The organism is Vibrio sp. MM46, from assembly GCF_027587135.1.
In the GTDB taxonomy this organism is placed as follows: domain Bacteria; phylum Pseudomonadota; class Gammaproteobacteria; order Enterobacterales; family Vibrionaceae; genus Vibrio; species Vibrio harveyi.
Genome location: NZ_JAPPTO010000004.1, coordinates 230,179 through 287,849 on the forward strand (window position 1 = coordinate 230,179; position 57,671 = coordinate 287,849).

Genomic DNA, 57,671 nt, shown 5'->3' on the forward strand with positions numbered 1-57,671 from the left:
AGTATGCAATGGCAATTATAAAAGCTAACAGAGCCGGGAAGGCTAATGCGTACAGCTCATAAACGTTAAATAAACCTGCACCAGCTGTACCGCCTAATAAGAAGCCAAGGAAGATAAAGATAAACAGCTTGGCTTTACGTCGGTCAAACTGACGTCCTCGCAAGCTCTCTCCAATCATAATACCGAGGTCAGTAATAATACCGGTCATGTGAGTGGTTCGGACGACAGCTCCGCTGAATGTTGTGATCATCGCATTTTGTAAGCCACAAGCGGCAGAGGCAAGGTATTGACCATAAACATTACCTTGTACCAGAAAGCCCAAGCTGAGCAACAGCAGGCTACCCTCTATGCAAAGAGCTACACCATAGCGACGACCAAGCTTGAGCGCGCTGCTTTCGATAAAGAATCCACTAAATGCAGAGCCAATCAAAAAGCTAAATACAATAAGGAGCAGGTGAATGGTTGTATCCACACCTGTTAGCAAGCTGTTCCCTAGCTGAGTTACGGTTCCGGAAAGATGCGTTATCGCTTGATGTTGAAAGCCGAGAAGACCCACGGCATTGACGCAGCCTGCGAGAAGAGCAAGCAGAAAAGCGCCATATTCCACCCAACGAGGAAGTCTGGAAATCACAATAAAGCCTCACCAAATGTTAGGAGCAGATTATAGCGCTCGTGGCGCGGAACGAAAGTACTTACGCGATTACTTGGTTGATCATTCTCAATAAAGTCTCAACTATTGTTGAGCAAACTCAAATGTTGAGAGAGTTCAAATTCTACATAACAAATATTTATCTAACGTGTTCCATGGTGCAATCAAAGCTGACCCATCCCTGTTTTCTTTGCTCATAAATGGAAATAGTGGGTTGTGGAAACTCTTTATTGTTAAACAATCCCATTGGGATCACCACGTAGTCTGGGACGTCTGAAAGCAGTAAGCGCATTGTTGTACCGCATGCCGGGCAAAATTCGTAATGCACTTGATTTCCTGAATCGGCGATACGAGTATAACTGGTGGTATCGCCATCTAATATTACTTGGTCTTTGTGAAACCGAGCTTGAACACCAAACACACTCCCCGTGCGCTTTTGACATTCGAAACAGTGGCAAATAGAAGTGCGAATGGGCTCCGCCGTGCAACGCAGTTGGACTAAGCCACAGGCACACTCGCATGTGTGGGTGATTTTTGTCATCGTTATTACCTATTGGTTGCCCACCAAACAGTTTAGTTTAATTTTGAAACACTTGAGTCAAAATGAACGGATAGGCAGAGCGGTCTTCGCTCTATAAATGGTATATACTCCGAACATAATTCAGAGAACAAGAACACAAGGAAGTCTTCATGACTCGTAAGAGAATCCTACCTATTCCCCTCATTCTCCTGATCCCAATCGTACTGTTAGCTGTGGTTATTATTGCGGGCATTTACCGGTTTAGCCTTTCTGATGATGAGATCATGGCAAAGTTTCCTCAAGCGCAGGCACAATCTAATTCAATCGTAGCGGAAGTACTGGGTATTCAGTCACGAAATCCGTGGACTGTTCAAGTTCCAGAGCAGGGTGCGGTGACTTTTCTTGATGAGTGGGATAAAGAGCATGGCTTTTTAAAAGGTCAGTATGATGCTGGTGCAACAAAAGGCGAGGTGCTGGTACCTACCGAGTTTATTGCGCAGCGTAACGTAAGTGAGACCCCTTGGATTGTGGCTCCTGTGATCGTGACAACACAAGGTTCTGGGGCGTTTTACTACATCGGTTTATTTAAGTTTGATGCTGTACCAAGCCGTGTTGTATTGCTTAACAGCGTTTTCATTGGTGATCGAATCAAGATGTCTTCATTGAAATGGAACAGCGATACACAAATTTCGCTTTCATATCTTCAACATGGAGAAGATCAAGCGATGGCAGAACAACCAAATCAATTGATTACAACCACTCTTAAACGTGTAGGTAATAACTTACATATGCAACAGTAATGAATTTTTTTGTCTTCTGTAAAAAATAAGTGTTTTCTGCGCTAGATCTCGTAATTTCATAGTGATTTCTTATGCGGGAATGCATAAGCTATGAGCCTTGTTATAAAGGAGATAGTAATTCCCGTGTCTACAAATGAAATTACAACAAGACGGTTGCCGAATCTGACAAGTCGTAAAGCGCTACTGTTGTACTCCTTGCCAGTATTAGTTGCGATTGGTGTTTCCAACTCTCTCAAAGAGTCTTCCCTTACTAAAACCATCGCCCTTAACTTGCCTGAATCGCGAGTTGTAGAAAATATTCTTGAGGCGACAACAGCAGAAGTTGTCTCTCCCCCAAATTTTGAATACCAAATCCAAGCAGGTGACAACCTGAGCTCCATTTTTAGCCAACTGGGCTTCGGCTACAGTTCGTTGATGAAAGTGATGGAGACGGATTTGAACTTCCTTGCTCTTGATACTTTAAAACCCGGCAACACATTGCGTTTTTGGCGTGATGAGTCGACGGGTGAGTTGGAAAAGATGGAGCTTCAATTTTCTATCGCCGACAAAGTCGTTTATCGTCGTAATGCTGATGGCAGCTACGATTTCTCGGACATCTCAATCCCAGGTGTTTGGCATCAAGAACCTTTAGTTGGCGTGATTCATGGTAGTTTCTCGTCATCAGCAAATCGTTTGGGCTTGAGCTCAGCGGAAATCAGCCAAGTGGTGAACCTACTAAAAGAGCAGGTTAACTTCGGTAAAGACTTACGCGCAGGTGACCGATTCGAAGTGGTTCGTCGTTCTCAAAGTATTGATGGCGTACCGACTGGCAAGAACGAAATCGAAGCAATTAAGATCTACAACCGTGGTCGTGAAGTGACTGCTTATCTTCATACCGACGGTCAATTCTATAATGCGAAAGGTGAGAGCCTACAGCGTGCCTTCCAACGTTACCCTGTTAGTCGAGGCTGGCGTATCAGCTCAGGCTTTAACCCGAAACGTCTTCATCCTGTAACGGGTCGAGTTGCACCTCATAACGGTACTGACTGGGCTGTGCCTATCGGTACACCAGTAGAAGCAACGGGGGATGGCACGGTTATCATGACACGTAAACACCCATATGCGGGTAACTACGTAGTGATTGAGCACGGCAGTAAGTACAAGACGCGCTATCTGCACCTAAGTAAGATCCTAGTGAAGAAAGGTCAGAAAGTTTCTCGTGGTCAACGTATTGGCTTATCGGGTAAAACGGGACGTGTAACAGGTCCGCACCTTCACTACGAATTGATCGAATACGGTCGTCCTGTTAATGCAATGCGAGCGAAGATCCCGATGGCAAGCTCTGTGCCTAAAAAGGAAATGGCGAGCTTTATTGCTACTCGAGACGAGATGGACAAACTGCTTAAAGACAAAGAACAAGCCGTTTTATAAATCACAAAAAAGACCAAACATTGTTTGGTCTTTTTTTAAGCGCTTTTCATCTGCTTTTCGTTGATGATGCCAATTAGCTCGTCAACATTGTGTGGTCTCGAATAAAAATAACCTTGAATATGGTGGCAACCCATTTCAATGAGCTTTTGCAAGGCTCTGTCATCCTCAACCCCCTCAGCAATAAGATCAACCTCAAGCAACTGAGCCAGTTGAGCGATCAACAAAACGACTTGTTCTGACGTCGTATTTGAGAGCATGTTGCGTACAAATGTCGCGTCGATTTTGATGCTATCGATAGGGTAGTTGTGAATGTAGTTTAAGCTTGAGTAGCCTGTGCCGAAATCATCTAATGCGACCTTAAAGCCTAGATAGCGTAACGAATTCAATACCATCTGTTCTCGACCACTTTGTGACAGCAAGACTGTCTCTGTAAGCTCGATAACAAAGTCTGTAGCTTGGTGATGGTATTTTTCTAGAATCCGAGTAAGGAAGTTCATGTAGCGATTAGAATCAATAAGTTCATGAGCTGAACAGTTAATTGAAAGCTTGACGGTGTAACCCAGTTGTCGTTCTAAGTTTTGTTTTGCGCGGCAGGCGAGTTCCACGATGCGCTCGCCTAGCTCAATGATTAACCCTGATTGTTCGGCGGCTTCAATAAATTCCACTGGCGAGACGTTGCCATAAACGCTGCTGTTCCAACGCGCGAGGATTTCAAAGTAGTCCCAACGGTCACTGGTGATGTCAACAATTGGCTGGACTACGACATAAAGCTCTTCATTTTCATCAATGCTTAAACGAAGCTGCTCACGCAGTGCTTCAATCAGTTGTGTCTGGCGATGGTAAAGTGCACTTAAGTGGGTGTCGTAATGTTGAATACGGGTATCTCGGCGTTTTTTACAGTCTTTTAGCGCAAGGCTCGCATTCAGTATTAAGTCATCACTATTCAGCATATGCACAGGCGCTCTCGCGATCCCGATACTGACAGTGAAAGAAATACGATTGGATTTGTCTGAATAGCCTGCTTCGATTTTATCGAGGATTTCTTGGCAGACGCTAACAGGATCTTCGTCATAGGTAATAAAAGCAAACTCGTCACCTGCGACTCGAAACGCATTGTTGGGCGAGGTTAAGCTTTGTTGAATCGCATTTGCAGTGAACTTAATGATTTGGTCACCGATGTAGTTACCGTTGATGTCATTGATGGATTTAAAGTTGTCGATATCTAGATACGCAAGACTAAAAGGGCGAGTTGCCTGCTGAGTTAAGGTCTCCAACGTATCAGCTAAACAACTGCGATTGAGCAGCCCTGTTAGATTGTCATGAGAGACTTCGTAACTGAGTTGGTTGAGAAGTTTGTCTGAGCGTTCACTGATCCACTTTTCTCGCAAACTATGGATGATGATGTTTGCATAAAAACGGTGATGGAAGATGATTTCTTCGGCTTCAGCTTCACTGATGGAGTGAGTAAATGTTGACACTAAGATGCCTAACACTTCACCTGTATGTGTTTTTAAAGGAAGTCCGATATACGCTTGAATGCCAGCGTCCTGAAACATTTGGTCTTCAGGAAATAGCTTGTAAACTTCATCTTGATAGAAGATGAGTTCGCCAATGTCTTGTGCGACTTGCTCACAAGGAGTGCCTTCTAATCCGTAACACATGCTGTCTGCGATGGTTCCGCCACTAGAGTTGGAAAGTGTCACCGCACAATGTTGTAGGTGTGCTATCTCAACTACGCAAGTACAGTAGCTTTGAAATTGCTGATGGAGCTCAAGCGTTACTCTGTCGAGTAGTGCGCTACCATTGAGCTTTAGAATTTCATCAAGTAACTGGATACTTTTTTGTTCATGATCCATTGAACATTTCACCCGACGTTGTGTTTACCCATATCGTGTTTGTGTTGGCTTTATTACACGATCTTTTCTCATTTAATCGATATGCATCACGTTAACTATTGTTTACTTCAGGTGATTTTTCAAACTCAAGATACGTTTTATTGGTGATTTTCAACCATAGGGTGAGGTGCTAGGGGAGCTAACTCTCATCAAAGTGGTAGTCGCTTTGGAGAAGGCTAGTTACTCTCTAGTACTTGAAGCACCAGAGAGTCAAAAGTTTAGGCACGTTTCTCTTCTTCTAAGCGCGTTTTTAGATAGTCGAGAAACAGTTGAGTTCGGGTGTGTTGATAGTCCAGCTTTGGGTAGTAGGCATATACAGTCGCTTCATCAGCGGTCACTTCCGGAAGAATGGGTACTAAAGCGCCGGATTTTAGGTCTTCTTTGATCATCACGTTATTAGACAGCAAGATTCCCATGCCTCGTTTAGCACCATGGAAGAGGGCTTCTGGGTTCGTCGTGGCGAAATTTCCCGATAGGCTGACACGTTTTCCACGATTGGTCTTGATTTCTCGTACTGGTTTCTCACCCCAGATTAAAACGTTATGCTGCGACAATTCTTCGATTGTTTTTGGTGTACCGTGTTTCTCTAGATAACTTGGCGCAGCATAAAACTGAGCTTTGTGCTCGAACAATGGGCTGGCTTTAAAGCTGAGGGAATTGAGTTGCTCCAACTCACGGCTGATAAACAAATCTAGGCTAAGTTCTGGTATCTGACCTGGTAGCGTGGTGATCAACTGAAGTTTAATATCAGGGTATTTTTCAAGAAAATCATCAAGATAATGTACTAAAAATTTAGAGCCTACCGCCAAAGTCGCACCAATTTTAAGTAGTCCTGCTGGTGATTGGTTAACAGAGCGGGTTTCATCTAAAACGGATTGCCAAGAGTCGAGTTGGACTTTGGCTCGTTCATAAAACAAAGCGCCTGCTTCAGTTTGGCTGATCGAGCGAGTGGTTCGCTTTAATAATTGAACACCAATCTTGTCCTCTAACCATTGGATACGTTTACTGATGGCGGAGCTGGTGGTGTTGAGTTTTCTCGCTGCTGCGTTAAAGCTACCTTCCTCGACTACGCGAATATAGCTATTAACGCTCTGAATCCAATCCATCTTATTCCATCCTCAGGGGAAATAATCCCTTTCCATTTTGGTTTATTATCATCTTTGAGTATCAAATATACACTGTCTGTCGTGAAACTGTCATGATGTAAGGAGGGTATATTGCGTAAAACACCATTATTGTTGGCGATGATGATCATCGCGACTGGTCAAGTAGGCGTCAGTATCTATCTTCCCTCTTTGCCTTTGATTGGTCACGATTTGAATCTTCCTCAGCATACGATTCAAAACTTGGTTACGCTGTTTCTTGTCGGATTTGGTGTCTCACAGCTAATTTATGGCCCTTTATCCGACGCAATTGGTCGCCGTCCTGTATTTATCTTGGGACAAAGTGTGTATCTCGCCGGAACCATCATCTGTATTGCCTTTGCGGACCACATTTTTGCACTTGAGACCGGACGTCTACTGCAAGGTCTTGGGGCTGGGAGTGCCTCTGTTCTTGGGCGCTCTGTGTTGCGAGATAGCTATGATGGAGTGCAGCTCACCAAGGCGTTGTCATACATCTCGGTGACTGCTTCTGTGATGCCGATTGTTGCGCCTTTGTTTGGTGGATGGATTGCTTATCACATTAGTTGGCATGCGGTTTTTGTCTTCGTTCTTATTTATCTTACGGCGATCTTTACCCTTGGCTTTATTGTGCTGCATGAAACGTTGCCTTACCCCAAACGCCGCTTTGAGCCAAAACGTGTGATGCGCAATTACTTTGAGTTGTTGACCAACAAACAAGTAATAGGCAGCGCAAGCTACAACTGGTTGAGTTACTTATCAGCTTTGGTGACACTGTCTCTCTATCCGTTCTTAATGCAACAAGAGCTTGGTCTCACTGCTGCCGATTACGGTACCTTAATGATTGTGCCTTCGGCAGGTTTATTGATGGGGAGTTTAGTTCTCAACATCATCAATGCTCGATACAAAGAGCAACAGATCCTTTTGATGAGTTTTGTCATTGTTGCCTTTTCGGGAGTGATGCTTCTTATATTGCCGTTTACAGCAACATCTTTGCTCATTGCCTTTACGTGTTTGAGCTTCGCGCAAGGCATGTCTTTCCCTGTTTCGATCAGTTTACTGCTATCGCCTCATAAACAACAGGCAGGTGCGGTATCTGCATTGTCGGGTTCTATTCAGATGTGTTTAGCAGGGCTATTTGGCGGCTATTTGGTAGAAACTTGGGTAACAACTCAACATCAACTCGGCGTCTTTTATATTTCGATTGCAGTGATTTCTTGTTTGGTGCTGGTGGTTGGACAGTTCCGTACCCCTTCTGGTGGTTTAGTCCAACCAGAGCGTTCTTAGTTGAATGTGGTTGCAAGGGCATGTTGTCCTCTCTAAAATGCGCAACCAATTATTGTGTCGTTATCTACACTTGGTTAATAGTGGCATATCGACAACACCCGTTCATTGTTAGGTGAAATCATGCAACAAAACGAATTTGAAGCTCTACTGAAAGAAATCGGTCAACAAGAAAACCTACCTCAAGCGCTAGAGCTGTTAAAAGCATCTGAGGAAGAAGAAGTCGCTCAGGCTGCTGAATCGCTAACAGGTCAATTCGGTCTTGCTGAAGTAGAAGGTGAAAAACGCATTTACCACATTACGGTTCAAGCAGATGAGTCTGGTGAAGAGAAAGAGTTCGTTGAGCATGTAATGAATGAAGGTGACCACCTGATCAAGTTTGCGGCTTGGTTCTTCGAGACTTTCTTTGAAATTAAACCGAAAGACACCTACAAAGCAGCAGGTAAAACATACCAGCAACCTAAACGTTAATTACGTTTCTTATTCGCTAGGATAAAAATCTTTGTAATTAAATTACAAAATAAATGTGACCTATGTCTTGTTTTGTGGTTTATGTGGTGTAAAATTACAACATAAACCAGTTAATTGCTTCTTAGGAGAAGGTCATGGGTTACGAACTTGGTGGTGTTTACTTTGGTCAAATGATGGCTAAAGACGCGATGCACAAAGCGCTTTACGGTAAAGCGAAGAAGAAAAAGCCTTCTATGTTTGCTCGCGTAATGAAAAAACTAGCGAATTAATAAGAAAAGCCCCGATGTCATATCGGGGCTTTTTACATTCTGGCTCTGGGTATCTCAATCGATATATTTAGGCAGTTTGACTTGGGATCTCGACAACGTTATCTGGCACGCTATCTAATCCTTTCTCAGCCAACCACTTTTCCAGATTATCCGCGCCTCCAATGTACTTACCGTCTAACCATATTTGTGGCACGGTCACTGGTGTTTTTTCACCAATGATGGCTTTCACTTCAGGGATCATACGATATAGGGCTGCGCTGTCTTTCACTACATCGTGATATTTGTAGTCAACGCCAGCTTCATCAAGCAACTTTTTCGCTTTAACACAGTAAGGGCATGTCGCCTTACCATAAACGATGTTGCCTTTAAGCTGATCTCGCTTGGTCCATTCAGCAATGACAGATTGAACAAGCACGCCTCGGTTTAGCGCTTCCCCTTGGCTGACGACTTTGCCTTCAACGACTAGGATAGGGGCATGCCATGCTCCAAGTTTTAATGGCTCCCACCAATGAGACAACCAATCTTTCACTTCTAGCTCGACTGGCACATCTGCTAATTCATTTTCAAATGTGTCAGCAAGAATATCTTTGGTTAATGTACATTCCCCGCATGGGATATTGACTTTGAATGGTCCCCAACTGCCGGCCCAACGATACAATGTAATTTTGATTGGCTGTGTCATAAGATGCTCCTCATTTCCTTTCCTGAAAATATAGAACTCAAAACCGAGAAATTTCTTTCAAATTACTTTCTTTTTTTCGCTTCCCAATGAGTAATGAAAGCAATGGAGCCGATAATGATTGCAGCACCAAGCCATAGTCGACCTGGTGGCACCCAGTTGAATACTAGCCAGCCTGCAAAGACATTTAAGGGCAGTTTCGCGTGGTCGAATGGTTGTACAAACGATGCATCAGCGACAGCGTAAGCTTTGACTACTGCCCACTGGGCTAGTGCCGTAAGTATGCCTGCGGCGATTAAGATTCCCCAAATGTTCCAGCCTTCAGGCATTGCAAATTTAGGTGCCGCCAGCAAAATATTAAAAGGCGTGATTAAGAGCAGTAAGTAAACCACCATGGTTGATGGTGGATCGTTCACCGACAGCTTTTTCACCATTAAAGAATAAGATGCCCAGAAAAAAGCCGCGCCGACAGGCAGTAACGTTGCCCAGGTAAAAGAGTCTGACCAAGGCTCAAGAATGATCATTGCGCCAATAAAGCCAGTAAGCGTCGCGATCCAACGAGCAACACCTACTTTTTCCTTCAGAATTAAACCTGAACCTACCGTTGCAAACAACGGTGAAGTCATAAGCAAAGCGATGCCTTGCCAGATAGGAACCGGATAAGCGAGAGCCCATAACCAAAGCTGGATACCGATAACCGCCAAGAAGATGCGCAATGCATGCCACCCAAAGTGGTTAGTACGTAGAGACTGACGAATTCCTAATGTTCGCAGATACGGCAAGATAGCGAAAAAGGCGATAGCGTATTGGAAGAGTGCAAATGTCGTGGATGACACACCAAAGTGAATACTTGCGATTTGAGCAAAGCTATTAACGATGGCAAAAGCCAAGCCTGCGGTAAGCATCCAAGATGCTCCTTGGACAGGATGATGATTCAATTGGATATTTCCGGTTTTAAACAATAGATAGGATCATACGTTCTAATGTTGGGGTAGCCAATAAAAAAATGCCTCCCAGAGGGAGGCGACATTACCAATTCAAAGGACGTGCCTACCGAAGTAGGTACAAAGAACGAGAAGCACAAACGCTGCCATGCATTTGCTCGTTTTTAATATTGCAGCTAGTGTGCCAACTTTTAACGTGTTGATTTTTAAAGGGTGAGAAGGGCGTGTCTAACGGCTACTAGAGGAATTGCACTAACTTCGGGAGTAAATGCATTAAAAGAGGGCAGTTAGGTTTAAGTAGAAAAGCTGTCGGTCTTATCTCAATAAATAGAAAATGACCGACACGAAGTGCCGGTCAAAAACTTGCTGCGATGCTGGCTTGGGCAGAAGCCGCAATTAGAAGTCGTAGCGTACGCCAAGACGAAGTGTATCTTCGCCTTCGGTTACTTTACCTTCCGCGTCTTTCGCTTCATCAAGTTGGTTCATGTAGTAAGAAAGGTAAGTGCGGAAGTTGCTATTCAGTTTGTAGTATCCCACAAGCTCAAAACCTTCAACTGCATCGTACTTTACAGCGCCATTTGGATCGTTTTCTTGGAAAGTGTAAAGACCAGCGACGGTAAACTTACTTGCGATCTTGTAGCTTGCAACTAGCTCATAAGCGGTAAAGTCTTCAGAATCTGTCAGTGCACCTTGTGAGTACGTACCTGCAAGGTAGAGGTTATCCAGTGAGTAAGCGATACCACCAAGGATTTGGTCTTCTGAATTGTCTTTGTCTACATCACCGCCTGAGTATGCAAGACCTAGGTCAAGACCGATTGGTAGAGAGTAAAGACCAGAAATGCCGTATTTATCTTGGCTATCCTCGGAGTTAGCTTGGTAAGTGGCTTGAACTTGTAGAGCATCGAATTCACCACGGTAAGCGAAAACGCTATCTTGCTTATCCGAAGATGAGTCAATGACTTGCTGAACGCCAGAAAACTCGGTGATATCCGTCATGTCTGAGATGATAACGGCAGCCATGTCTTGACGACCTACAGAGAAACTACCTGCATCTGCACTTACTCCTGCGTACATGTAGCGGTTTTTAAATTCGCTCTTACCGGTTTTTTGTTCCGCTTCGTAAACACCAAATGCAGACAGACCGTTACCGATGTCAGCCTTACCTTTGAGGTTTAGACGCGCACGTGACTTATCTTCCATAGAACCGTCTACTTCAGCACCGCCTGAACCAATAAAGTCACCACGAAACTCGACGCGACCGCCAACCTTCAATTCAGTGCCGCCATCTTTGTACACTGTCGCCGCAAAAGATGGTGCTGATACCAATGCTGTTAACACTGCAGTAGTTAGTGCTGCCTTTTTCATTTTCTTATTACCCTAGTTGTAATCGATGAGCTTTCTTGCTCGATGTATTGATGACGCTAAGGTAAACCGAGAAAATTAAAGATAGATTTCTATTAAGTTATGATTTGTTTGCATATTTATTTCAAATGTATGAATACCTTCTTATTTATGAAAATAAGAGAAAAAGGGGGTTTTATGTTTTTTTATGTTTTTCTAATGACTACCGAACGACATGTTTTTAAAAAAGATCCTAATCATTTTTTTCTTCTCGAATTGTAATTCAAGATTTCATGTTTAAATTTTCATTGTTTGTTTTAACAATGATTTAGCTGGATTTTTTGTTGTTACATGTAAGCATTTGTTTCCAATTTGGGTGTATTTTTCAGAATTTGTATAAAGAAAAAAGGTAAACGTTTGCGATTTTTCTTTTTTATTACATCTTTTCACTCTGCTCTGGGGAACTTCTGAAATACATTGATTGGCAGTTGTTAATCAAAAGTGACGCACATTGGTGGAGAAGATGCCCCAATCTACTTTTGTATAAAACTGACTTATAAACTAATGAATAAATACATGGATTTTATAATGAACAAAAAATTCCTAGCAGCAGCGATCGCAGCAGCAACATTCGGTACACAAGCAGTAGCAGTGGAGCTTTACAACAACGATGGCACAACGTTCTCTGTTGGCGGTCACGTATCTATTAACGTGAACGGTTCAGAGCAAGGTGACACTGATGTAGGTACTAACTCTCCACGTATCAACTTCACAGCAACTCAGGATCTAGGCAACGGCTTTACTGCTGACGCTCGCGGTGAATGGGCTCTTAACTACCTAGATGGTGGTGACGAAACATTTACTACTCGTCTTGGTTACCTAGGTCTAACTCACGATGTTTACGGTCGTGCAGTTGGTGGTACTCAGTGGGCACCTTACTACGATGTAGCTGGCGTTGCTGATATGCCTATCGCGTTTGCGAACGACTTTATCTACGACGATCACGGTAACCTAGGTACAGGTCGTGCGGACAAGATGCTTTCTTACCGTAACGCGATTGAGCTGGGCGAAGCTGGTGCAATCAACTTCGGTCTAGGTTGGCAAGGTTCTCAAACAGACGCTGATACCTCTCTAAACTACGATGACCGTGTTCAAGCAGCTCTTTCTTACGAAATCATGGGTGCTAAGATCGGTTACACATACACTGGAGGCGACATTAAAGATGGCGTGAGCAAAGAATCTGCTGAATCTCACCTAGTATCTGCAGCGTACGGCTCATACGGTCAAGGTCTATACATTGCAGCAGTTTACGGCTCAAACGAGAACATGAACTTCAGCACTACTGGTGATCGCTTAGTTGATAGCGATGCGTACGAAGCGCTACTAGCTTACGCACTACCAAGCAGCCTTAACCTAAGCATTAACTACGAAATGGTTGAAGGTAAAACATTTAAGAACTCTAAAACTGAAACTGCTCGTGAAGAGATGGCTGTACAGGCTGAATACAACTTCACTCCTAAGTTTGTTGGTTACGCTGGCTACCAGTTCGACCTAAACGATGCAAACGATCGTAAAACAGATGACAAATGGGCACTTGGTGCTCGTTACTACCTATAATAGTAACCTGTCCTAGTTACTATGGAAGCCAGCTTCGTGCTGGCTTTTTTTTGTCTGTGGTTCTTACCTTATCGAAGCTCAATTTAGTGATGATTCACTCAAAACGGGCTGAATGTCTTGTTTTTAACACCTCGAAACGAGAACTAGTGTCAACAACGTAACGTGTTGGATTATTATGCGTTTTTTGTTTTGCAGGGAAGAGCAATGAGCGTCGTTCAGGTTGAAGAGAAGAAAATCAAAGTCGGCAAAGTTCTGTGCGTCGGGCGTAATTACGTTGAGCATATTCAAGAGCTAGATAATGCCGTACCAGAGCAAATGGTAGTGTTCAATAAACCGGCGACTTCCGTTTCAACCAAACTCACCTCATTCCATCAAGAGCCTTTGCATTACGAAGCCGAAATCTGCTTTGTGATCAAAAACGGTCAATACTGCGCGGTTGGGCTCGGCTTAGATCTGACCAAACGCGGTTTACAATCTAACCTCAAAGAAAAAGGATTACCTTGGGAACGTGCCAAAGCGTTTGATGGCTCAGCGGTATTCAGCCGTTTCCGTTCTCTTCAAGGTGTCGATATTGACGATCTCAACTTAGAGCTTTTGATTAACTGTGTTCATGTTCAAAAAGGGCATGTTAAGCAAATGCTTTACCCACCGATGAACATTCTCGATGAGTTGAAGAGCTACACAACGCTAGAAGATGGCGATGTCGTGATGACAGGGACACCAAAGGGCGTGGGTGAAGTGCATCAAGGCGATGTCTTCCTTGGACGTTTGAAGTGTGGAGACATCACCTTATTAGAGATTGAATGGTTGGCTGTTTAGTCGCGAGCTTATAGCCAAATTCGAAGCAGTAAAAACGCGACCATACTTACGATGGTGGTGAGCAATACATTCTTTGTGAGGTATGCAATCGCAGCAGCTAATAGGGCAGCCAATAGAAATGGGTTTTGCCATGTGACGCTCAGTTCACCTTCTGGCATAAACACGATAGGAGCCCAGATCGCGGTGAGCACTGCAGGGCTTGCGTAGCTTAATATCTTTTGAGTTCTTACCCCCAATTTAAGCGGCAATTTTGGTTCGAGAAATAGATAACGGCTAGTGAATACCAAGGCTGTCATGGCTAAGATAGACAAAAAGATCATTGGCGTTCCTCCGGTGTATTCTCAATGTTTGGGGCTTTCGTCGTAAACTGTTCAACCAAATAGCCCGTCAACATGGCGAGAATACTCGCGAACATCAAGCTTCCTTCCACTTGGTAATAATTCAGCGTCACTGAGCTAACTAATGCTACCAATACACTGCATAGCACGGGAATGCTTTTTATCGTTGGCACCACAATCGCGATAAAGGTGGCAGCAACGGCAAATTCTAAGCCGAGCTCATTTAATTCAGGTATCAAACTGCCAGCGACAATGCCAGCAAGTGTTGCGAAGTTCCAAAATAAGTAGAAGCTTAATCCAGCGCCAAGGGCGTACCATCGATCAAATTGCTTATCGGATTGGTGCCCGACGATGGCAAATAGCTCATCAGTGAGTAAGAAGCCAAGTGAAAGACGCCACTTTAAGGGCAATGGCGAAATTTTACTGCGCATCGAAACACTATAAAGAAAATGGCGAGAGGTAATGAAAAAGGTCGTCAGCAACATGGTGGTTAAGCCTGCACCAGCTTTAATCATGCCCATGGCAACAAGTTGTGCGGAGCCAGCAAACAGAATGGCGGAAAGCGCCTGACCTTCTAGCGGGTGTAAGCCAGTATCGATGGCAAATGAGCCCGCAAGTAATCCCCAAGGCAGTACGGCGATGCTTAATGGCATCATTGCGATGGTACCTTGTAAAAAGAGTGAGAATTTTGAGTCTTGATGAGTTGGCAAAGTAGTATCCATAACTTCAACTTGAATAGAAAAACATGCTGTTAAGGTAGGCTGACCTAAGCATGCTGCCTTGTACAAAATTGCTAACAGTGCTTGATGTACTGCCCAGGCGTTACCCCCATGGCTTTTTTAAAATGACGATGCAAGTGGCTTTGGTCGTGAAAACCACATTCTTGAGCAACATCGGAAATCTTTTGTCCTAGCTTGAGCAGCTTTTTCGCCATTCGTAGTCTCTGTTGAATCTGAAATGCGTGCGGCGGAAAGCCAAACTGCTTTTGAAATTCACGCAACAGGTGGAAGGGGCTCAACCCTGCTAACTTCGCCAGTTCTTCTAAAGAGACATCGGCTTGAGGAAAGTCTTCAAGAAACTCTTTGACCAGATGTACTTGCTTTTGCGCTTTTGTCGTATCTTTAAGGGGAGCTCGATGTGTACTGTGCTTGCTGGCAAGTTTGATCAGTGTGCCGTAGACAAGTGTCTCTCTTAGCAAGCGATTATCGGATTTCTCTAGAGTATCGAACACTAATCGCAGTTGGTTTGCGAGCTCTGGATCGTAAACGACGGGCTGCGGGAAGTAGGGCTGCGCGACATTGGGCGCGCCAAGTTCTTTCCCAAGCGTTTGAAACTGCTCAGGTACGGGATACATGGCTTTGTATTCCCAGCCACCTTCTGACGCTGAGTGACCATTATGCACCTCATCAGCGTTTACAAGAATGATACTGTCTTGCGGTGCAATGTGGTTGCCACCGGTACGAAAGAATTGCTGTGCGCCTTTTTCAATCACACCAATGGTGTAGCCTTCATGGCTATGGCGAGAGAAGTTTTGTTTTTCGTATTTTGCATCGAGCAGCTCTAACCCGCCCAATTCTTGAGCAATCTTGAAAGTCGCGATTTCCTTATTCTTTTCTTTCATCTCGGTCCAAATAGCTCAAGCGTAAACAGTAGCACCACATCATTTGGAGTCTACCGGATCCATCCTGCTTATTTTTGTACATAATTGCTATTGGTATTAAAAATAAACATCAAAAAGGTTAATTGTTTTTAAATTGAGCATTAAACCTTTTGTATTTTCTGAATATTGCTTCGTAGAAAGATATTTGGTCTGGTTGTTATCTATTCATTGGTATAAGATCCGCCGCCTGTTTTAGAAAGCCAGTTCCACCATGATCGATTTATCTGTACTCCCTGTTTATCTCACCGCTGTTATTGCACTTCTTTTGTTGCCTGGACCTGACATGTTGTTGATTGCCAGCTCTAGCATGAGTTATGGCAAAAAAGTTGGTCTGTTTGCAAGCTTAGGCAACGCGACATCCGGCGTGATCTTAACGTTATTGGCAGCTATGGGTGTGTCGACCTTGATTGCCATGAGCCCAATCGCATTAAAAGTGCTTCATCTACTGGGGGGCGCGTACTTGCTCAAAATGGGGTGGGACTGTTTACGAGCGGACGTTTCTGCTGCACCAGAGCTTGACCAGAAAAACAAGATGGCATCGACTTACTATCAACGCGCTTTGATGAGTAACCTGCTGAACCCGAAAGCCTTGGTGTTTTTCGTGATGTTTTTGCCTCAGTTTGTCTCTAGCAACATTACCGCATCGTCGGGTGAGCAAATGCTCGCGCTTGGTTTGCTGCTAAACGTATTAGGCTTGCTATTCAATATTTTGTTAGTTGCATTGGCGGGGACATTAGGCAAAGGGTTGCTGGAAAACGATAAATTCCGCATGTACCAAGGTAAGCTAATGGGCTTGGTGTTCGTTATCCTTGCGGTGTGGATGCTCAGTAGCTTCGCGATGTAATGTGTAGGAACAATCAGATTTTTGAACAAAAGCCAGCACTCGCTGGCTTTTTGTTTTAGTATCACACTGATTTTCCAAGGAGTGGCAGTATGAAACTTGAATTTAAACTCAATCCAGAACAAAACGATCTCGATTTTATCCGTGATGGCATCCGAGCTTATAACAACATGCATCTACCGGATGGGGACGTAGACGCCATTGGCTGTTTTGCTCGTAATGACGAGGGTAAGGTTGTTGGCGGACTCACGGGAGAAATGTTTAATAACACCGTGTTTGTTGAATACCTATGGGTTGATGCAGAGGCACGCACTTCGGGATTAGGAAGCAAGCTGATCGCTCTACTGGAAGAGCAAGTGAAACCGCGTGGAGTCACGCATTTGTATCTCGATACCTATAGCTTTCAAGCGCTCGATTTTTACTTGAAATTGGGTTTTGAAAAAGTCGGGCAATATTCAGGCTACCCAGCAGCAGGCATTGATAAACATTTTCTGCAAAAACAGATTGCTTGATTTGGTTTGAATTAAACAAAAAAAAGAGGCGCTCGATGCGCCTCTTTTGCTATTTGTGGCTGTCACAGAATCGATGTTTCAAACTCGAATTACAAGCTTTGTTGATGCGCTTCGATAAGTGCGTTCATTTTCGCTTCCGCTGCTTGGTTAGCTTGCGCGTAATCCATCTCTGCCGGGAACTCGCTGATTACCTCGTAGTAACACTTCAACTTAGGCTCAGTACCAGAAGGGCGAACAATCACACGTGATTTGTCTTCTAAGTGGTAAACCAGTACGTCACTTGCTGGCAAGTTAATCGCTTCTGTTGGACCATCGGTCACAAAGCGAAGTGATGACTTCAGATCTTCAATCACTTCGATACGTTTACCCGCAATCTCTTTCGGTGGGTTTGCGCGAAGTTTGTCACCGATTGGTGGTGATTTAGGGTCAAGTGCAATGCTGCGCTGCGCGTTGAAGTAGAAACCGTGCTGGCGGTATAATTCTTCTAACTTATCCCACAGCGTTTTGCCTTGTGCTTTCAATTTACCTGTCAATTGAGAGAAAGCGACCAGTGCTGACAAACCATCTTTATCCCATACCTTATTACCTACTGTGTAGCCTAGTGCTTCTTCGTAAGCGAATAGGAATGGGTTCGCTTCAGTTTCTTGTGTCATTGCTACGTTAGTTAGCCATTTAAAGCCAGTTAACGTTTGGTAGTATTCTGCGCCGTGTGCTTTCGCAATACTGCTCAATAGACGAGAAGACACAATGGTATTCCCAACAAGCGCATTTGGTTGACCTTGTAGTAAGTAGTCACCAAACAATGAACCCACTTGGTCACCTGTTAGCATCTGATATTCGCCATCTGGGCGTTTTACAGCCACAGCAAAACGGTCTGCATCAGGATCGTTCGCGCAAGCAATGTCCGCATCGACAGATTTACCCAGTGCCATCACCATGTTCATTGCGCCTGCTTCTTCAGGATTCGGGAAGTTTACGGTAGGGAACGTACCGTCCGGTTCACGCTGTTCTGGAACGCTTGCGACTTTTTTAAAGCCAGCGTCTGCGAGCAACGTTTCTGCCATGTCCGCACCGACACCGTGCATTGCCGTGTAAACAATCGAGATATCTGTGTTGCTGTCCGGTGTTAGCAGGGCATTGTCGTTCATTGTTTTGCGATAAGTTTGGTAGTACTCGTCTTCAAGCCAAACTAACAAACCTTTTTGTTTTGCATCGTCCAGTGACATCAGAGGAAGCGGTTTTGTTGTTGCTTCATCGATTTTCGCAGCAATACCAGAATCGTGCGGTGGAATAATCTGTGCGCCATTTTCCCAGTACACTTTAAAGCCATTGTATTCTGGTGGGTTGTGGCTTGCGGTAACAACGACAGCCGCAGCTGCATTTAATTCACGAACACCAAAAGCAACAATTGGTGTTGCCGCTACTTTATAGGTTAGGTAAACCTTGATGCCCAAAGCAGTAAGTACAGAAGCTGTATCGTGTGCGAACTGTTTAGAATCTGGGCGACCATCGTAGCCAATAACAACACCGCGAGACGATGCGTCTTTCACTTGTTCAATCAGATAGTGACCGAGACCTGTTGCTGTCTCTTGAATCACTAAACGGTTCATGCGATTTGGACCCGCACCGACTTTACCGCGCAGACCTGCGGTACCAAATGCTAAGCGTGAACCAAATCGATCTGTCAGTTCTTGTTCGTTATTTGTATCGACTAGGTGTTGAAGCTCTTCACGAGTTTTTGGATCTGGGTCTCGTGCTAGCCATTGAGTAATTTGTGCTGTCATATTCGTCTTTCCTTAGTAGGGGGAGCCTACTTGTTTAGACACTTCTTTGCTTAAAAGCGTCCCAATGTTTTCTTTTAATTAATGTAAATGGTTCTCAATTACATTTCAAAGAGGGCAATCGATAAACCGAATTTATTTTTCAGTCTGTACGGAATTTATTCACAGTTAATTTCTTGAAGAACTATTGAACTATAACTAGCCTTTTAACATAAATATAACAAAGAGTGCTGAAATCGTAGTTTTTGTGATTTTTCGTAAATTTGTTCGATATTTGCATCGGGAAGCAAGGAAGCTCGCGCAAGCGCAGCGGCTGAGCAGAGGAGAGATCTTTTGAAAAGATTAGCAACTACTCTAGCCTTATTAACGAATGTGATTTTTATCACGTTTTCTTCGTCCAGTTGGTCAGAGCAGAGTGATTACAACATGACGCGAGGTGTTACGGGGATCAGTGAGCAAGTGTATGAATTACATATGCTGATCTTCTACATTTGTTGCGCTATCGCTTTTGTTGTATTCGGTGTGATGTTCTATTCCATCTTCAAACATCGCAAGTCAAAAGGGGCAGTTGCCGCTAATTTCCACGAAAGCACTAAAGTGGAGATCATCTGGACCGTTATTCCGGTCATTATTCTTATCGCTATGGCGATTCCTGCGACCAAAACGCTGGTGGCGATGGAAGACACCAGCCAATCTGACCTTACTGTGAAGATCACCGGCTCTCAATGGAAGTGGCACTACAGTTATTTCGGCGAGGATGTCGAATTTTTCAGCCTACTTGCTACCAGCCAGAAAGAAATCGATGGCATCGAAGCGAAAGGGGCGCACTACTTGCTCGAAGTGGATAACCCGCTGGTTTTGCCTATCAACCGTAAAGTTCGCTTCTTAATGACTTCTGATGACGTAATTCACTCTTGGTGGGTACCTGATTTCGCTGTTAAGAAAGATACGATCCCTGGTTTCATTAATGAGGCTTGGACCAAGATTGATGAACCGGGCGTATATCGTGGTCAGTGCGCGGAGCTTTGTGGTCGAGCGCATGGTTTCATGCCAGTTGTTGTTCATGCGATGGCGGAAGATGATTTCGACCAGTGGATGGCAGACAAGAAACAAGAAATTGCCTTACAAAAGGCGGCTGCCCAAGAAGCATTGACGCAAGACCTTTCAATGGAAGATTTGATGGGACAAGGCGAGTCGGTTTACACCGCGCGCTGTGCTGTGTGTCATCAAACGAACGGCGAAGGCATTCCGGGCGCGTTCCCGGCAATCAAAGGCAGCGAGATAGCCAAAGGTCCGGTTGTTGCTCACATCGATGTATTGGTGAACGGTCGAGCTGGCACCGCCATGCAAGCTTTTGCTAACCAACTAAGCGATCAAGAAATTGCCGCTGTAATTACCTATCAACGTAATGCTTGGGGAAATGATACTGGCGATACCGTTCAAGCATCCGATGTTAACGCCTTTAAGGCACAAGACAGTGCCAAGGAGGAAATATGAGTAAGCCAATTGAAAAAGCGGTGAAGTCTGCTCCTGCTGAAGCGCAAACTACTGCAAACACGACCATTGCGATTGAAGACGACCACGATCATCATCACGCACCAAAAGGGCTAGCGCGTTGGCTTTATTCCACCAGTCATAAAGACATCGGTACGCTTTATTTATGGTTTAGCTTTGCTATGTTCCTCACTGGAGGCGCGATGGCGATGATCATCCGTGCGGAGCTATTCCAACCAGGTCTGCAATTGGTTGACCCTCAGTTCTTTAACCAAATGACGACCGTACATGGACTAGTGATGGTGTTTGGTGCCGTCATGCCAGCGTTTACTGGTTTAGCCAACTGGATGATTCCAATGATGATTGGCGCTCCAGATATGGCTTTACCACGGATGAACAACTTGAGTTTTTGGATCTTACCTTTTGCGTTCCTCATTTTGATCGGCTCTTTGTTCTTACCGGGTGGTGGTCCTGATTTCGGTTGGACTTTCTATGCGCCGCTTTCCACAACTTATGGTCCTGATAGTACGGCGTTGTTTGTTTTCTCAGTCCATATCATGGGTATCAGTTCCATTATGGGTGCCATCAACGTTATCGTGACTATCGTAAACATGCGTGCACCAGGCATGACTTGGTTCAAGCTACCAATGTTTGTTTGGACTTGGTTAATCACTGCATTCTTGTTGATCGCGGTTATGCCCGTATTAGCCGGTGCGGTCACCATGGTTCTGACCGACAAATACTTTGGTACAAGTTTCTTTGATGCCGCTGGTGGCGGTGACCCTGTGATGTTCCAACACATCTTCTGGTTCTTTGGTCACCCTGAGGTATACATCATGATCCTGCCTTCGTTCGGGATTATCTCGGCAATCATTCCGGCTTTCAGTGGCAAGAAACTGTTCGGCTATCATTCGATGGTTTACGCAACCTGCAGTATTGCATTGCTGTCATTCCTAGTGTGGGCACACCATATGTTTACGACGGGGATGCCAGTATTCGCCGAACTCTTCTTTATGTACTGCACCATGTTGATTGCAGTGCCAACTGGCGTGAAAGTGTTTAACTGGGTGGCGACTATGTGGCGGGGCGCAATGACGTTTGAGACGCCGATGTTGTTTGCCATTGCTTTTATTGTCTTATTTACAATAGGTGGCTTCTCAGGCTTGATGTTGGCGATTGTACCTGCGGATTTCCAATACCATGACACTTACTTTGTTGTTGCGCATTTCCATTATGTCTTGGTATCCGGTGCGGTGTTCTCGATTATGGCCGCGGCGTATTACTGGCTACCGAAGTGGACAGGCAATATGTATGACCACAAGCTGAGTCTATGGCACTTCTGGTGTTCAATCATTTCGGTCAATGTGTTGTTCTTCCCAATGCATTTCTTGGGCTTAGCAGGGATGCCAAGACGCATTCCTGATTACGCTATCCAGTTTGCCGACGTTAACCAAATCGTATCGATAGGTGGCTTTGCCTTCGGTCTGTCTCAATTGATCTTTCTGTGGCTAGTCATCAAATGTATTCGTGGTGGTGAAAAAGCAACGGCAAAACCTTGGGAACGTGCAGAGGGTTTAGAGTGGACGGTACCTAGCCCAGCCCCACATCATACATTCACAACTCCGCCAAAAGTCGATTAACCGAAGAGTGAGGTGAGTGAGATGCCAAGTAATTCATCCAATAAGAGACTCACTATCAAGTTGCTGCTAGCGACAGCGCTGATGTTCGGCTTCGGTTTTGCTCTTGTGCCACTCTACGACATCATGTGCGATGCATTGGGCATTAATGGTAAAACCAGTGATGTGGCCGCAATTCAACCGACGGGTATGCAGGCGGATATTACCAGAACGATTCGTGTGGAATTTATGGCGCACGTTAGCCCGGACATGCCTTGGGAGTTCAAACCAAAAGTCGTTTTTATGGATGTTCACCCTGGTGAAGTGATTCAAACCGAATATCTTGCTTTTAATCAGAGCGGTGAAGATTTGGTAGGGCAAGCTGTGCCATCCGTATCGCCGGGTACTGGTGCAGCTTACTTCAATAAAATCGAGTGTTTTTGCTTTAATCAACAGCCATTGGAAGGTAAGCAGCAAGCGAGTATGCCTTTGATTTTCTACATTGAGCCGGACGTGCCGGATTCAATTCATACGTTGACCTTGTCTTACACACTCTACAAATTTCCTCCTCAATCGGGCGAGTCTTCAACAGCTAGCCTCTCAGGGAGTGAGAAACAGGCCTTGACGCCGCAAACCAAGGCGCGTCTGTAAGGAGAGAACTTATGAGTAACAAGCCTGAGACCTATTATGTTCCCGCACAAAGCAGTTGGCCAATTGTAGGAGCTTTTGCGCTGTTCCTCGTTGCTGTCGGTGCCGGAATGACCGTTCAAGGTACTCAAAGTGATGGCGCGGTTGGTACGTTAGGCGGCATCATTCTCGCCATTGGTATGTTGTTTTTGCTCTATATGCTGGCAGGGTGGTTCAGCAACGTCATCACAGAATCTCTTACCGGAAAGTACAGTGCGCAAATCACGCGTTCATTTCGACAAGGGATGAGCTGGTTCATCTTTTCGGAAGTGATGTTCTTTGGTGCTTTTTTTGGTGCTCTTTTCTACGCAAGAATGATTTCCGTGCCTTGGTTAGGTGGTGCAGATAATAACTTAATGACACATGAGGTATTGTGGCCGAGTTTCGAAGCAATCTGGCCACTCACCACCACGCCGGGTGGTGATACGACCCAAGCAATGCCTTGGCAGGGTATCCCATTAACCAACACCATCTTGCTGCTATTGTCATCGATTACGTTACATATGGCACACATCAGTTTAGAGCAAGATAAACGAACTGCACTGATTGTCTGGTTGGAAATCACCATCGTCTTGGCGGGCTTCTTCCTCTATTACCAAGCCGTCGAATATGCACACGCTTATCAAGATATTGGGCTGACGTTGCAGTCCGGTATTTACGGTAATACCTTCTTTATGCTCACGGGCTTTCACGGTTTGCACGTTTGTCTCGGTACCATTTTCCTCATTGTGCTGTTATTCCGCATCGCCAAGGACCACTTTTCTCCGAAAGACCATTTCGCATTCCAAGCTGGCAGTTGGTATTGGCACTTCGTTGACGTGGTTTGGCTATGCTTATTTGTTTTCGTTTATGTGCTGTAAAGCTAGTAAGGACGAGGATTTGGGGCTATCCATCCTGCCCCTAACGCTACGAGAAGGAGAATCACGACTAACGCAGAAAACATGACACGACGACCGAGATAGTGGCTCATTGGTTTGCCTTTCTTCGATGAATCCTCTGGGTCTTCGCGAACCATTTCGATAAGCGCTTTTGCGAGGTTAAAGATGATGAAAAGCAGCAAAAGGACAAGCGTTAACTTAAACAGAAATACGGTGGACATGGCACCTCCGGTTTCGTCGTCGATATTATCGAAATGGGTTTGGGTTGCTGTATTTTTAACTGTGGCTGTGTTTTCTCTATTGGTCAAACTGGGCTTTTGGCAATTGGAACGTGGTAATGAAAAGCAGCTTTTGGAACAAGCGATTTTAGCAAGGGAAAATACCTCTTATCAGGACATATCTGAAGTACTGGAAAAGAACGATTGGCGAGAAGAAAGTGTTATAGGGATTAAAGTAAAAGCAAATGTGACGCCTGAATCACTCCCAATTATTTTATTAGATAACCAGACCTATCAGGGTGAAGTGGGTTACCTAGCGTTTCAAATCGTATCGATGTCTCATGATCCGGCGACTCTGACGCTGCTTGAACTTGGATTTGTGAAGGGGAAAAGATCCAGAGCCGTACTTCCGAAGGTTGAATATCTGACAACGCCATATGACATCACAGGGCGTTTGTATCGTAAATCTACTAATCCACTAAGTTCAGACCTAATGGCTGAAATGGGCGATACGATAAGAGTGCAAAACCTCAACATTAATCAACTTAGCCAACTGCTTAATATTGAGTTAATGCCTACGGTCATTCAACCTGACAATCTAACGCAATGGTCGTACCCATTTCCTTGGAATCCCTTACCGTTAGCCAGTGCAAAGCACTTTGGTTATTCTTTTCAATGGTTTGCTATGTCTGGCGTATTTTTGTTTATCACAATCCTGATTTTTATTCGTTGGATTCGACAACCACGCTCACAAGGAGGTGAGAAATGACAAATGCAGTCACGAAAGGACGAATTGTATTGGTGTCTCTGATTTGTCTATTTGCGCTCCCCGCGATTATTGCCAAGGTTGTATTGAGTCAAGGTTGGTACGAAACGGGGGTAACCAATCGAGGTGAATTGGTTGAGCCATATATCACGCTCGAACAATTAGGTCAGCCATCACCATTAGACGAAAAAGGTTGGCAATTAGCGTATGTGTTGCCTCCGGAGTGTAAAGAACAGTGCCAACAACAAATACATTTGATGCAACAAAGCCACATTGCATTAGGTAAATATCAGGAGCGTGTGGTGCCAGTTATCTGGACTTCGGAAGAGACCAATAATGTTGCCCAGAGCAAGAGCATTGTGGTGATGCAAATGAATGATTCGTTGTCATCGAGAGTGAAAGCAGGGCAGATGTTGATCGTCGACCCTCTCGGGCAGCTAGTTATGTCCTATACGCCAGAAGCCAACGAGGATTTGGTGCGGTTAAGTAAAGATGTATTGGCGGACTTACGAAAGCTATTGAAGTTATCACGCGTAGGCTAGGGAGAGTGCAATATGACGTTAAGTCGTTTGGTTAAGTTCAGCCTGTGTCTTACTCTTGTAGTCATTATGTTGGGAGCATATACACGCTTGGCTGATGCGGGGTTGGGATGTCCAGATTGGCCTGGTTGCTATGGTCAGTTATTTGTACCCCAAACTGAAGCTGAAGTTACTAAGGCAAATGCTCTGTTTCCGGAGCGAGCAGTGGAGCAAGGAAAAGCGTGGTTAGAGATGATTCATCGTTACTTCGCTGGAACTTTAGGCTTAGTCATTCTGATGATGGCAATCATGGCGGTGAGAGCAGAGCGAGTTGATCCGACAATTCCGGTTTTGCTTTGCGTTCTTGTTTTGGGCCAAGCGGCATTAGGAATGTGGACGGTAACGTTAAAGCTGATGCCAGTGATAGTTATGCTTCATCTACTTGGCGGCTTTACGCTGCTTGCACTTCAAGCGCTGTTCTACTGCCAATTACAATCTAAAAACAGCCTCTACTTTTCTCCTTCTTCCAAGAGCGTGAGAACGTTCTCTTTGATGGCTTTTGGTGTGGTGTTGTTGCAGGTGTTGCTTGGCGGATGGACATCATCAAATTATGCCGCATTAATGTGTACCACTTTGCCAATATGTGAAGGTAGCTGGACAAGCTATTTGTCTTGGAAAGAGGCATTTTCGTTTTGGCAGACAGGTTTTGATAACTATGAGTTCGGTGTCCTAGATTACCCTGCCAGAATGACTATTCATGTTAGCCACCGTATTGGTGCCATTATTACCGCATGCGTGGTGTTGATTTACTGCATCTTACTATTAAAACAAGATTCACATCATTCCCAACGCCTCGGTATCTGGATTGGATTCACCTTGGTGTGTCAGATCTTATTGGGCGTGAGTAACGTTGTGTTCCAGCTCCCTATTTATGTTGCGGTGGCACACAACCTCGGTGCTGCCATTATGCTTACACTTATTTGCGTTAGTCAGTTCTACCTATGGCAGGGTAAAGCTTGTTGGGGTCATCAAGCGAAAGGAGTTCGCTATGAGTAAAGAGATCGCGCTACCTCTAGAAAGTGGTAAGAGAAAGATTGGGTCAACCTATTTAAAACTAACAAAGCCAAAAGTCGTCGCTCTTATGTTGATTACGGCTATTGTTGGGATGAGCTTAGCTCCGGTTGCTGACTTTCCTTGGTTACAAGCTGCTATTGGTCTTACTGGTATCGGCCTAATGGCAGGCTCTGCTGCAGCGTTTAATCACCTGATTGATCGCCGTATTGATGCGCGAATGGCTCGCACGCACAAGCGACCTTTGCCTTCCGGTGATACTAACCCTTTGTCTGTTGCGATTTTTTCTACTGCTCTGGGGGGAATTGGGTTTGTGTTGCTTCATGCATTGGTCAACCCACTGACGGCATGGATGACCTTCTTAAGCTTGTTAGGTTATGCGGTGGTTTATACCATGTATCTTAAGCGAGCAACCCCGCAGAATATTGTGATTGCAGGGATTGCAGGCGCAATGCCGCCACTACTCGGTTGGACGGCGGTAACTGGAGAGTTACACGCGCATGCTTGGCTATTGGTAATGATTATTTTTATTTGGACGCCGCCACATTTCTGGGCGCTCGCAATTCACCGTGTCGAAGACTATCGCAAAGTGGATATCCCAATGCTTCCAGTCACTCATGGCATTGAGTACACCAAGACATCAATTCTTTTGTATACGATTCTACTCACGCTTGTCTGTATTTTGCCTGTGCTGGTGGGGATGGTCGGTTCTGTATATTTATTCTCTTCATTGCTCCTCAATGCTGGCTTTATGTATCACGCGTGGAAGTTAAAGTTTTCACCGGAATTAAATAGCGCAATGGAAACGTTTAAATTCTCCATCTATCACTTATTGGCGCTGTTTGTTGCGTTATTGGTGGATCACTATATTGGTGTGTTTTTATGATCTAGAGCCACACAAGGGCAAGCTCACAACTGCACCGAACTCCGGTGCAGTTTTTGTTTGTACGGCGCAATACTAGGGTCTGCTGCCGTAGTTCCCAATAATGTTTATACCCCAGTCAACTCGTCCTTCGGGAGCGTTTGATTGACCCGATTACTGTGTCAAACAACATGGAAATAACTGGCTATGACACGACCTTGTTTTCCTTACTTACTTTCGGTAATCAAGGGAGCGATGACAATGCTCTGAATTCGGCGTCGTGGAATCACTTGGGTATATTGGTTTTGGAACCAAGAGCGATGAACTATGAGTCTTTGAGAAAACTGCTACTTTTCACCAAACTTGAAATCAAATATTTAATCGAGCGTACCGTCAGGTCGCCTTTAGTATAAGAGTCGGAACCAGATAGGATGGAGAAGGGCGAACAGAGAAACTGAATGAGTTTGATAAAGAGTGAAGGGTAAAGCTGAAGCAAACAAAAAGGGATGCCGAAGCACCCCTTAGACTAGATTAGAGCGGGAACTCTTATTCTGGTTGTACCAATTCTTCGTATTGGAACTCAGGTACGACAACTTCAACACGACGGTTCTTCTCGCGACCTTCGTGAGTGCTGTTGTCTGCAACTGGGTTTTCTTCACCCATACCAGTAACTGTGAAGCGGTCTGCATCGATGCCTGCTGCGATTAGGTAATCCGCAACAGATTGAGCACGACGCTCAGACAGTTTTTGGTTGTAAGCTGCTGGACCAGAGCTATCTGTGTAACCAGTGATTTCAACTTGAGCTTGTGGGTACTCGTTCAAGAAGTTTACGAAGTTGTCTAGACGCTCAGATACTGAATCAGTTAGCTTCGCACTGTCGAATTCAAACGTACCTGTACCGTACTCTTCTTTGTGCGTCTTCGTCATCATTACTGGTTCTGGCTCTGCAACCACTTCTTCTGTTACTACTGCTGCAACAACAGGTGCTGCTGCGAACTTGTAGTTAACACCGATACCAAAGAAGTTTGCATCCATATCATCTAGGACATCATCAGAGATATCTTGGTAACGTTGGTATTCAGCACGAACACTCCAGTTTCTATCGATAGTGTATTCAGCACCAAGCGAGCCTGTAGGAACGAAATCTTTTTCGTCACCCGAAATCATGTAAGCACCACCGATTTTCGCGAATAGATTCCACGTATCGTTTAGATGCCAGTTGAATTTAGGCGCAAGCGTTAATGCCCAAAGATCACCGTCGATCGTATTTACTGTATTAGCCCCTGACTTGAAATTAGCTTCGTAGTCACCTAAGTAATCAACACCGTACTCAAGGCCAATGATATCGGTAAAGTCGTAACCGATGTGCATTCCGGCACCGAAAGCATCATCATCACAAGGGCTGTTTAAATAGCAAGCATCATCTAGCGTAGTCATGCCCACTTTGCCCCCGATATACATTTCAGCTTGAGCAGAGTTAATTAAACCACCAGCTACCACTGCTGCTACTGCAATTGCTACTTTGTTCATAATGTTTCCTTGTATTGATTGCATATTAGTTTCTACTTTGTTTTTACAACTTGAGTAAAACTAGGTAGTTATAAGAAATTAGTTTAATAAGAAATAAGTTTAATATTCATTTAAATTAACATCAAGCAACAATATCTTAGATCTTGCTACACTTTTCGTCGCCAAATACCTCACAAACTTCTGATATTTCTTACATTGTAGACAAGATTTTCAAAGTTACAGGAAAATATATGATAATTTTGAACTTTCCGTGTACATAAAAATTTACGCTGTGTTTTGTTTTGAACATTAGTAGTTAATTTGCATTTTTTTAAAAAAAGTGATTGCAAGCGGTCGGCGAAGTCGATAAGTTACTTGCATTGACACGATTAAATGAGCCCACAGCCCTTACTATTGCTTGCTTTGTGAATAATGTTGCAGTGAGTAAAGTTTGAGCAAAATAGCGGGACTTGGATAGTAATTAGGAAGTAGAAGTAATGTTTCAAACTGATGATGTAAGAATTAATAAAGTAAAAGAGCTATTGCCACCTGTTGCAGTGCTTGAAAAATTTCCGGCGACCGAAACTGCTTCCACAACTACTTTTGAATGTCGTAACGCCATCCACAATATTCTTGAAGGTAAAGACGATCGCCTACTAGTGATTGTTGGTCCATGTTCTATTCATGACCCAGAGGCGGCGGTAGAGTACGGTAAAAAACTGAAAGTACTTCGTGATGAACTCGGTGAGCAACTAGAAGTTGTGATGCGCGTTTACTTTGAAAAACCACGTACTACGGTAGGTTGGAAAGGTCTGATTAATGACCCATACCTAAACGATACTTACAAACTTAACGACGGTCTTCGCATTGGACGTAAGCTTCTGCTTGATCTAACTGATATGGGGCTTCCAACGGCAAGCGAGTTTCTAGATATGATCACGCCGCAATACGTTGCCGACCTGATCAGTTGGGGGGCGATTGGTGCTCGTACAACAGAGTCTCAGGTTCACCGTGAGCTTGCGTCTGGTCTGTCTTGCCCTGTTGGCTTTAAAAACGGTACAGATGGCAACATCAAGATCGCAAGTGATGCAATCCGTTCGGCAAGCGCATCTCACCATTTCTTGTCAGTCACTAAGTACGGTCATTCTGCTATCGTTGAAACGGCAGGTAACCCTGATTGCCACATTATTCTGCGTGGTGGTAAGGAGCCAAACTATAGCGCATCTCATGTAGGTCAAATTAAGGATGAGCTGGATGCTGCCGGTCTGCCTAAGAAAGTGATGATCGACTTCAGCCACGCGAACAGCTCTAAGCAATTTAAACGCCAAATGTTAGTTTCTGATGATGTGTCAGAGCAAATTTCTGGCGGTGAAGATGCTATTTTCGGTGTGATGATTGAGTCGCATCTTGTTGAAGGTCGTCAAGACTTGGTTGATGGCAAAGTTTCAACTTACGGTCAATCGATTACTGATGCATGTATCGGCTGGGAAGATACGGAAACAGTTCTACGTCAGCTATCCGACGCAGTAAAAGCGCGTCGTGCCAAATAAAAATTGAGCGAATAACACTCACAAAAAGCCAGCTTCTCGCTGGCTTTTTTAGTTTAAGTAGAGAGTAGTTAGCTATGTCATGGCTTAACCTGTCGCACATAACCCATGTGTTTTAGCCTTAAATCCGTTAAGGTGTCTGGGTAGATTAAAAAACACTCAAGGAATGAGATGAATAGAAACGTCTGGCTATTATCACTTTGCCAAGCCTTATTGATGACGGGAAACATACTTCTGATTTCTGTCATTGCGCTTATCGGTAAACAAATTGCGCCTTCTTCAAGCATGATCACTTTGCCAGTAGCGTTGCAGTTTCTCGGATTAATGTCTGCGACGATCCCGGCGTCCTTAATTATGGGAAAGCTGGGACGCCGTCTGGGTTTTAGCTTAGGTAACATCATAGGTATAGCTGGAGCGTCGTTGGCAACCTATGCGCTATCTCTGCAAAACTTTACTTTGTTTTGTGCTTCCACCTTTTTGCTAGGGGTAGGGATTGGCTTTGGTACTTTATATCGATTTGCTGCGATAGAAGTGTGTGATGAATCAGCACGGCATCGAGCGATCTCGATTTCTATGGCAGGTGGCGTGCTAGCTGCCGTTTTGGGACCAAACCTCGCTATCTATTCGCAAAAGTGGTCGACAGATGGGCTTTATATTAGTGCTTTTGCTGTACTCATTGTCTTGTATATAACGGCATTAGTTTTACTACAGACGATACGATTTCCAGCGGCGCATACGCAAAATTGCTATGCAAAACCAGACTCTCTCAAGGACATTATTTATCGTCCTAACTTTATGATTGCGGTGTTAGCAGCGATGGTTGCCTATGCCGTGATGAATATACTAATGACAGCGACACCGTTAGCCATGATTGGCTGTGGGTTTGATTTCACAAGAGCTGCTGGGGTTATTGAATGGCATGTATTGGGCATGTTTGTGCCTGCTTTTTTTACTGGTCGGTTAATTGAACTATTCGGTGCAAAGAAAATGATTTTAGCTGGTGGTGTGCTGTTCATCGCGTGCATAGCAATTAACATGCATGGGTTATCTATATGGCACTTCAGTACGGCGTTGATCTTACTTGGTGTTGGATGGAATTTTATGTTCATTGCCGCAACCAGTTTGTTTAGTCAGAGCTATGAAGTGAAAAATAAAAGCAAAGCGCAGGCGTTCAACGAGTTCTTCGTATTTAGTTGCGTCACCATTACTGCACTTTTGTCTGGTTGGTTGGAGTCGACAGTAGGGTGGCAAAATTTGAATTTGTACGTCTTACCTTTTGTCTTATTGGTGATGGCAATCTTTATTGTTAAAACGAATAATAATTCTGAATCTCAAATTGCATAAACTGAGTTCAAAATTTTATAAGACCCAGCTATTAAGGCTGGGTCTTTTTTGTCTATCAGCTCACAACCCGTAACATTATTGATTAATTATTGTTATCTAAGTGAGTTTTTTGGGCTTTAAATGTCGCATCGGTAAGATTTTTTCTCTAGCATTTTGTAATAAATATAACAATCGTGTATATATCCTGTCGCAATTTAATAAAAACTATAGAAGTCTCATCTATGTCAGCCTCAACTTCCAATAAAGCTCAAGAAAATCTCGTAGGAGATTCTGACGAACTGGTCTCCACCACCGATCTCAAAGGTGTTATCACTTATTGCAATGATGCGTTTTGCAGAATTGCTGAATACAGTCACGATGAACTGCTCGGACAAAACCACAATATCGTTCGCCACGGAGATATGCCCAAAGCCGCTTTTGGTGATATGTGGGCTCGCCTAAAACAAGGTAAAGCGTGGCGCGGAATTGTAAAAAACAGTACGAAGTCGGGTGGTTACTATTGGGTCGATGCTTACGTAACTCCAATTTATGAAGGTCATCAAGTTGTGGGTTATCAATCGGTTCGTGTTAAGCCCAAGCGAGAGTGGGTGGATATCGCTTCTAAAGCGTACCAAGGGCTTCTAAAAGCAGAGAAATCCGGTCGAGCGTGGGCGTTGAAGTTAAATGACACCTTGCGCTATGCAATTCTTCTTGGTGCGTTAGTAGCACCAGTAACGAGCTTGGCTCTGTCACTTGAAGGTCCTCTTGCTTGGTTAACGACATTGTTACCGGCAGGTGTTTTAGCTGTTCTCTTCCGCCAGGAACTTGTTGATACGCCTCTGCAATTTAAAAGGTTACAAGCGCAGTACGACAGTGTAAGTCGTCTGGTGTATTCCGGAAATAAACCATTCTCGATTGCAGATTTCCATATCAAGATGCTCTCTGCCCGTATTCGCACCGTGTTAGGACGTATGACGGACTCAGCTCTGCCTTTACAAAGTTGCGCGGAAGAGCTTAGCAGCACGACGGCAGAAGTTTCATCAGCGCTAACTCAGCAGAACATAGACATTCGGCAAGTTCGCGATGCGACAGAGTCGATGGAAGCGTCTGCAAATTCAGTTTCATCCAGCACTAACGACGCGCATCTACTGATAGACGATACGTTGCAGTCATGTCTGATGGCGAAAGAGACCATCGACCAAACTCATACCAACTTAGCGCAACTTAGCTTACAAGCTGAGAAAGCGACAGAAACGACTTATCAATTGAGCGATCAAGCGCAAAAGGTAAGCCAATTAATGGAAGAAATTGGCGGGATTGCCGACCAAACTAATCTGCTAGCACTTAATGCTGCAATTGAAGCTGCGCGAGCGGGTGAACAAGGTCGTGGTTTTGCTGTTGTTGCTGATGAAGTAAGAGCGCTCTCAGGGCGTACTTCGAATGCGACTGAGCAAATTAAAGCATCCATTGAAACCATGCTTACAACGATTCAAGGTTGGCAGAAAGACATTATTGCCAACAAAGAACAAACGGACACTTGTTCAAATGTTGCAGAGCAAAGTGCATTGCGATTATCTGAAGTCGAGCAGATGATGCAAACCATGAGTGGTTTGATGGTGAATGTCGCGGACTCTGCTAATAAGCAGTTGCAGCTTTCTAGCGACGTAAATCAGCACATTCATTCTATTGCTTCGACAGCAGAGCAGAACTTAGCGGCAACACATTCTGTAGAGCAAAACAGTAAGCAGTTGAAAGAGCAAGTCCAAGATTTCTATCGACTAGCTATTCAGTTTGAAGAGAAGTGATTCCAACCAGTTAGCTGAATCGTTGTTGAAAAATGATTAGATAAAATAAAGCCCCGCCGAAGCGGGGCTTTTCAGTTTTCAAATTCGCAATAGAGAAAACTGATAATACTAAGCGATTAAGCTAGCAGTTCTTTTGCTGTGTTCACTACGTTTTCTACAGTGAAACCAAACATTTCGAACAGTTGGTCAGCCGGTGCAGATTCACCGAATGTTGTCATACCGATGATACGACCGTCGAAACCAACGTACTTGTACCAGAAGTCTGCAATGCCAGCTTCTACAGCGATACGTGCAGTTACGTCTGATGGCAGTACTGATTCACGGTAAGCTGCGTCTTGCTTGTCGAATGCATCTGTTGATGGCATTGAAACAACGCGCACTTTCTTACCTTCAGCGGTTAGTTGCTCAGCCGCTTTCACTGCTAGTTCAACTTCAGAACCAGTTGCAATTAGGATTAGCTCAGGCTTGCCATCGCTGTCTTTCAGGATGTAAGCACCTTTCGCGATGTCCGCTACTTGCTCAGCCGTACGCTCTTGTTGTGCTAGGTTTTGACGAGAGAAGATAAGTGCAGATGGTGCATCTTTACGTTCAATCGCCAGTTTCCATGCTACTGCAGACTCAACTTGGTCACATGGACGCCATGTGCTCATGTTTGGAGTCAGACGTAGAGACGCGATTTGCTCAACTGGTTGGTGAGTTGGACCATCTTCGCCAAGACCGATAGAGTCGTGCGTGTAAACTTGGATGTTCTGAACTTTCATCAGAGCAGCCATACGCATAGCGTTACGAGCGTATTCCATGAACATTAGGAATGTTGCACCGTAAGGAACAAAACCGCCGTGTAGTGCGATACCGTTCATGATCGCTGTCATACCGAATTCACGTACACCGTAGTGGATGTAGTTACCAGAGAAGTCGTTCGCTTCTAGAGACTTAGAACCAGACCACATAGTTAGGTTAGAAGGCGCTAGGTCAGCAGAGCCGCCCATGAATTCTGGAAGCATTTGACCAAACGCTTCTAGTGCGTTTTGAGATGCTTTACGTGATGCGATGTTCGCAGGGTTTGCTTGAAGGTCTGCAATGATTTGGTTTGCTTTTGCTTCCCATTCAGCCGGTAGATCACCGTTTACGCGGCGTTTGAATTCAGCTGCCAGCTCAGGGTACGCTGCTTCATAAGCTGCAAATTTCTCGTCCCACGCTGCTTCCTTAGCTGCGCCTGCTTCTTTCGCTGACCATTCTGCGTAGACTTCCTGCGGAATTTCAAAAGGACCGTGCTCCCAACCTAGTTCTTTACGTGTCGCTGCAATTTCTTCAGCACCTAGTGGTGCACCGTGACAGTCGTGTGAACCAGATTTGTTTGGTGAACCAAAACCGATGATAGTTTTAGTACAGATAAGTGTAGGGCGTGGATCTGCTTTTGCCGCTTCGATTGCTGCGTTGATCGCTTCAGAGTCGTGACCATCTACAGCAGGGATTACGTGCCAGCCGTAAGATTCAAAACGCTTAGGCGTGTCGTCAGAGAACCAACCTTCAACGTGACCGTCGATAGAGATGCCGTTGTCATCCCAGAATGCGATCAGTTTGCCAAGACCTAGCGTACCAGCAAGAGAACAAGCCTCGTGCGAGATGCCTTCCATCAGACAGCCGTCGCCCATAAACACGTAAGTGAAGTGGTCAACGATGTCGTGGCCTTCTTTGTTGAACTGAGCCGCTAGTGCTTTCTCAGCCATTGCCATACCAACAGCGTTAGTGATGCCTTGACCTAAAGGACCCGTTGTTGTTTCGATACCAGGTGCGTAGCCGTACTCTGGGTGACCAGGAGTCTTAGAGTGAAGCTGACGGAAGTTCTTAAGATCGTCGATAGATAGCTCGTAGCCTGCAAGGTGCAGTAGAGAATAGATAAGCATAGAGCCGTGACCGTTAGACAGTACGAAACGGTCACGGTCAGCCCACTCTGGGTTTGATGGGTTGTGGTTTAGGTGAGAACGCCAAAGAACTTCAGCGATATCAGCCATACCCATAGGTGCGCCTGGGTGACCAGAGTTAGCTTGTTGAACACCGTCCATGCTTAGTGCACGGATTGCATTAGCTAGATACTTTCGTGTTAGAAGAGAGCGATCCATAGTAGTTACTTCTCGATATTTGATTTAAATAGAGGGAACTCGTCGGAACAAGTTCAAATAGAATTTTTTGAATAAAGCGTTGATGCTAAAAGCGAGTAGGCTGGCTACTCGCTTTTGGTAAGCAATTAAAGCTTAGCTGCGATCATGTCTTCTAGTTTGCCTTGGTCAACCGCGAAGTTACGGATACCTTCAGCTACTTTCTCAACAGCCATTGCGTCTAGGTTGTGCTCCCATAGGAACTCAGCGTGAGACATTGGAGCTGGACGCTCTTTAGAACCTTTAGAATCAACTAGCTTCTCTACAACTTCGCCTTCAGCAGCTTCTAGCTCAGCAAGAAGAGCAGGAGCGATAGTTAGACGGTCACAACCAGCAAGTTCTAGGATCTCGCCGATGTTACGGAAGCTTGCGCCCATAACAACCGTGTTGTAACCGTAGTCTTTGTAGTAGTTGTAGATGTCTGTTACTGAGATTACACCTGGATCTTCTGAAGCTTCGAAGTCACGACCCTCTTTCGCTTTGTACCAGTCCATGATGCGACCAACGAATGGCGAGATTAGGAATACACCTGCTTCAGCACATGCACGAGCTTGTGCGAAAGAGAATAGAAGCGTTAGGTTACAGTTGATGCCTTCTTTTTCAAGGATCTCTGCAGCGCGAATACCTTCCCAAGTAGAAGCCAGTTTGATTAGGATACGGTCGTTAGTGATGCCTGCGTCGTTGTACATTTTTACAAGTTGACGCGCTTTAGCAACACTGCCTTCTGTGTCGTAAGAAAGACGAGCATCTACTTCTGTAGAGATACGACCAGGAATAGTTTTTAGGATCTCTTTACCGATGTTTACTGCAAGCATGTCACAAGTGTCTTGTACTTGTTGTGCTTTGTCGTTGCTTTGTGCTTTTGCGTATTCGATAGAAGCGTCGATTAGAGGTGCGTACTCTTCGATTTGAGCCGCTTTTAGGATAAGAGATGGGTTTGTTGTTGCATCTTCAGGTTGGTACTTTTTGATTGCGTCAATTTCACCAGTGTCCGCTACTACAGTTGTTAGTTTACGAAGTTGCTCTAACTTGTTGCTCATAATCGATCATCCTATATAAATGGGCTTAAGTGTGGTTTTGAGTACCACAGCTTGTGCATTTGCAAGCGTGTCGGCTAATCGTCTCATCATAATTAACGAGACATCTGCTCAGCCAACTACGGAAAATTTCGGTACCGAACATTTGCTTTGAACATTTGATCGGTAGCTGAGTAAATGATGAATCCATATTTATCCTATCCATGCTGAAAGTCAATCGTCGAAACCGACTTTAAGTGAAGTTCATCAACGTTTTTTTGCTGTGTGTTCAGAGCGTGACCCAAATAAACGTTTGCCCTTATTGTTCAAGGCTTGAGCAGCAGTGAGATTAATAAAAAGACATAGTGAGAAAATGTCATTGCAGTGAGCAAATGTCGCAGTAAAATTGGTAGGTAACATATGCTAAGTCAATGAGCAGATGCTCACTAATGCATACAATGTCGATCCTCTAAAAGGGCGAGAAAAATCATGAGCAGTTCTAACCAAGATATTTCTATTGAAAGTACAGACTTGTTGACGGAGATCTCCGTTGCTTATTATCAAGATGGTGCGACACAAGAAGAGATATCGAAAAAATTTTCCATATCACGTGCCAAAGTTGGGCGAATGCTGAAACAGGCTCGTGACGAAGGCATTGTTGAGATTACCGTAAAATATCACCCTGTGTTCAGTGCCAAGATAGAGCAGCGCCTCATCGAGCGCTTTGGTGTGAAGCGAGCACTGGTTGCTTTGGACCAACCTAATGAAGAAGCGCAACGCCTGCAAGTTTCTGGTTTAGTCTCTAATTACCTGACGAGTACTCTTAAGAACGGCATGGTGGTGACGGTAGGGCAAGGGCGTAACGTATCTTCTGTGGCTCACCACATTGGTGTTATTACGCCGCGCGATTGTAAGTTTGTGTGCGGTATCGGCGGGATTCACCCTCGTGGCGGTATGTTCAACGCCGACCATATATGCCGACAATTTGCCAAGAAATACGGCGGCACATCGGAAACCCTATACGCGCCTGCCTATGCTGAAAACCGCGAGCAGAAGGTCGCCTTTATGCAAAATGCCACGGTTAAGCAAACTTTGGACTTGGCGCGCAAAGCGGATGTAGCTCTTGTTGGTATCGGTGATATGAGTGAAAACAGCTACATGGTTGACCTTGGTTGGTTCACTCCAGATGAAGTGGTTCAATCTCGCTTGATGCAAGGTGTCGTAGGGGACTTTGCCGGTTATGACTTCTTTGACATTCACGGCAACGTAGCAAATACGGTGATGAGTGACCGTGTCATAGGCTTGGGTATTGAAGAATTTAGACCTATTGCAGAAGTGATTGCGATTGCAGCTGAAAACAGTAAGCCATTGGCGCTACTTGGAGCGTTAAGAACCGGAGCCATTGATGTGATTGCAACCAGCGTAAGTAACGCACTGACGGTTCTTAACTTGGATGAGCAGATGCACGGCAACAGTGCATCAGAGGTTTAGCACAAATAATATGCAAACTATGTAATCAGGTGATGAGGATTTATAAATGACTCGCAACCTGATTTCGTTTCCAAGTTAAAAATAATCCTCAGGAGTAATTTGTAGTTAATTACTCTGGAGGAAACGATGAAAAAGACACTTCTCGCAGCTGCTTTATTTACGGGGTTAACGGGCATAGCGCACGCCGAGCAAAAAGTCGTCGCAGGCTATTTTGCTGACTGGCAGTATGCAAACGCAGACAACCCTTATACGGTTAAAGATATTCCGGCTGATAACCTGACTCATATTATCTATGCGTTTTTGAGCATGTGTGGTCCTCACACTGGTGCCTCAGAAACCGTACAAAAACTGGTCGCAAAACAGTGTGAAGGTAAAGAGCCGTATACCGCGATTCTGGTTGATACCGAGGCGGCACTTGAAAAAGACTTTGGTCCGGTCTCTGTCGGCGTTCCATATAAAGGGCACTTCGCTCAATTAGCCGAACTTAAGAAGCAACACCCTGATCTGAAAATTCTCCCTTCTTTTGGCGGTTGGACCATGTCTGAACCTTTCCACGCGATGGCAAAAAACCAGCAAGCGATGGATCAGTTCTCTAAAACAGCAGTCGAGCTGGTTGCTCAATACGATTTCTTTGATGGTATTGACTTGGATTGGGAGTATCCAGGAGGTGGCGGCTTGACTACGTCTCCTTGGAACCCAGATACCAAGCTGACGGATGAGCAAAAAGCACAAGAGCGTGACGCCTTCACTTACCTAGTTAAGACTATGCGTGGTGATTTAGACGCGTTAGCGAAAAAGACCAAGCGCGAGTACGAGCTTTCAACAGCAGTGGGTGTTGGTCCAAAAGCCGCGGGCATTGATTGGAAAGCGGCGCAGCCCTACTTAACCAATATGTTTGCCATGACGTATGACTTCCTTGGTGGTTGGGGACAACAAACAGGGCACACAACAAACTTGCATGCCACTGACCGCAGTTGGTGGGGCATGGGCGCTGACGTGTTCATTAATCAAATGATTGAGCTGGGTATTCCTAGTGAGAAGTTGGTGATTGGTGCCGCGTTTTATGGTCGCGGTTGGCAAGGAACCAAAGATTTCTCCGGTGGTTTACCAACTCAAGATTTATTGTCAGAGAAAGGCGCGCAGTTTGGTACTGGTGAGAATGGCTACTTCATGTTTTGGGACCTCATGAAGAACTACAGCGCAAAACAAGGTTACGAATATAAGTACGATGAACAATCTCAAGCCCCTTATTTATGGAACCCTGAGAAAAAAGTGTTCATTTCATTCGAAGATCAACGCTCTATCAAAGCCAAAGCGGATTGGGCAAAGCAAACGAATCTTGGTGGCATCTTTACGTGGGAGCTATCAGGTGATCCGAAAGGCGAGCTTGTTGAAGTGATGTATAAGGAAATGCAGAATTAATCTGTAAAACGTCACATTATTGTTTGTTCTTAAAGCCGTCGTTATTCTGCGACGGCTTTCTCATTTTGGTTTTGCTCAGAGAATTCGATTAATTGTTTGAAAGGTAATGGCTTAGAGTAGTAATATCCTTGAATCAAGTCACAGCCACACGCGGCTAACTGATCACGTTGCTGACGAGTTTCTACGCCTTCCGCGAGAACTTTCATGCCAAAGTTCTTACCAATCGCAATGATGTTTTGCACCATGTTAAGTGCTTTTTCATCATCTTCGATATTATCAATAAAGCTCTTGTCAATTTTGACTTCATCAATCGGAAGTGCTCTTAGCATCGAGAGGGAAGAGTACCCGGTACCGAAATCGTCGAGAGATATTTTAAAACCGAGCGCATGCAAGCGTTCGCAAATAGGCGCAAACTTATCGAGGTCTTCAATGAATAAGTTCTCAGTGATTTCAAGCGTGATGAGGTGTTGATCGACTTTATATTTGTCTATTAACGCCACTAAGTCATCAATGAAGTTTATTTGAATAAACTGTTTTACCGAGATATTAATCGACATCTGAATTGGCTGCGCTGCCATTTCCGTAAGGCGAGCCATGTCGATCAAGCTTTTCTCGATAATCAACTCCCCCAATCTCACCATCAGACCTGAACTTTCCGCTACTGGGATAAACTCATTGGGTGGGACGAACCCAAGCTCTTCATCTTGCCAACGCACCAAGGCTTCAACACCATAAATTTTGCCATTAACGTTCAATTGAGGTTGATAAACTAAGAATAGATTTTGTCGTTCTATCGCTAGCCTTAAACGTTGTTCCATCTTCATCTTGTGAAGGTGTTTTGCCTGCATTTGTTGGTCAAAAATACTGTATGCATTGCGCTCTTTTTTTGCTTGATACATAGCGATATCTGCAGAACGAAGCAAGGCATCTAAGTTTTGACCGTGAGAAGGGTAAAGAGCAATACCGACGCTGCAACTCAACAGAAATTGGTTTTCTTGAACTAAGTAGGGTTCGGATAGGTAATTGATCAGCTCTTTTGCCAACGCTCTCACCGTACCTTCGTCGGTTTGGTTAACAAGCAGTATAAACTCGTCACTTGCTTCTCGAACGATCAGACGACCATCACAACCAAAGGTCTTTAAGCGTTGTGCGATCAGCTTCAATACCTCATCCCCAAATTCGTGACCATGGGTGTCATTCACGGATTTAAAGTTATCGATGTCGATAAACATCAGGCTAAATGGCGTGGCTGAGCCATTCACCCAGTGTCCAATATGTGCGCGCAGATATTCTCGATTTGGGAGTAGCGTGAGGTGGTCATGATGCGCTTGATATAAGAGTTTTCGTCGGGTACCCAATTCATTATTCGCAATGGAACGAACCAGCGCATAGAACCCACCTTGAATAAATAGGAACACGAGCGAGTATAGTGCGAACTGATCGAAAAAACCGCTCTGGATATACCGAAGATCCGTCGAAGACGATGCCCAAAGTTTATAATCTGGTAGGTATTTCAATGTGACCAGTTGATTAATTCTTGGGTCATCAGCAACAATGTTTACTGCGCTTGCAAGTGTTCTGACTGTATCTCGGCTCCATCCATACTTGTTTTCGATCTGTTCGAAAACGATAGCCTTGGTATGCCCGTCAGCAGGATGGCTGTAACTGTTGAGGTTTGCTTGTTCAGCCGAAGTAAAGGTTAGATAACCATCTTCACGATTTAATGACACTCGATTGTGTTCATTTGCGTGAACGTCGCTTCGAAAAACCAAAGAGGAGTTCATGTTGAAACCCGCCGTCATCACCGCGAGAACCTTACCATTTTTATCTCGAATAGCTTTTCGGATGGGGATAACAAGAGAGTCGAGCGCAGGCATAAAGTAAGTTCTACCAACCACCATGTGATCAGACTGTAGTGCGGCTTCAAACGTTCCTCTTGTTTGAGGATCTTGCTTCAAGTTACGCAGTTTTTGTAGGTCCAGATTCGAGCTTATCGCTAAATAATCGCCTTGTGGGTTTGTAAGACCAAATGCGGCGATCGCTGGGTGGATATCCATCAGCTCATCCAGAAGAGGTCGCATTTGCAATGAGGCGGTTCGAGTAAAGTCGTTCTGTTCAATCAATTGGTGACCGACAACTTCCAGTAAGGTTTCTTGTCCTTTAAACAGTGACTGTACAGATGAAGCAAACAGCTCTAATTGCAAGAGCTGCTTGTCTTTGTATTTATCGAGTATGGATTGATAATGATAATGACCAAACAGAGAGAACAAACCGACACTGATGGTAAAAAGTGTCAGATATAGCGTCCAAATGTTCTTCTTTAAGCCGATCATATCGTATTACTGCTCCTGATATTAATGCTCGATTGGTAGGGTTTCATCGGCACCCCACTCAGTCCAAGAGCCGTCATAGACTGATAAATTCTGCAGACCAATTTGATAGGCAGCGAGCAACAAAATGCACGCGGTCACACCGGAACCACAGCTAAAAATGATTGAACTATCACTGTCTAATGTTAATCGGCTAAATATCTGTTGCAACTCGGAATTTGGCTTAATGTGACCGTCCGTTAAGAGTTCTTGAAACGGCAAGCAAACTGAATTAGGAATGTGTCCACTGCGTAACCCTTCTCTTGGTTCAGGAACTTCACCTAGGAAGCGGGCTTTAGCTCTAGCATCGACAATATTTGCACTGCAGTTATTAGAATGGGTTAACACGGTATGCGCGCTTAAGAATGCATCTGGGTTTAGTTTACCTGTGAAGTTGCCAATCTCTGTTGGTTGAGACAAGGTATCGACAATGGGTAGTCCTGCTTCAACCCAAGCCGGAAGCCCCCCATTTAGAATGCATACGTTGTGATGCCCCATCGCTCTGAACATCCACCAAGCTCTTGGTGCGGCAAGAGTGCCGGAATTGTCATACACCACAACCACATCTTCGTTATTTAACCCAAGTTGTTGAGCACTGCTATTAAAGCCTTGCTCTGTTGGCATCATGTGAGGCAGGTTGGAGTTAGGTAGGCAAAAGTCGTTGTCGTAGTCAAAGCGCAAAGTGTTAGGTATCCATTTATCTTTGATCTTTTTGCCTTCTGATGGGATCTGAAAAGCAATGCTGGCGTCTAGGAGTTTGACATTGGGTTGGCTGATGAGCTCTTTGAGTTCATCTGTTGTGATCAGTGCTTGCATCGTCTTTAGTTTCCTCACAGTAGTATGGAATGTTTTGGCGTGAACAGCTTAAGCTCATTCGCAGTTTATAAACGTGAGCGGTTGCTCGAAGAGAGAATCAGTCGCTTGGCTAAATGTGACAATAGCACCTTCTGAACACTGAACATTTGTGGGTACTGCGACTCGTTTGAGCCCCAAAACGTCAGATTCTACTGTTAAGTAACGTCTTTGACCGTCCAGTGATTGCGTTAAGGTGTTCGATATTACTTCCGCTGTAATTAACTGTTTTTCTTCTGAGGACGTTAGCCATAGAGCCAAACACAACAGAGCAATGGCACTAACAAAAGCCAAGATGTAGGTTTTGGGGTTGTCCAACGTATTTTTCCCGCCGCATTAATAATCTTACTGTTTTACAACAAAAAAATCGCATGTTCAAAAGAACGATGCGATTTTTAAGTGTGAGTTGTTTTCTATCTTCACGTTTTCAGCTTGTTTTGGCTAAAGAATCCAATTGCTATCACCTGAAGAAATCACTTTCTGTATTGGGTCCGAGCCATCATAAAACCAGATTTCTACTAGAAGATTCCCTTGGCTGTCTGAGACGTTGAAGTCAAAGTTTGCGGTTCCGTTATTCAGAGGTACAGAGACCACTTTGCTCGGGTATTTTGCGTCATATTTCCCAGAACCACTCTCTTTGAAATCTTTGTAAACGCTTAGGTGTGCACGCTGTGAAGAGAAACCGCTGATATCCACATTTAATGAGCCTTGTACTACAGGGTCGTAGTTAAAGCCATCGGGCACTTCAAGATCTTGCATTGTAGGATCTTCATCTGGCACTGCAGTCTGTGTCGGTGGAGGGGGCGCACTCGTACCGCCTCCACCACCCCCGCCGCCGCCACATGCTGTTAAAGCTAATCCCATGATGATTGTAATTAAAGTTCTCATAATGTTCTCTCCCTATGGAATGTAGCACTTGTTTGGTGTTGGAGCGGTATGCCAATCTGTACCTAACTCGCCAGCAGATTCAGCCCATGTTTTGAACTGAGGATAAGCCTCAACCATATCGATACGTTCGAGTGGCCAATCCCAATCCTCAACGATTAATAGTGCCCAAGGTAGGTTGTTGGCAGTTTTAAAGTACACACCTTGTGAAGGGTTACTTGCGTCCACACCAACACCGAAGAGGTTTTGGTCATCAAATTGCTCTGTTGGCGCTTGGTCGGCTAAGTGAACTTCCCACTTACGTCCTGGTTGGAAAGTAATGCCGTCACCATGGTAAGTTCCTGGAGTCGCGAAGATGAACGGGTCGTAAGGCATCGCTTGTATGGATGAACGGTCAGAGCCTTCAGTAAAGTAGACGTTTAGAGTAAAGGTGAGAGACACGCTGTCGTCGCACCCAGCTTCTGTTCTAAAGAAGTTACAACCGCTCGAGGCATGTTGGCTCAAGTCTTCACTAATGATGAATATTGCTTCGTCAGAAATGCTTTCTAGCCCGTTGGACGCCTGCTCAATGCCATTAAAAGAGAGTGTTGTGAGACCATTTTCAATCGCGCTTCTCGAGATGCCCGGTAAGCGGATGGCGAACCCATTTTTGTAGTCTGCACCGTACGCAGCCAAGTCACCAGTGATTTGGATGTTCTCTACATGACCATCTAAGCTGGTTTCCGTGATTTGGAAGGTCACGACAACGTCATTCATGTCGTAGTCTGCTGTGTAGGGCCAGTTATCTTCATAAGCAACGGTGGCGAAGCTTTCTGCACTTGGGAAGTATTCAACAGAATACCCATTTCCCGTGATCGCAATAGGGTAATCTTCGACCTCACCAGATGTCGAACCACCGTCGTAATTCAACCCAGTTTGTTGGCTGAAGCGGAATCGACTCCAACTCGAACCTTCTGTTGCCGCAGTAGAAACAACGAATGGCAGTGGATTATTTCCGGCTGAAAGCAGTTCATCGGTAAAGACCTGTTCGCCTTCATCATCAAAGTCACCATCGCGGTTCCAGTCAAACCACGCAGACAGATAACCAGAAGTGGAGGCGGTGACATTCACAATGGAGCTTAAGCCTGGATCAAGCGCGGATACAAAACCAACACCATCCTCATCTGCTGTGCCCACGGAGTTATCATTTGCTTGACCGTCAGCGTCACCATCTGGGGCGACAGAACCGAGCCAAGTTACGTCGTCGACTTCGTGACGAGGTCCGTTAGAAGCTAGAGTTGTACTGTAACTATCGGGTGCATCACCAAAATCGATAGGATCGTCTTCATCAATAACAGGTGCATTTGCACAACGTGCACCATCATTCTGACTTGAGCTTGGTCCGTTTGAGACAAACTCAACTGCCGGAACAATCCCTGCTGAAATGTTAGCTGCGTTTTCTGAAGACAAGTTGATACGATAGATCTTACCGTCTTGGTTACGTGATACATAATAGTTGCCGTTTACATCGAAATAACCAGCGCCGAATGTGCCTGTCTCGCCAGTATCACCGATTGCAGTTGCATTGCCATTTGATGGATTGAACTGGTATAGGACACCAGAGTTGTTGTCGATACCATAAAGAGAACCGTCACCGGGATGGAACGCAAAGTCGGTAAGGTTGACAGTCGCCGTCGAGCTAATCTTTACGATGTTTAATGTTGCGTTTGGATCCGAGTCTAGTGGGGAGAGGTCAATGGAGAATAGACCTTTCCCTTTACGGTACAAATAGTAAATGTGATTGTAGACGTCACCCACAAAGAAGGTGTGATCGGTAGGTAGACCGGAAACGTTCAGTGTTTCTGCTTGAAAGTCTTTCCCTAATCGAACTATCTTTTTGTTCGTAGTGTCGTAGCCATAAATGTAACGGTCAGTGAAGTCAAAGCCCACGCCGTTAATACCCGAAGCTAAACCCGTGTCGTCCTCTAAAAGAGTAGTAGAACCTGTAACCAAATTGACGCCATAGATTTGAACTGGGGTTGATTGAAATAGGTATGCTTTGCTTGGGCAGGTGTCGAACGGCGTGGCTTGAGCATACGCACTTGCCATTAAAGTCCCAAGTAACAGTGATGTCCTTTTCATAATTCGCCCTCTCATTGGTTCGTGATATATGCAATGAAAGGAATGTGCCATATTTTAAGATTATGATTTTTAAATGATTATGATTATTAGATAGGCAGGTTTTAATTCTGATTGTCAAAATGAAAAAAAGCCCAACATTGAGTTGGGCTTTTTGGGAATGATTGAGTAGAGAGCTAACTACAAACCGGACAGGTTGGCATTTTCATCAGATTCATTTCTCGCCAAGACATGCTTAGCGCATCCAAAATAAGAATTTTTCCTTTCTTTGGCTGCCCGTAGTTAGCAATCACCTTGATGGCTTCCATTGCTTGGACTGCACCGACAATACCGACGACAGGTGCCATTACACCGGCTTCAACACAGCTTAACGCGCCATTGCCAAAGAGGGCGCTTAAGCACTGGTAACATGGTTGAGTAGGATCATCGTAAGTGAACACGCTTACTTGCCCTTCCATGCGAATAGCGGCACCCGAAACCAATGGTGTTTTTGTTTCAAAACACAAGCGGTTGAGTTGGTTGCGTGTATCTACGTTATCTGATGCATCTACAACGATAGTGTGTTGTTCGATGAGTTCTTTGAGCTCAGTATCACCAAGGCGTTTTGCAATGGTGTCCACGGCAATATGTGGGTTTAGCTCCCTTAGTGCCTCAGCCGCTGACTCGACCTTCTTACGACCAATATCCGCATCGTGGTGCAGCACTTGACGCTGTAGGTTAGATAGCTCAACGATATCATCATCAATCAATGTGATTTTACCTACACCGGCAGTCGCTAAGTATTGGCTTGAGGCGCAGCCTAAACCGCCAGCACCAAGCATCAATACCGATGCTTGCTTAAGTGCTTCTTGCCCATCAAAGTCAAATTGACGAAGAATGATTTGGCGGTTGTAACGCAACATTTCCTGATCGGAAAGAATATCCACAACGACTTCCTAGTAAAGGGTTGAGTTGAATAGTTGAATCTGAACCGTTTCGCCTATTTCGACGCGGCCGCGTTCACGCTCCAATACAACAAAACAGTTCGCTAGGCTCATTGATCGGAATGCACCAGAGCTTTGGTTACCTGTTGTTTCAACCACAAACTTGCCATCTTCTAAGGTATAGATGCCACGTTGGTAATCGGTACGCCCCGGTGCTTTCTTAAATGCTGTTTTGGTTGTCGCTGGAATAGACTCCGGAGCCTTCCACTCTGTATGTCCTGCGAGTTTTGCCAACATCGGTTGAACAAGCACGTACATGGTTAGCACCGCAGAAACAGGGTTGCCCGGCAGACCACAGAACCAAGCAGTACTTAGCTTACCAAAAGCGAAAGGCTTACCTGGCTTGATTGCCAGCTTCCAGAAACCGATCTCACCAAGTTCTTCAAGAATGTCTTTTGTGTAATCCGCTTCGCCAACGCTGACGCCACCAGAGGTAACAACGACATCAGCCAACGTTTGTGCTTTTTCAAAGGTCGCTTTGAGTGTTTCTGGGCAGTCGGGGATGATGCCTAAATCGACGGCTTCACAACCAAAGTTTTCAATCAACGGTTTGATGCCGTAACGGTTGCTGTCGTAGATTTGACCTTCTTCTAGCGATTCACCCAGTGGTTTTAGCTCATCACCAGTAGAGAAAAATGCCACTTTTGGTTTACGAACGACGGTCACATGGCTGACGCCAAGAGACGCAATCATTGGAATATCACGCGGCGTTAAACGAGCACCTTGCGCAAGTACAATGTCGCCTTGCTTGATGTCGTCACCTGTTGGGCGGATGTTGTTTTGTGGCTTCACGTCCGTTTGGTTGAACTGAACACCTGCATCCGTTACTTCGGTGTTCTCTTGCATGATAACGGCGTCACAACCCTCAGGGATTTTTGCGCCAGTCATAATGCGAACACAGGTACCTTGAGGCCATTCACCTTCAAAAGGTTGCCCTGCGAATGATTTGCCCGCCAAAGGCAGTACCGAAGACGACTCAAGATCTTGAATGCGAATTGCGTAACCGTCCATTGCTGAGTTATCGAATGGTGGCACATGGATAGGAGACAAGATGTCTTCTGCCAGTACAAAGCCAAGAGCATCAGCAAGTGGAAGAGAAAGAGTGGTTTGGATAGGTTTGATTCGCGATAGCATTTTATCCATCGCTTCTTCAATTGGCATCAAGCCAGGTGCGTCGCAGCAGCCCATTGAGAAAATCCTGTGTTCTTTTGTTTTGTGGCAACTTTACCATAAAAAGGGGACTGAGTAGGGTCTGTTAATCTTTCATGGTTAAATTTTGTTCGGATGGGGCGCCTAGACGAACCCTTTGGGCAGCGTTTGTTGGTCATTTCTACTTCGTTATCGACTTCTCATGAAGACTAACTACACATCAAAGTCTCTGCCTAGTATAAATGCCCAACAATTCGCTGCAAAAATCAGCTCGAAAGATCAACAGACCCTAAGAATGTCCACCTATAAAATATGGGTGTAATTATTCAAAAATCCGAGTATCCTTGTCAGCCATCCGAAAGGGGTAAAAAACCTGCGGAGCTCAAGAAAATCAGCTCAGTACCTTCATTTGATGTGACTTGGTGTAAAGACACGAACTGAGCAACTCAAAGCGAAAAGTATGAATGCAATTTTGGTTGGATTTGTACAATCGGCTGAAGTAACAAAAGAGGAAGTGGAATGTCAGGTCTTAGCGAGTCAGCGAAGTTAGTAAAAGAAGCGCTAGAGCAACGTGGTTTGGAAACGCCAATGCGCCCAAACAACGTAAGCCGTGAAGAGAAGAAAGAGAAGATCGAACACCACATGCGTGAGATCTTAAGTTTGCTTCAACTTGACCTTACTGACGATAGTCTAGAGGAAACGCCGCATCGTATCGCTAAGATGTACGTGGACGAAATCTTCTCCGGTCTAGATTACGCCAATTTCCCGAAAATCACTGTGATTGAAAACAAGATGAATGTAAGTGAGATGGTTCGCGTGAAAGACATCACAGTGACCAGTACTTGTGAGCACCACCTTGTTACGATCGATGGCAAAGCTGCCGTTGCTTACATCCCACGTGGCAAAATCATTGGTCTGTCTAAGATCAACCGTATTGTCCGCTTCTTTGCACAGCGCCCTCAAGTTCAAGAGCGTATGACACAGCAAATTCTTGTAGCACTTCAAACGTTGCTAGGTTCAGATGATGTGGCGGTGACTATTGATGCAACGCACTACTGCGTGAAATCTCGTGGTGTTATGGATGCAACCAGCGAAACAACGACGACAGCATTGGGTGGTATTTTCAAAAGCAACCCAGCGACACGTGCCGAGTTTCTCCACGGTTTACGCTAAGTAATCAAGCAAGTTTCTAAGAGGATGGTAAATGCCATCCTTTTTTTTATCTATCTGAAAGTCATAGATAAGATGGATTTGAGACGACAAAAATCATTTATCGAACTTCGTGTTGACAGTTATTTGAGTTGCCCTTAATATCCGCGCCCAGCAAACGGTTGCGAGGGTTTTCTCTCTTATTTGATTTGCTTATCTGATTCTTCAAGTTCAGCTGATCTCGGTCAGTTGTCTTTCTTTTTTCTAATAATAGAAAGGCAACAATATTGAGACTTGGCATGACCACACAAACTACCGTTCACTCTTCTATTCCGACTTCTGCACAAGCCTCGGAAATTAGCTGGCAAAAGAAAGCTATTCTTAGTGTCGCGTTCTTAATGGCGACTACTTCTGTTGGTCCTGGCTTTTTAACTCAGACAGCAGTCTTCACCAATATCTACAAAATCGACATGGCGTTTCCAGTCTTTGCATCCATGTTCATTACTTTCGGTATCGTGATGAACTTATGGCGCATTGTGGGTGTATCTGGCATGCGTATTCAAGACATTGCCAATAAAGTAGCTCCGGGCATGGGCTACGTGGTGGGTATTCTCCTTGCTCTTGGTGCGGTAGCGTTCAACTTTGGCAACGTGAGTGGAGCTGCACTTGGCATCAATGTGCTAACAGGGGTTGATACTACCTGGGGGGCTTTGTTTACCGGGGTTGTGGGATGCCTGCTGTTTGTGGTGCACAATGCATCTAAACGTATGGATCAGATGGCGCGCTATCTTGGTCTGTTTATGATCATTCTGATTGCTTACGTTGCAATGACCAGTTTGCCACCAATGGGTGAAACCTTGAGCGCAGCGGTGATGCCGACAGATATTGGTAGCTTACTGCTCCCAACACTGACCATTGTGGGTGGTGCCGTCGGTGGTTACTATACGGGCGCACAACGCTTGGTTGATATCGGCTTACAAGGAAAAGACAAGGTTCCGGCGATAAAAACCGCGGCTTGGGCGGGCATTTCTATTGCAGTGGTGATTCGTATTCTGCTGTTCTTAGCCGTATTTGGTGTGATTGCGACAGGCGCAACGTTGGATTCTGCAAACCCAGCTGCTGATGCCTTCCGTCAAGGTGCTGGTGAAGTGGGTTACTTCATTTTTGGCTTGGTATTATTTGTCGCGTCGATTACCTCGGTTGTGGGGAACTCGTACATGGCCATCTCCCTGATCAAAACTCTATTCCCAATCGTGGCTCGTAACGAGAAAGTGTGGTGCGTTGGCTTTATCATTATCACATCACTTGGCACAGTGACCATGAACATGCCGATTCTACTTCTTATGCTTGCAGGTTTGGTTAACAGCATTATTTTGCCAATTGTACTAGGCATGATGTTGGTAGCGACACGCAGAAAAGATATTGTGGGTGACTACAAGCATCCGGTCTATTTAACCTTTACGGGTATTGCGATTGTGGTGGTAATGGCGGCATCAAGTATGACCAACATCAGCAATTTTGTGTCGAAGTTCATCGGGTAACGTTGCTCGTTGAAGACAAAAGAAAACGGCCTCACAATGAGGCCGTTTTTTATGTTTGTTTCGATGGTGTCCTAACAAGCTCTGGCCAGTACATTTTGACATAACCAGCAGACACCCAAACCACGAGCACGGTTGCGATGCTTAGTTCTAGAAATCCAAAATCGTGTAACCAATGCCAATGCGGGTGAGATTCCGCGAAGAATGTGGTGAGACGATGCATTGCAATCGCACTGATCACGGAAGGAAAGGTGACCGCTGCGATAGATGGTTGAAATTTCAAACGCATCAAACGGAAATAACACAGATAAATTAACAAGGTCATCGTAATGGCGATGCCTGCCAGTGCGCCCGTCAGGATCGGATCTGGTTGCGCAAAGTTGACTAGGTACGCAGCCAGAGAAAGATTCACAGGCGCAGCCATGATCGCGAGTGTTGGTCGTGCTCGACGCGGCAGAGAGCCAAAGAATACCAAGCGATACAACACCAAAGGCAACATGAAGAAGTAAATGCCGATACACATCATCGCCAAAGTTTCAGAAAACACGTTGTGTCCAAACTGAGAGCCAGCAAGAGAAGAGCTGATCAAGCCCACAGGGTAAAGAAACCAGCTTGGCACTATGTTCGACATCTTGAAGTTCATGATTTGAAAACCAAAGAACAGCACCATCATCGTGAAATGCAGTAACACCGCCATAAACCACAGCGGGTAGGCAATGATTGGCGTTACCACGGCAAGATAGTCACACAGCATGAGTAACGCCATGCTCATTGGCGCCATTAAACTACCGCTCAGTGGGTGCTTGATGTCCGCCATAAACAGTCGAGGGCTGGTGGCGTATTTAAGTAGAACCGGGGTAAGAAGAAGAGCTCCGAGTGCAGCAAGGAATGGTCTTATTGGTTCTCCAATCTGTGGAATGTACAAAGCCCAAGCTTGTCCAAGCCCTATCATGCCTAGTGCTAACGCCGCTTGTGACGGAGGAACACTATAAAACTGCACAAGTCTTTTCCAGTTCAAAACGACTCCAGAAATGGGTTAATTGCTCTAATTTGAGGCGCAAATACTAACAAGTTTAACGTCTTCTTACCTTTCATTATGATAGGTAAATTCCAGAGAATGGGAATTTTGTGAGTTTGGTAGGAGATTTATGTAGAGACTTGCAAAAAAGTAGAATTACTGGCTCCAAAAGAATCTTAATGGCGAAAGATAATTTGGAGCCGGTATACCCAAGTACGTTGAAGTCCCTTGGGCATATTAGGTTAAGCTTGGTTTTCAGGCAGATCTTGTTGACGTAGCTTGTCATTCTTAAGCGTACGATGTAACAACTGGCTGTAAATTGGTTGTCCACCAAGTAATTGCGCCACTATTACTGCGCCTAAGCTGGTAATAATAAGTGGTAGGATCAGGTAGTAGTTATTGGTCATCTCGATAACCAGTAAGATACCTGTGATTGGCGCACGTACTGTTGCGGCAAATAGAGCCCCCATGCCAGCAATTGCGAAGACACCTGGTTCGATAGTCAATGAAGGTAACAGCATGTCTGCACTTGCTCCAAATGCATAGCCAAACAATGTGCCCAAAGCCAGCATTGGAGCGAAGATACCACCAGGTGCACCAGAACCAAAACAAAGTAGGGTAGTGATCACACGACCAACGAACAGCATAACTAAAATAGAAATTGAGTAGTTGCCGTTGGTAATGTCTGGAATCAAGCCAATACCGCCACCGGTTAGCTGAGGAACATAAAGCAGTAGCAAGCCAAACACACCGCCCAAAATAGTACCTGTGATCAAGTAACGTTTACGGTCGTTTTTATGTAGGGCAACAAAGCTGTCTTGCGCGATGGTGATTAGCTTATTGAAAATCACACCAAATACGCCAAACAAAGAACCGAGTAGCAAGAACAACCATAATGATTGTAATTCCGGTGATTGGTATTGCGGCATGGTGATTACCGCTTCTTGACCGTTAATCGCGCGAAACACAATGTTTGCCATGATCGCCGAAATGATCACTGCTCGAATAGAAATTAAAGAGTAGCGAAATTGAGGACGCATTTCCTCAACAACAAACATGATGCCTGCTAACGGTGCATTAAACGCCGCGGCTAAACCACCGGCAGCACCGGATGCTAATAGAGAGTGGCGAGTATCATCGTCTTTAATACGAAAGATATCGGTAACCATGCGACCAACCGCGCCACCCATTTGTACAGTTGGACCTTCACGACCTAAAACCATACCTGAGCCAAGTGCTCCCATACCGCCAAAGAACTTCACCGGGATGACACGCCACCAACGTACCGGGCGAATATTGTCCATTGCACCTTCTATCTCAGGAATGCCGGAGCCAGAGGCTTCTGGTGCGAAACGGTGCACAAGGTAGTAACCAATGAATGCTAATGCACCACTGATTAAGATTGCGGCCAGCCACAAAGGCAGCACGCTACCGATTTCGCTTTTTAACCACTCAGTACGGGTTTCAGAAACAAAGTGAACAGCAATCTCAAAGTAAGTGCCGACAAGACCTGCTAGCGTACCAACGATGGCCGCCATAAAGAGGACGGAAAATGAAGTTGGCGTTGACCCTCGAGAGACAAACTGGTTAATCGCATCTTTAGGTACGTGCGCTAACACAGATTTCACAATTCTCTCGCGTTTGGTCATTAACAGATTCTCCTGACTACAGATTGGAAGGGACGGAAGAAATTATACGCTCAGGAGAGTCTAGACCTAATCAATAAAGATGCAATTTAGCTTTCCACTATTGAGCGGTTCAAGTGTCGATTGTCTAAATATTGATAAACTTTGTGCTATTGATCTCATATATGGCACTATTTTTTTATCGGTAAAACTTGTTTTCTGAGCAAAATGAACCATGCTTTAAGTGTAAAGCAACATGACTGCTTCAGAAGGAGGGATGTGAGGTTTTACACACAATTTGGATGGATTCAAACCCTACAGAAATTCCTCGTTATTTGTTCGGGATGCATCAATAGACTTCCCGATTCGCATACTCACGATTGAGTCACGAGGCAGAGGCGCACGCATAGGTGCGCCTTTTTAATGCCTATTATCTTCCCCGTTACTTATTTTAAATAACCGTACGAAGTGTTGATAATTCCAGCTTGGTATGGCATTCTGTTTTCTCGTAATGGTTCTCGGCGTGATGGATTACGCGGTTTAGGCTTTATACAAAGATTGATGCGGGCTAGAAGGTCCGCTTTTTTGTGTCTGAAATTCGAGCTGAGTACTTGCTTATCTTAGGTATAGGGGCAAAGATAGCGTTTTCGATAACATCAAATTTAATCGTCAAGTAATACCATGTCGCGCTTTTTTCTTTGTTTGCTCATCTTCTCAGGGTTATTTTCTCAAACTACATCGGCTCAAGAACTATGGTGGCAGGCGATATTATCGAGTGCTCCTGTTGAACAAATTCAACAAGCGATAACGACAGGTGGAGCTTGGTATCGATGTGAGACACAAGATAGTACCGAAGCGTTTTGTTTGGATGATTTTCACTACTACCATCAGCATCTCTACGGAGAGTCAACAATAGAAGATCGTGAGGTCTATTTGTCTTTTCTTACCGAGTACCAACCCCAGAGTTTGAGCGAACTGATTTTAAATTTGAGGAAAGATGGGCTGGTGATGCAGAAGGTGGAGATTGAAGGGCAACAATATGATATTTCTGAAGCGATGAGGCACGCCACGCCTGAAGAGGTAGATAAAGATCTGATCGTCTTTATTAATCGCTATCCACAGCAAGCGCCACGTAGTATCGATTGGGTGTTAGCACAAGAGTTTGGCACGCCAACGCCAAGATTAAACGTCATGTTAAACAGCGATGGCGAGATGATTGAACTAAAGGTGATTCGTTTCTAAAGTGTTATGCTTTAGATGTCTGAAGCCTCAGTTTTGTTTTCGTGATGGAGAGCCAAAAATGTCGCCATCGCAGATTCATCCAAAAACCCATCCGACTTTTTATGCGCGCGTAGATACTGATAACCCGCAACCAATTTGCGGTGCTGCGCTTCTTCTTCCCCAGAAATTACACCATTCATGACATGTTGATAGGCGAGTTTGTAAGCCTCCATATCCACTACTTCGGCTTGGCGATATAAGTAACCACAACCCGTCGCTAGCCATTCTAGTGAGCAGTTTGCTCGCATCGCTATTTGGTTCGCTTTGGTTAAACTTGGCTCACTTCCTTTGAGATATTTCCTGATCAAAGCTTCAGATACATCGACGCGTCGAGCGAAGCCGCTGACGCTTTCTTCGCCTATAAGGGTGGCGAGTCGTTGGGCAAAAGACATATTTCGTACTCCAGTTCGAATTGCGAAAGTTTACCCGTTGAGCGAACGGTAAAACAAGACTAGGATGAAAGCAGATTAAGAAAAGGAGAGAAACCCATGGTTGCAAAAGTAGTGACTGCACCAAACGGTCCAGAGTTTTCTGAGCTGGTTCAAGGATATTGGCGTGCAGTAGATTGGGGCATGACAGCGCAAGAACGTTTGTCATTCCTAAAGCAACATATTGAGTTAGGTATTACGACTGTCGACCATGCTGACATCTACGGTAACTACGAATGTGAAGCGCTGTTTGGTGAAGCATTGGCGTTGGATAAAAGTGTTCGTGAGCAAATCCAGATCGTGACCAAATGCGACATTAACTTGTGTGGTGATAAAACACCTGAGCGTAAGATCAATCATTATGATACTAGCGCGGCGCATATCTACCAATCCGTCAACAACTCACTTGAGCGTTTAAATGTTGATGAGATTGACGTGCTCTTGATTCATCGTCCTGACGTTTTGATGGATGCAGATGAAGTGGCAGAAGCGTTTTCGGAGCTTCATAAAGTCGGTAAGGTGAAGCACTTTGGTGTTTCTAACTTCACACCTCGTCAATTTGAACTTTTGCAATCGCGCTTAAGCAAGCCACTTGTGACTAACCAAGTGGAAATCAACCCCCTTAACTTTGAAGTTGCACACGATGGTACGTTAGACCAGATGCAAACTTTACGAGTGCGCCCGATGGCATGGTCGTGTCTAGGTGGTGGTTCAATCTTTACGGGTGATACGGAGCAAGCGGTTCGTGTTCGCAACGAGTTAGAAATGATTCGTGAAGAAGTCGGTGCGAACAGTATTGATGAAGTGATTTACGCTTGGGTTCGTCGTTTACCATCGAAGCCAATGCCTATTATTGGTTCGGGTAAGATTGAGCGAGTTCACTCGGCGGTTAATGCACTGAATATTGAGTTGACGCGTGAGCAGTGGTACCGAGTTTGGGTCGCTTCAAAAGGTCACGGTGTGCCATAGAAAGACCGAAAAGTTTTATCTTCTTAGGCACTCTTGATATCCAAGTAACCACGCATTTCGAGGTTAAAGGATATATAGGGTGCCTTTTTGCTTTCTAGATTATCTTTTTCATTCTAATTGCTAAGAGCAACCCTTTGCGTATCAGGCTTTGTCGAAGTTTTAATCACACTTGCGCAACATCACTAAATGTATAGGGAATTGCGTTTTTTATTGGTTCACTGGTTCACTCATCTATTCATATTGCGTATGCTAGTCCGGTAAACAAGAAATAATAAAAACTCCTCGTCAGTTTTCTCGTACTTTGTGCTGCAACAATCTGTTAGACTCCTGCGCAGATTGTTGAATATATAAAGGTGGTAGAATGTCTTTTCCTGTACTCATCTGTGATGACTCTGCGTTAGCACGCAAACAGATGGCAAGATCACTGCCGGCAACATTAAATGCAGACGTGACATTTGCCATTCATGGTAAAAACGCGCTAGAAGAACTAGCGCAGAAAGAATTTAAACTGATGTTTCTTGATTTGACCATGCCAGAGATGGATGGTTTTGAAACATTGGAAAACATGAAACGCTTAGGCATTCAAACCCCAGTTGTGGTTGTGTCTGGTGATATTCAACCCAAAGCAAAAGAGCGTGTATTTGCACTCGGTGCGAAAGCGTTTATTCAAAAGCCAATTGGTAAAGACGAGCTTAAAGCGACGTTAAAAGAGCTGATTGAGCCTAATGATCGTCCACAGGTCATCACTCCTACAACGATTGAGCTGCCTATTCTGCGTCGTCGTGATATTTACATGGAAGTGGCTAACGTGTCGATTGGTCGAGCGGCAGATGCCTTGGCGCGTCACTTTGATGTTTTTGTTCAACTTCCACTTCCAAACGTAAATATCTTCGAAGTCAGTGAGCTTCATATGGCATTGAGAGATTTAGCATCTCATGACAACGTCTCAGGTGTTTGTCAGGGGTTTTGTGGAGAAGGCATTGCGGGCGAAGCACTGGTTATCCTAAGTGACTCAAGTGTCTCTGACTTGAAGAAGCTAATGAAGGTGCCAGCAGACAGCGAAGAGTTAGAAGAGCTCGAACTGCTGATGGATATCTCTAATATCTTGGTAGGCGCATTCTTGAATGGTTTAGGTGAGCAATCTGAGGTGCGATTCTTCCAGAGTTCTCCTGTATTGCTCGGGCAGCACATCTCCATCGATTCAATTATTGAATCAACCACGGGGGCATTTAGTCGAACCATGACATTTGAAGTGAGCTACAACATTGAAGGTACATCAATTCGTTGTGATCTTCTGTTTATGTTCGTTGACGAGTCGCTGCCTTTGCTAGACAACAAATTGTCATACCTAATGGAGGACTTCTAATGCTGAATCTACCTGCAGAATTTGAACAATTCCATTGGATGGTCGACATGGTTCAGAATGTCGACATGGGTTTGGTTGTGATCGATAAAGATTACAACGTACAAGTATGGAATGGGTTTATGACCCACCACAGTGGCTTGCAATCTCACGAGGCAATTGGTCGCTCCATTTTTGATATTTTCCCAGAGATCCCACAAGAGTGGTTCAAGCTAAAAACCAAGCCGGTTTATGATTTGGGTTGCCGAAGTTTTATTACTTGGCGTCAGCGTCCGTATTTGTTCCGCTGCCGTAACGTGCGTCCTGTGACACAACAAGCTGAGTTTATGTACCAGAACGTAACGCTGAACCCAATGCGTACACCTACAGGAAAAATCAATTCCTTGTTCTTGTCTATTCAAGATGCGACGGCTGAAGCGTTGATGTCTCAGCAACACAACTAAAGGTTGATTAAATAACGATATTAAAAGCCGAGGTTCGCCTCGGCTTTTTTGTATACTTAAATCGTGTCTTCAAATGCGCAGAATAATCATATGGACTTTAATCTCGCTCTCAAGCTCTACACCGCTGAACAAGTCAGAAATGGAGAAGTAATGGCAGCTCAATTGGCG

The 57,671-nt window shown here is 44.7% G+C and carries 54 protein-coding genes (2 of these 54 only partly in view); 29 read left to right on the forward strand and 25 right to left on the reverse strand.

Translation table 11 applies throughout. The features are described from left to right. A protein-coding gene (locus OH459_RS06605) for a YoaK family protein (RefSeq protein WP_026000373.1) crosses the window boundary here: on the reverse strand, positions 1-631 show its 5' portion. The gene continues 41 nt to the left of window position 1, outside the view; only the first 631 of its 672 coding nucleotides appear in the window; the start codon lies at positions 629-631; its stop codon lies beyond the left edge, outside the window. 157 nt (positions 632-788) lie between these two features. Then, on the reverse strand, positions 789-1,190 hold the full coding sequence (locus OH459_RS06610) for a GFA family protein (protein ID WP_005452431.1): 402 nt from the start codon (positions 1,188-1,190) through the stop codon (positions 789-791). Between the two features lie 149 nt (positions 1,191-1,339). Between OH459_RS06610 and OH459_RS06615 the strand changes: the two genes are divergently transcribed. Together OH459_RS06615 and OH459_RS06620 are read left to right on the forward strand one after the other, a co-directional pair. Continuing rightward, positions 1,340-1,969, forward strand: a complete 630-nt coding sequence (locus OH459_RS06615) for a hypothetical protein (RefSeq protein WP_005452429.1) — start codon at positions 1,340-1,342, stop codon at positions 1,967-1,969. Between the two features lie 123 nt (positions 1,970-2,092). Continuing rightward, positions 2,093-3,379: a peptidoglycan DD-metalloendopeptidase family protein gene (locus tag OH459_RS06620; protein ID WP_005452428.1), complete on the forward strand. Its 1,287-nt coding sequence runs from the start codon at positions 2,093-2,095 to the stop codon at positions 3,377-3,379. A 35-nt stretch (positions 3,380-3,414) separates the two neighbouring features. Here the strand turns inward: OH459_RS06620 and OH459_RS06625 are convergent, their stop codons facing one another. Together OH459_RS06625 and OH459_RS06630 are read right to left on the reverse strand one after the other, a co-directional pair. Next, complete coding sequence (locus OH459_RS06625) at positions 3,415-5,235, reverse strand: putative bifunctional diguanylate cyclase/phosphodiesterase (protein ID WP_005452427.1); 1,821 nt, start codon at positions 5,233-5,235, stop codon at positions 3,415-3,417. A 257-nt stretch (positions 5,236-5,492) separates the two neighbouring features. Continuing rightward, positions 5,493-6,380, reverse strand: a complete 888-nt coding sequence (locus tag OH459_RS06630; RefSeq protein WP_017190772.1) for a LysR family transcriptional regulator — start codon at positions 6,378-6,380, stop codon at positions 5,493-5,495. 111 nt (positions 6,381-6,491) lie between these two features. Between OH459_RS06630 and OH459_RS06635 the strand changes: the two genes are divergently transcribed. The 3 genes from OH459_RS06635 to OH459_RS06645 all read left to right on the forward strand — a co-directional run bounded on the left by OH459_RS06635 (position 6,492) and on the right by OH459_RS06645 (position 8,419). Beyond that, positions 6,492-7,682 carry a multidrug effflux MFS transporter gene (locus OH459_RS06635; protein ID WP_050903194.1) on the forward strand — a complete coding sequence of 397 codons (1,191 nt, stop codon included), beginning with the start codon at positions 6,492-6,494 and terminating at the stop codon, positions 7,680-7,682. 120 nt (positions 7,683-7,802) lie between these two features. Then, positions 7,803-8,150 (forward strand): hypothetical protein, encoded by a 348-nt coding sequence (locus OH459_RS06640; protein ID WP_005452418.1) that lies wholly within the window; start codon positions 7,803-7,805, stop codon positions 8,148-8,150. A 134-nt stretch (positions 8,151-8,284) separates the two neighbouring features. After that, positions 8,285-8,419 (forward strand): hypothetical protein, encoded by a 135-nt coding sequence (locus tag OH459_RS06645; RefSeq protein WP_005452414.1) that lies wholly within the window; start codon positions 8,285-8,287, stop codon positions 8,417-8,419. 67 nt (positions 8,420-8,486) lie between these two features. Here the strand turns inward: OH459_RS06645 and OH459_RS06650 are convergent, their stop codons facing one another. From OH459_RS06650 to OH459_RS06660, 3 genes are all read right to left on the reverse strand, one after another. After that, on the reverse strand, positions 8,487-9,101 hold the full coding sequence (locus OH459_RS06650; RefSeq protein WP_005452412.1) for a glutaredoxin domain-containing protein: 615 nt from the start codon (positions 9,099-9,101) through the stop codon (positions 8,487-8,489). A 62-nt stretch (positions 9,102-9,163) separates the two neighbouring features. After that, positions 9,164-10,003: a DMT family transporter gene (locus tag OH459_RS06655; protein ID WP_269986105.1), complete on the reverse strand. Its 840-nt coding sequence runs from the start codon at positions 10,001-10,003 to the stop codon at positions 9,164-9,166. A gap of 435 nt (positions 10,004-10,438) precedes the next feature. Continuing rightward, on the reverse strand, positions 10,439-11,407 hold the full coding sequence (locus OH459_RS06660; RefSeq protein ID WP_017190769.1) for a porin: 969 nt from the start codon (positions 11,405-11,407) through the stop codon (positions 10,439-10,441). Positions 11,408-11,971: 564 nt separating this feature from the next. Between OH459_RS06660 and OH459_RS06665 the strand changes: the two genes are divergently transcribed. Both OH459_RS06665 and OH459_RS06670 read left to right on the forward strand, forming a co-directional pair. Continuing rightward, a complete protein-coding gene (locus tag OH459_RS06665) occupies positions 11,972-13,000 on the forward strand; it encodes a porin (RefSeq protein ID WP_009696379.1) in 1,029 nt (342 codons plus the stop codon). Between the two features lie 204 nt (positions 13,001-13,204). Then, positions 13,205-13,819 carry a fumarylacetoacetate hydrolase family protein gene (locus OH459_RS06670; protein ID WP_005452403.1) on the forward strand — a complete coding sequence of 205 codons (615 nt, stop codon included), beginning with the start codon at positions 13,205-13,207 and terminating at the stop codon, positions 13,817-13,819. 8 nt (positions 13,820-13,827) lie between these two features. Here OH459_RS06670 and OH459_RS06675 read toward each other — a convergent pair whose 3' ends face one another. From OH459_RS06675 to OH459_RS06685, 3 genes are all read right to left on the reverse strand, one after another. Next, positions 13,828-14,139 (reverse strand): AzlD domain-containing protein, encoded by a 312-nt coding sequence (locus OH459_RS06675; protein WP_009696378.1) that lies wholly within the window; start codon positions 14,137-14,139, stop codon positions 13,828-13,830. Then, positions 14,136-14,879 carry an AzlC family ABC transporter permease gene (locus tag OH459_RS06680; RefSeq protein WP_009702401.1) on the reverse strand — a complete coding sequence of 248 codons (744 nt, stop codon included), beginning with the start codon at positions 14,877-14,879 and terminating at the stop codon, positions 14,136-14,138. Before OH459_RS06680 ends, OH459_RS06675 begins: the two co-directional genes overlap by 4 nt. 71 nt (positions 14,880-14,950) lie before the next feature. Then, a complete protein-coding gene (locus OH459_RS06685; RefSeq protein ID WP_050903434.1) occupies positions 14,951-15,778 on the reverse strand; it encodes an AraC family transcriptional regulator in 828 nt (275 codons plus the stop codon). A 250-nt stretch (positions 15,779-16,028) separates the two neighbouring features. Between OH459_RS06685 and OH459_RS06690 the strand changes: the two genes are divergently transcribed. Further along, positions 16,029-16,661 (forward strand): LysE family translocator, encoded by a 633-nt coding sequence (locus tag OH459_RS06690; protein ID WP_005452399.1) that lies wholly within the window; start codon positions 16,029-16,031, stop codon positions 16,659-16,661. An 89-nt stretch (positions 16,662-16,750) separates the two neighbouring features. Continuing rightward, entirely contained in the window at positions 16,751-17,170 is a 420-nt protein-coding gene (locus OH459_RS06695; RefSeq protein ID WP_005452398.1) for a GNAT family N-acetyltransferase, read from the forward strand. A gap of 89 nt (positions 17,171-17,259) precedes the next feature. On the opposite strand, the gene OH459_RS06700 is transcribed toward OH459_RS06695, so the two are convergent. Further along, positions 17,260-18,954 (reverse strand): phospho-sugar mutase, encoded by a 1,695-nt coding sequence (locus OH459_RS06700; protein WP_269986107.1) that lies wholly within the window; start codon positions 18,952-18,954, stop codon positions 17,260-17,262. Positions 18,955-19,284: 330 nt separating this feature from the next. Here OH459_RS06700 and coxB point away from each other — a divergent pair, with 330 nt between their 5' ends. From coxB to OH459_RS06720, 4 genes are read left to right on the forward strand one after another with little or no spacing between them, the layout of a single operon-like run. Then, positions 19,285-20,448 carry a cytochrome c oxidase subunit II gene (coxB, locus tag OH459_RS06705; protein WP_269986108.1) on the forward strand — a complete coding sequence of 388 codons (1,164 nt, stop codon included), beginning with the start codon at positions 19,285-19,287 and terminating at the stop codon, positions 20,446-20,448. Further along, positions 20,445-22,085: a cytochrome c oxidase subunit I gene (gene ctaD / locus OH459_RS06710; protein WP_005452395.1), complete on the forward strand. Its 1,641-nt coding sequence runs from the start codon at positions 20,445-20,447 to the stop codon at positions 22,083-22,085. Before coxB ends, ctaD begins: the two co-directional genes overlap by 4 nt. A gap of 21 nt (positions 22,086-22,106) precedes the next feature. Beyond that, positions 22,107-22,712: a cytochrome c oxidase assembly protein gene (locus OH459_RS06715; RefSeq protein ID WP_009701526.1), complete on the forward strand. Its 606-nt coding sequence runs from the start codon at positions 22,107-22,109 to the stop codon at positions 22,710-22,712. An 11-nt stretch (positions 22,713-22,723) separates the two neighbouring features. After that, the gene (locus tag OH459_RS06720) at positions 22,724-23,608 is read left to right on the forward strand and encodes a cytochrome c oxidase subunit 3 (protein ID WP_005452393.1); all 885 of its coding nucleotides are present in this window, start codon (positions 22,724-22,726) and stop codon (positions 23,606-23,608) included. A 2-nt stretch (positions 23,609-23,610) separates the two neighbouring features. On the opposite strand, the gene OH459_RS06725 is transcribed toward OH459_RS06720, so the two are convergent. Then, positions 23,611-23,847: a DUF2909 family protein gene (locus tag OH459_RS06725; RefSeq protein WP_005452392.1), complete on the reverse strand. Its 237-nt coding sequence runs from the start codon at positions 23,845-23,847 to the stop codon at positions 23,611-23,613. Between OH459_RS06725 and OH459_RS06730 the strand changes: the two genes are divergently transcribed. From OH459_RS06730 to cyoE, 4 genes are read left to right on the forward strand one after another with little or no spacing between them, the layout of a single operon-like run. Continuing rightward, positions 23,846-24,613: an SURF1 family protein gene (locus OH459_RS06730; protein WP_269986128.1), complete on the forward strand. Its 768-nt coding sequence runs from the start codon at positions 23,846-23,848 to the stop codon at positions 24,611-24,613. The two genes, OH459_RS06725 and OH459_RS06730, sit on opposite strands and share 2 nt — an antisense overlap. Beyond that, positions 24,610-25,152: a hypothetical protein gene (locus tag OH459_RS06735; protein ID WP_029788565.1), complete on the forward strand. Its 543-nt coding sequence runs from the start codon at positions 24,610-24,612 to the stop codon at positions 25,150-25,152. Before OH459_RS06730 ends, OH459_RS06735 begins: the two co-directional genes overlap by 4 nt. A 12-nt stretch (positions 25,153-25,164) precedes the next feature. Beyond that, on the forward strand, positions 25,165-26,184 hold the full coding sequence (locus OH459_RS06740; RefSeq protein WP_269986109.1) for a COX15/CtaA family protein: 1,020 nt from the start codon (positions 25,165-25,167) through the stop codon (positions 26,182-26,184). Further along, positions 26,177-27,085: a heme o synthase gene (gene cyoE, locus OH459_RS06745; protein WP_050925346.1), complete on the forward strand. Its 909-nt coding sequence runs from the start codon at positions 26,177-26,179 to the stop codon at positions 27,083-27,085. The genes OH459_RS06740 and cyoE overlap by 8 nt, the downstream gene beginning before the upstream one ends. 522 nt (positions 27,086-27,607) lie before the next feature. On the opposite strand, the gene OH459_RS06750 is transcribed toward cyoE, so the two are convergent. Further along, positions 27,608-28,591, reverse strand: a complete 984-nt coding sequence (locus OH459_RS06750; protein ID WP_005452383.1) for an OmpA family protein — start codon at positions 28,589-28,591, stop codon at positions 27,608-27,610. 476 nt (positions 28,592-29,067) lie between these two features. Here OH459_RS06750 and aroG point away from each other — a divergent pair, with 476 nt between their 5' ends. From aroG to OH459_RS06765, 3 genes are all read left to right on the forward strand, one after another. Further along, positions 29,068-30,120 carry a 3-deoxy-7-phosphoheptulonate synthase AroG gene (gene aroG, locus OH459_RS06755; protein ID WP_009696367.1) on the forward strand — a complete coding sequence of 351 codons (1,053 nt, stop codon included), beginning with the start codon at positions 29,068-29,070 and terminating at the stop codon, positions 30,118-30,120. Positions 30,121-30,288: 168 nt separating this feature from the next. After that, positions 30,289-31,461, forward strand: coding sequence for an MFS transporter (locus OH459_RS06760; protein ID WP_017190759.1), 1,173 nt, complete (start codon positions 30,289-30,291; stop codon positions 31,459-31,461). 221 nt (positions 31,462-31,682) lie between these two features. Continuing rightward, the gene (locus tag OH459_RS06765; RefSeq protein ID WP_009696364.1) at positions 31,683-33,245 is read left to right on the forward strand and encodes a methyl-accepting chemotaxis protein; all 1,563 of its coding nucleotides are present in this window, start codon (positions 31,683-31,685) and stop codon (positions 33,243-33,245) included. A 116-nt stretch (positions 33,246-33,361) separates the two neighbouring features. Here OH459_RS06765 and tkt read toward each other — a convergent pair whose 3' ends face one another. Both tkt and tal read right to left on the reverse strand, forming a co-directional pair. Beyond that, positions 33,362-35,368 (reverse strand): transketolase, encoded by a 2,007-nt coding sequence (tkt, locus tag OH459_RS06770; protein ID WP_069217659.1) that lies wholly within the window; start codon positions 35,366-35,368, stop codon positions 33,362-33,364. Between the two features lie 125 nt (positions 35,369-35,493). Next, on the reverse strand, positions 35,494-36,444 hold the full coding sequence (gene tal / locus OH459_RS06775) for a transaldolase (protein WP_005425862.1): 951 nt from the start codon (positions 36,442-36,444) through the stop codon (positions 35,494-35,496). A 465-nt stretch (positions 36,445-36,909) separates the two neighbouring features. Here tal and OH459_RS06780 point away from each other — a divergent pair, with 465 nt between their 5' ends. Together OH459_RS06780 and OH459_RS06785 are read left to right on the forward strand one after the other, a co-directional pair. Further along, the gene (locus OH459_RS06780) at positions 36,910-37,911 is read left to right on the forward strand and encodes a sugar-binding transcriptional regulator (protein WP_005452372.1); all 1,002 of its coding nucleotides are present in this window, start codon (positions 36,910-36,912) and stop codon (positions 37,909-37,911) included. Between the two features lie 126 nt (positions 37,912-38,037). Further along, positions 38,038-39,333, forward strand: a complete 1,296-nt coding sequence (locus tag OH459_RS06785) for a glycoside hydrolase family 18 protein (protein ID WP_009697289.1) — start codon at positions 38,038-38,040, stop codon at positions 39,331-39,333. A gap of 41 nt (positions 39,334-39,374) precedes the next feature. Here OH459_RS06785 and OH459_RS06790 read toward each other — a convergent pair whose 3' ends face one another. The 7 genes from OH459_RS06790 to moeA form a co-directional block, all read right to left on the reverse strand. Further along, positions 39,375-41,666, reverse strand: a complete 2,292-nt coding sequence (locus OH459_RS06790) for a bifunctional diguanylate cyclase/phosphodiesterase (RefSeq protein ID WP_269986113.1) — start codon at positions 41,664-41,666, stop codon at positions 39,375-39,377. A gap of 21 nt (positions 41,667-41,687) precedes the next feature. Further along, a complete protein-coding gene (locus OH459_RS06795) occupies positions 41,688-42,518 on the reverse strand; it encodes a sulfurtransferase (protein ID WP_009697290.1) in 831 nt (276 codons plus the stop codon). Positions 42,519-42,572: 54 nt separating this feature from the next. Next, on the reverse strand, positions 42,573-42,872 hold the full coding sequence (locus OH459_RS06800) for a hypothetical protein (RefSeq protein WP_017818646.1): 300 nt from the start codon (positions 42,870-42,872) through the stop codon (positions 42,573-42,575). Positions 42,873-42,995: 123 nt separating this feature from the next. Then, positions 42,996-43,442, reverse strand: a complete 447-nt coding sequence (locus tag OH459_RS06805; RefSeq protein ID WP_009697292.1) for a hypothetical protein — start codon at positions 43,440-43,442, stop codon at positions 42,996-42,998. A 12-nt stretch (positions 43,443-43,454) separates the two neighbouring features. Then, positions 43,455-45,560, reverse strand: coding sequence for an LruC domain-containing protein (locus OH459_RS06810; protein ID WP_269986115.1), 2,106 nt, complete (start codon positions 45,558-45,560; stop codon positions 43,455-43,457). Between the two features lie 173 nt (positions 45,561-45,733). Next, positions 45,734-46,483: a molybdopterin-synthase adenylyltransferase MoeB gene (gene moeB, locus OH459_RS06815; protein WP_029788554.1), complete on the reverse strand. Its 750-nt coding sequence runs from the start codon at positions 46,481-46,483 to the stop codon at positions 45,734-45,736. 9 nt (positions 46,484-46,492) lie between these two features. Further along, positions 46,493-47,728 (reverse strand): molybdopterin molybdotransferase MoeA, encoded by a 1,236-nt coding sequence (gene moeA, locus OH459_RS06820; RefSeq protein ID WP_074051352.1) that lies wholly within the window; start codon positions 47,726-47,728, stop codon positions 46,493-46,495. Positions 47,729-48,208: 480 nt separating this feature from the next. Between moeA and folE the strand changes: the two genes are divergently transcribed. Together folE and OH459_RS06830 are read left to right on the forward strand one after the other, a co-directional pair. After that, positions 48,209-48,862 (forward strand): GTP cyclohydrolase I FolE, encoded by a 654-nt coding sequence (folE, locus tag OH459_RS06825; RefSeq protein ID WP_017190748.1) that lies wholly within the window; start codon positions 48,209-48,211, stop codon positions 48,860-48,862. A gap of 275 nt (positions 48,863-49,137) precedes the next feature. Beyond that, on the forward strand, positions 49,138-50,379 hold the full coding sequence (locus OH459_RS06830; protein WP_269986119.1) for an NRAMP family divalent metal transporter: 1,242 nt from the start codon (positions 49,138-49,140) through the stop codon (positions 50,377-50,379). Between the two features lie 49 nt (positions 50,380-50,428). On the opposite strand, the gene OH459_RS06835 is transcribed toward OH459_RS06830, so the two are convergent. Then, positions 50,429-51,376, reverse strand: coding sequence for a TDT family transporter (locus OH459_RS06835; RefSeq protein WP_009697295.1), 948 nt, complete (start codon positions 51,374-51,376; stop codon positions 50,429-50,431). 260 nt (positions 51,377-51,636) lie between these two features. Continuing rightward, complete coding sequence (gene clcA / locus OH459_RS06840; protein WP_009697296.1) at positions 51,637-53,043, reverse strand: H(+)/Cl(-) exchange transporter ClcA; 1,407 nt, start codon at positions 53,041-53,043, stop codon at positions 51,637-51,639. Positions 53,044-53,700: 657 nt separating this feature from the next. Here clcA and OH459_RS06845 point away from each other — a divergent pair. Then, entirely contained in the window at positions 53,701-54,261 is a 561-nt protein-coding gene (locus OH459_RS06845) for a hypothetical protein (RefSeq protein ID WP_269986120.1), read from the forward strand. Between the two features lie 11 nt (positions 54,262-54,272). On the opposite strand, the gene OH459_RS06850 is transcribed toward OH459_RS06845, so the two are convergent. After that, on the reverse strand, positions 54,273-54,692 hold the full coding sequence (locus OH459_RS06850; protein WP_009697298.1) for a helix-turn-helix transcriptional regulator: 420 nt from the start codon (positions 54,690-54,692) through the stop codon (positions 54,273-54,275). Between the two features lie 96 nt (positions 54,693-54,788). On the opposite strand from OH459_RS06850, the gene OH459_RS06855 reads away from it, so the two are divergent. The 4 genes from OH459_RS06855 to OH459_RS06870 all read left to right on the forward strand — a co-directional run. Beyond that, positions 54,789-55,697, forward strand: a complete 909-nt coding sequence (locus tag OH459_RS06855; protein ID WP_005452353.1) for an aldo/keto reductase — start codon at positions 54,789-54,791, stop codon at positions 55,695-55,697. Positions 55,698-56,058: 361 nt separating this feature from the next. Further along, entirely contained in the window at positions 56,059-57,063 is a 1,005-nt protein-coding gene (locus OH459_RS06860) for a response regulator (RefSeq protein WP_009697299.1), read from the forward strand. Beyond that, the gene (locus OH459_RS06865; RefSeq protein WP_005452351.1) at positions 57,063-57,503 is read left to right on the forward strand and encodes a PAS domain-containing protein; all 441 of its coding nucleotides are present in this window, start codon (positions 57,063-57,065) and stop codon (positions 57,501-57,503) included. Before OH459_RS06860 ends, OH459_RS06865 begins: the two co-directional genes overlap by 1 nt. A gap of 90 nt (positions 57,504-57,593) precedes the next feature. Continuing rightward, on the forward strand, positions 57,594-57,671 hold the 5' portion of the coding sequence (locus OH459_RS06870; RefSeq protein WP_269986122.1) for an NAD(P)H-hydrate dehydratase. The gene runs 1,458 nt beyond the window's last position; 78 of the gene's 1,536 nt are visible here — the first part of the coding sequence; the start codon lies at positions 57,594-57,596; its stop codon lies beyond the right edge, outside the window.

Coding starts and splice junctions, on each gene's coding strand:
- tal (WP_005425862.1), bottom strand. CDS start 36,444: ATGAGCAACAAGTTAGAGCAACTTCGTAAACTAACAACTGTAGTAGCG.
- OH459_RS06615 (WP_005452429.1), top strand. CDS start 1,340: ATGACTCGTAAGAGAATCCTACCTATTCCCCTCATTCTCCTGATCCCA.
- tkt (WP_069217659.1), bottom strand. CDS start 35,368: ATGGATCGCTCTCTTCTAACACGAAAGTATCTAGCTAATGCAATCCGT.
- OH459_RS06685 (WP_050903434.1), bottom strand. CDS start 15,778: ATGAAAGAAAAGAATAAGGAAATCGCGACTTTCAAGATTGCTCAAGAA.
- OH459_RS06655 (WP_269986105.1), bottom strand. CDS start 10,003: ATGCTTACCGCAGGCTTGGCTTTTGCCATCGTTAATAGCTTTGCTCAA.
- OH459_RS06725 (WP_005452392.1), bottom strand. CDS start 23,847: ATGTCCACCGTATTTCTGTTTAAGTTAACGCTTGTCCTTTTGCTGCTT.
- OH459_RS06860 (WP_009697299.1), top strand. CDS start 56,059: ATGTCTTTTCCTGTACTCATCTGTGATGACTCTGCGTTAGCACGCAAA.
- OH459_RS06660 (WP_017190769.1), bottom strand. CDS start 11,407: ATGAAAAAGGCAGCACTAACTACTGCAGTGTTAACAGCATTGGTATCA.
- OH459_RS06700 (WP_269986107.1), bottom strand. CDS start 18,954: ATGACAGCACAAATTACTCAATGGCTAGCACGAGACCCAGATCCAAAA.
- aroG (WP_009696367.1), top strand. CDS start 29,068: ATGTTTCAAACTGATGATGTAAGAATTAATAAAGTAAAAGAGCTATTG.
- OH459_RS06715 (WP_009701526.1), top strand. CDS start 22,107: ATGCCAAGTAATTCATCCAATAAGAGACTCACTATCAAGTTGCTGCTA.
- OH459_RS06790 (WP_269986113.1), bottom strand. CDS start 41,666: ATGATCGGCTTAAAGAAGAACATTTGGACGCTATATCTGACACTTTTT.
- OH459_RS06630 (WP_017190772.1), bottom strand. CDS start 6,380: ATGGATTGGATTCAGAGCGTTAATAGCTATATTCGCGTAGTCGAGGAA.
- OH459_RS06665 (WP_009696379.1), top strand. CDS start 11,972: ATGAACAAAAAATTCCTAGCAGCAGCGATCGCAGCAGCAACATTCGGT.
- folE (WP_017190748.1), top strand. CDS start 48,209: ATGTCAGGTCTTAGCGAGTCAGCGAAGTTAGTAAAAGAAGCGCTAGAG.
- OH459_RS06865 (WP_005452351.1), top strand. CDS start 57,063: ATGCTGAATCTACCTGCAGAATTTGAACAATTCCATTGGATGGTCGAC.
- clcA (WP_009697296.1), bottom strand. CDS start 53,043: ATGACCAAACGCGAGAGAATTGTGAAATCTGTGTTAGCGCACGTACCT.
- OH459_RS06855 (WP_005452353.1), top strand. CDS start 54,789: ATGGTTGCAAAAGTAGTGACTGCACCAAACGGTCCAGAGTTTTCTGAG.
- OH459_RS06805 (WP_009697292.1), bottom strand. CDS start 43,442: ATGAGAACTTTAATTACAATCATCATGGGATTAGCTTTAACAGCATGT.
- OH459_RS06810 (WP_269986115.1), bottom strand. CDS start 45,560: ATGAAAAGGACATCACTGTTACTTGGGACTTTAATGGCAAGTGCGTAT.
- OH459_RS06610 (WP_005452431.1), bottom strand. CDS start 1,190: ATGACAAAAATCACCCACACATGCGAGTGTGCCTGTGGCTTAGTCCAA.
- OH459_RS06695 (WP_005452398.1), top strand. CDS start 16,751: ATGAAACTTGAATTTAAACTCAATCCAGAACAAAACGATCTCGATTTT.
- OH459_RS06830 (WP_269986119.1), top strand. CDS start 49,138: ATGACCACACAAACTACCGTTCACTCTTCTATTCCGACTTCTGCACAA.
- OH459_RS06780 (WP_005452372.1), top strand. CDS start 36,910: ATGAGCAGTTCTAACCAAGATATTTCTATTGAAAGTACAGACTTGTTG.
- OH459_RS06750 (WP_005452383.1), bottom strand. CDS start 28,591: ATGAACAAAGTAGCAATTGCAGTAGCAGCAGTGGTAGCTGGTGGTTTA.
- OH459_RS06650 (WP_005452412.1), bottom strand. CDS start 9,101: ATGACACAGCCAATCAAAATTACATTGTATCGTTGGGCCGGCAGTTGG.
- OH459_RS06720 (WP_005452393.1), top strand. CDS start 22,724: ATGAGTAACAAGCCTGAGACCTATTATGTTCCCGCACAAAGCAGTTGG.
- OH459_RS06765 (WP_009696364.1), top strand. CDS start 31,683: ATGTCAGCCTCAACTTCCAATAAAGCTCAAGAAAATCTCGTAGGAGAT.
- OH459_RS06795 (WP_009697290.1), bottom strand. CDS start 42,518: ATGCAAGCACTGATCACAACAGATGAACTCAAAGAGCTCATCAGCCAA.
- moeA (WP_074051352.1), bottom strand. CDS start 47,728: ATGGGCTGCTGCGACGCACCTGGCTTGATGCCAATTGAAGAAGCGATG.
- OH459_RS06845 (WP_269986120.1), top strand. CDS start 53,701: ATGTCGCGCTTTTTTCTTTGTTTGCTCATCTTCTCAGGGTTATTTTCT.
- OH459_RS06640 (WP_005452418.1), top strand. CDS start 7,803: ATGCAACAAAACGAATTTGAAGCTCTACTGAAAGAAATCGGTCAACAA.
- OH459_RS06680 (WP_009702401.1), bottom strand. CDS start 14,879: ATGGATACTACTTTGCCAACTCATCAAGACTCAAAATTCTCACTCTTT.
- ctaD (WP_005452395.1), top strand. CDS start 20,445: ATGAGTAAGCCAATTGAAAAAGCGGTGAAGTCTGCTCCTGCTGAAGCG.
- OH459_RS06730 (WP_269986128.1), top strand. CDS start 23,846: ATGGCACCTCCGGTTTCGTCGTCGATATTATCGAAATGGGTTTGGGTT.
- OH459_RS06740 (WP_269986109.1), top strand. CDS start 25,165: ATGACGTTAAGTCGTTTGGTTAAGTTCAGCCTGTGTCTTACTCTTGTA.
- OH459_RS06645 (WP_005452414.1), top strand. CDS start 8,285: ATGGGTTACGAACTTGGTGGTGTTTACTTTGGTCAAATGATGGCTAAA.
- OH459_RS06690 (WP_005452399.1), top strand. CDS start 16,029: ATGATCGATTTATCTGTACTCCCTGTTTATCTCACCGCTGTTATTGCA.
- OH459_RS06850 (WP_009697298.1), bottom strand. CDS start 54,692: ATGTCTTTTGCCCAACGACTCGCCACCCTTATAGGCGAAGAAAGCGTC.
- OH459_RS06735 (WP_029788565.1), top strand. CDS start 24,610: ATGACAAATGCAGTCACGAAAGGACGAATTGTATTGGTGTCTCTGATT.
- OH459_RS06625 (WP_005452427.1), bottom strand. CDS start 5,235: ATGGATCATGAACAAAAAAGTATCCAGTTACTTGATGAAATTCTAAAG.
- OH459_RS06785 (WP_009697289.1), top strand. CDS start 38,038: ATGAAAAAGACACTTCTCGCAGCTGCTTTATTTACGGGGTTAACGGGC.
- OH459_RS06675 (WP_009696378.1), bottom strand. CDS start 14,139: ATGATCTTTTTGTCTATCTTAGCCATGACAGCCTTGGTATTCACTAGC.
- OH459_RS06760 (WP_017190759.1), top strand. CDS start 30,289: ATGAATAGAAACGTCTGGCTATTATCACTTTGCCAAGCCTTATTGATG.
- OH459_RS06670 (WP_005452403.1), top strand. CDS start 13,205: ATGAGCGTCGTTCAGGTTGAAGAGAAGAAAATCAAAGTCGGCAAAGTT.
- cyoE (WP_050925346.1), top strand. CDS start 26,177: ATGAGTAAAGAGATCGCGCTACCTCTAGAAAGTGGTAAGAGAAAGATT.